Source organism: Burkholderia sp. M6-3, assembly GCF_050858985.1.
Classification (GTDB): domain Bacteria; phylum Pseudomonadota; class Gammaproteobacteria; order Burkholderiales; family Burkholderiaceae; genus Paraburkholderia; species Paraburkholderia caledonica.
Genome location: NZ_CP110090.1, coordinates 3,564,884 through 3,620,517, shown reverse-complemented (window position 1 = coordinate 3,620,517; position 55,634 = coordinate 3,564,884). Strand labels below are relative to the sequence as shown.

The 55,634-nt window shown below is 61.0% G+C and carries 61 protein-coding genes (2 of these 61 running past the window's edge); 50 read left to right on the top strand and 11 right to left on the bottom strand.

From position 1 onward, the window contains the following. The 33 genes from fusA to dsbD form a co-directional block, all read left to right on the top strand. Positions 1-1,527: the 3' portion of an elongation factor G gene (fusA, locus tag OH764_RS15910; RefSeq protein ID WP_498847404.1), read on the top strand. The gene continues 576 nt to the left of window position 1, outside the view; 1,527 of the gene's 2,103 nt are visible here — the last part of the coding sequence; its start codon lies off the left edge, out of view; its stop codon occupies positions 1,525-1,527. A gap of 47 nt (positions 1,528-1,574) precedes the next feature. After that, positions 1,575-2,765, top strand: a complete 1,191-nt coding sequence (gene tuf, locus OH764_RS15905) for an elongation factor Tu (protein ID WP_012434572.1) — start codon at positions 1,575-1,577, stop codon at positions 2,763-2,765. 127 nt (positions 2,766-2,892) lie between these two features. Further along, entirely contained in the window at positions 2,893-3,204 is a 312-nt protein-coding gene (gene rpsJ / locus OH764_RS15900; RefSeq protein WP_006998489.1) for a 30S ribosomal protein S10, read from the top strand. A gap of 201 nt (positions 3,205-3,405) precedes the next feature. Then, positions 3,406-4,065, top strand: coding sequence for a 50S ribosomal protein L3 (gene rplC, locus OH764_RS15895; protein WP_073431863.1), 660 nt, complete (start codon positions 3,406-3,408; stop codon positions 4,063-4,065). Then, positions 4,065-4,685 carry a 50S ribosomal protein L4 gene (gene rplD, locus OH764_RS15890; protein ID WP_007180136.1) on the top strand — a complete coding sequence of 207 codons (621 nt, stop codon included), beginning with the start codon at positions 4,065-4,067 and terminating at the stop codon, positions 4,683-4,685. The genes rplC and rplD overlap by 1 nt, the downstream gene beginning before the upstream one ends. Beyond that, positions 4,682-4,996 carry a 50S ribosomal protein L23 gene (gene rplW / locus OH764_RS15885; RefSeq protein WP_007180135.1) on the top strand — a complete coding sequence of 105 codons (315 nt, stop codon included), beginning with the start codon at positions 4,682-4,684 and terminating at the stop codon, positions 4,994-4,996. The genes rplD and rplW overlap by 4 nt, the downstream gene beginning before the upstream one ends. A 2-nt stretch (positions 4,997-4,998) precedes the next feature. Further along, complete coding sequence (rplB, locus tag OH764_RS15880; protein ID WP_020070581.1) at positions 4,999-5,826, top strand: 50S ribosomal protein L2; 828 nt, start codon at positions 4,999-5,001, stop codon at positions 5,824-5,826. A gap of 10 nt (positions 5,827-5,836) precedes the next feature. After that, the gene (gene rpsS, locus OH764_RS15875) at positions 5,837-6,112 is read left to right on the top strand and encodes a 30S ribosomal protein S19 (RefSeq protein WP_004199273.1); all 276 of its coding nucleotides are present in this window, start codon (positions 5,837-5,839) and stop codon (positions 6,110-6,112) included. A 10-nt stretch (positions 6,113-6,122) separates the two neighbouring features. Continuing rightward, positions 6,123-6,452: a 50S ribosomal protein L22 gene (gene rplV, locus OH764_RS15870; protein WP_011490054.1), complete on the top strand. Its 330-nt coding sequence runs from the start codon at positions 6,123-6,125 to the stop codon at positions 6,450-6,452. An 11-nt stretch (positions 6,453-6,463) separates the two neighbouring features. Beyond that, positions 6,464-7,270 (top strand): 30S ribosomal protein S3, encoded by an 807-nt coding sequence (gene rpsC / locus OH764_RS15865; RefSeq protein ID WP_020070582.1) that lies wholly within the window; start codon positions 6,464-6,466, stop codon positions 7,268-7,270. A gap of 2 nt (positions 7,271-7,272) precedes the next feature. Further along, positions 7,273-7,689, top strand: a complete 417-nt coding sequence (gene rplP / locus OH764_RS15860) for a 50S ribosomal protein L16 (protein WP_013340739.1) — start codon at positions 7,273-7,275, stop codon at positions 7,687-7,689. Positions 7,690-7,699: 10 nt separating this feature from the next. Further along, positions 7,700-7,894 carry a 50S ribosomal protein L29 gene (gene rpmC / locus OH764_RS15855; protein WP_007180130.1) on the top strand — a complete coding sequence of 65 codons (195 nt, stop codon included), beginning with the start codon at positions 7,700-7,702 and terminating at the stop codon, positions 7,892-7,894. Continuing rightward, positions 7,891-8,163, top strand: a complete 273-nt coding sequence (gene rpsQ / locus OH764_RS15850; protein ID WP_007180129.1) for a 30S ribosomal protein S17 — start codon at positions 7,891-7,893, stop codon at positions 8,161-8,163. Before rpmC ends, rpsQ begins: the two co-directional genes overlap by 4 nt. Before the next feature lie 289 nt (positions 8,164-8,452). Continuing rightward, positions 8,453-8,821 (top strand): 50S ribosomal protein L14, encoded by a 369-nt coding sequence (rplN, locus tag OH764_RS15845; RefSeq protein WP_006052212.1) that lies wholly within the window; start codon positions 8,453-8,455, stop codon positions 8,819-8,821. A gap of 9 nt (positions 8,822-8,830) precedes the next feature. Continuing rightward, positions 8,831-9,139, top strand: a complete 309-nt coding sequence (rplX, locus tag OH764_RS15840; protein ID WP_006052213.1) for a 50S ribosomal protein L24 — start codon at positions 8,831-8,833, stop codon at positions 9,137-9,139. 17 nt (positions 9,140-9,156) lie between these two features. After that, positions 9,157-9,696: a 50S ribosomal protein L5 gene (gene rplE, locus OH764_RS15835; RefSeq protein ID WP_006052214.1), complete on the top strand. Its 540-nt coding sequence runs from the start codon at positions 9,157-9,159 to the stop codon at positions 9,694-9,696. A gap of 7 nt (positions 9,697-9,703) precedes the next feature. Beyond that, positions 9,704-10,009, top strand: coding sequence for a 30S ribosomal protein S14 (rpsN, locus tag OH764_RS15830; protein WP_006052215.1), 306 nt, complete (start codon positions 9,704-9,706; stop codon positions 10,007-10,009). 14 nt (positions 10,010-10,023) lie between these two features. Further along, on the top strand, positions 10,024-10,419 hold the full coding sequence (gene rpsH, locus OH764_RS15825) for a 30S ribosomal protein S8 (RefSeq protein ID WP_006052216.1): 396 nt from the start codon (positions 10,024-10,026) through the stop codon (positions 10,417-10,419). A gap of 18 nt (positions 10,420-10,437) precedes the next feature. Then, positions 10,438-10,968: a 50S ribosomal protein L6 gene (gene rplF, locus OH764_RS15820; RefSeq protein ID WP_006052217.1), complete on the top strand. Its 531-nt coding sequence runs from the start codon at positions 10,438-10,440 to the stop codon at positions 10,966-10,968. Between the two features lie 12 nt (positions 10,969-10,980). Further along, positions 10,981-11,346, top strand: a complete 366-nt coding sequence (gene rplR / locus OH764_RS15815; protein ID WP_006052218.1) for a 50S ribosomal protein L18 — start codon at positions 10,981-10,983, stop codon at positions 11,344-11,346. 14 nt (positions 11,347-11,360) lie between these two features. Beyond that, positions 11,361-11,879, top strand: a complete 519-nt coding sequence (gene rpsE / locus OH764_RS15810; protein ID WP_006052219.1) for a 30S ribosomal protein S5 — start codon at positions 11,361-11,363, stop codon at positions 11,877-11,879. 10 nt (positions 11,880-11,889) lie between these two features. Continuing rightward, complete coding sequence (gene rpmD / locus OH764_RS15805) at positions 11,890-12,072, top strand: 50S ribosomal protein L30 (protein WP_007180126.1); 183 nt, start codon at positions 11,890-11,892, stop codon at positions 12,070-12,072. A gap of 29 nt (positions 12,073-12,101) precedes the next feature. After that, positions 12,102-12,536, top strand: coding sequence for a 50S ribosomal protein L15 (gene rplO, locus OH764_RS15800; RefSeq protein ID WP_020070585.1), 435 nt, complete (start codon positions 12,102-12,104; stop codon positions 12,534-12,536). A 46-nt stretch (positions 12,537-12,582) separates the two neighbouring features. Continuing rightward, positions 12,583-13,929 carry a preprotein translocase subunit SecY gene (gene secY, locus OH764_RS15795; RefSeq protein ID WP_498847403.1) on the top strand — a complete coding sequence of 449 codons (1,347 nt, stop codon included), beginning with the start codon at positions 12,583-12,585 and terminating at the stop codon, positions 13,927-13,929. An 8-nt stretch (positions 13,930-13,937) separates the two neighbouring features. Next, positions 13,938-14,156 carry a translation initiation factor IF-1 gene (gene infA, locus OH764_RS15790; protein ID WP_004521905.1) on the top strand — a complete coding sequence of 73 codons (219 nt, stop codon included), beginning with the start codon at positions 13,938-13,940 and terminating at the stop codon, positions 14,154-14,156. 20 nt (positions 14,157-14,176) lie between these two features. After that, complete coding sequence (gene rpmJ / locus OH764_RS15785) at positions 14,177-14,293, top strand: 50S ribosomal protein L36 (protein ID WP_004199844.1); 117 nt, start codon at positions 14,177-14,179, stop codon at positions 14,291-14,293. 41 nt (positions 14,294-14,334) lie between these two features. Further along, a complete protein-coding gene (gene rpsM, locus OH764_RS15780; protein ID WP_006052223.1) occupies positions 14,335-14,700 on the top strand; it encodes a 30S ribosomal protein S13 in 366 nt (121 codons plus the stop codon). Between the two features lie 28 nt (positions 14,701-14,728). After that, the gene (gene rpsK / locus OH764_RS15775) at positions 14,729-15,133 is read left to right on the top strand and encodes a 30S ribosomal protein S11 (protein WP_006052224.1); all 405 of its coding nucleotides are present in this window, start codon (positions 14,729-14,731) and stop codon (positions 15,131-15,133) included. Between the two features lie 156 nt (positions 15,134-15,289). Then, positions 15,290-15,913 (top strand): 30S ribosomal protein S4, encoded by a 624-nt coding sequence (gene rpsD, locus OH764_RS15770; RefSeq protein WP_020070587.1) that lies wholly within the window; start codon positions 15,290-15,292, stop codon positions 15,911-15,913. 124 nt (positions 15,914-16,037) lie between these two features. After that, positions 16,038-17,015, top strand: a complete 978-nt coding sequence (locus OH764_RS15765) for a DNA-directed RNA polymerase subunit alpha (protein ID WP_006052226.1) — start codon at positions 16,038-16,040, stop codon at positions 17,013-17,015. Positions 17,016-17,184: 169 nt separating this feature from the next. Next, the gene (gene rplQ, locus OH764_RS15760) at positions 17,185-17,577 is read left to right on the top strand and encodes a 50S ribosomal protein L17 (RefSeq protein ID WP_006052227.1); all 393 of its coding nucleotides are present in this window, start codon (positions 17,185-17,187) and stop codon (positions 17,575-17,577) included. Positions 17,578-17,948: 371 nt separating this feature from the next. Further along, positions 17,949-18,281, top strand: coding sequence for a divalent-cation tolerance protein CutA (gene cutA / locus OH764_RS15755; RefSeq protein WP_408424145.1), 333 nt, complete (start codon positions 17,949-17,951; stop codon positions 18,279-18,281). Then, complete coding sequence (gene dsbD, locus OH764_RS15750) at positions 18,274-20,133, top strand: protein-disulfide reductase DsbD (RefSeq protein WP_498847402.1); 1,860 nt, start codon at positions 18,274-18,276, stop codon at positions 20,131-20,133. Before cutA ends, dsbD begins: the two co-directional genes overlap by 8 nt. 170 nt (positions 20,134-20,303) lie before the next feature. Here dsbD and hemB read toward each other — a convergent pair whose 3' ends face one another. Next, positions 20,304-21,302: a porphobilinogen synthase gene (gene hemB, locus OH764_RS15745; RefSeq protein ID WP_498847401.1), complete on the bottom strand. Its 999-nt coding sequence runs from the start codon at positions 21,300-21,302 to the stop codon at positions 20,304-20,306. Positions 21,303-21,566: 264 nt separating this feature from the next. After that, a complete protein-coding gene (gene yihA, locus OH764_RS15740) occupies positions 21,567-22,220 on the bottom strand; it encodes a GTP-binding protein (RefSeq protein WP_498847400.1) in 654 nt (217 codons plus the stop codon). A gap of 216 nt (positions 22,221-22,436) precedes the next feature. Here yihA and OH764_RS15735 point away from each other — a divergent pair, with 216 nt between their 5' ends. The 5 genes from OH764_RS15735 to msrQ all read left to right on the top strand — a co-directional run bounded on the left by OH764_RS15735 (position 22,437) and on the right by msrQ (position 28,513). After that, complete coding sequence (locus OH764_RS15735) at positions 22,437-23,090, top strand: c-type cytochrome (protein WP_088176469.1); 654 nt, start codon at positions 22,437-22,439, stop codon at positions 23,088-23,090. Between the two features lie 116 nt (positions 23,091-23,206). Then, the gene (locus tag OH764_RS15730) at positions 23,207-25,405 is read left to right on the top strand and encodes a cytochrome c biogenesis protein ResB (RefSeq protein ID WP_498847399.1); all 2,199 of its coding nucleotides are present in this window, start codon (positions 23,207-23,209) and stop codon (positions 25,403-25,405) included. 4 nt (positions 25,406-25,409) lie between these two features. After that, positions 25,410-26,621 carry a cytochrome c biogenesis protein gene (gene ccsB, locus OH764_RS15725; RefSeq protein ID WP_498847398.1) on the top strand — a complete coding sequence of 404 codons (1,212 nt, stop codon included), beginning with the start codon at positions 25,410-25,412 and terminating at the stop codon, positions 26,619-26,621. A 183-nt stretch (positions 26,622-26,804) separates the two neighbouring features. After that, on the top strand, positions 26,805-27,800 hold the full coding sequence (msrP, locus tag OH764_RS15720) for a protein-methionine-sulfoxide reductase catalytic subunit MsrP (RefSeq protein ID WP_498848840.1): 996 nt from the start codon (positions 26,805-26,807) through the stop codon (positions 27,798-27,800). A gap of 11 nt (positions 27,801-27,811) precedes the next feature. Next, positions 27,812-28,513: a protein-methionine-sulfoxide reductase heme-binding subunit MsrQ gene (msrQ, locus tag OH764_RS15715; protein ID WP_498847397.1), complete on the top strand. Its 702-nt coding sequence runs from the start codon at positions 27,812-27,814 to the stop codon at positions 28,511-28,513. An 85-nt stretch (positions 28,514-28,598) separates the two neighbouring features. Here msrQ and lysA read toward each other — a convergent pair whose 3' ends face one another. Both lysA and OH764_RS15705 read right to left on the bottom strand, forming a co-directional pair. Next, complete coding sequence (gene lysA / locus OH764_RS15710; protein WP_498847396.1) at positions 28,599-29,861, bottom strand: diaminopimelate decarboxylase family protein; 1,263 nt, start codon at positions 29,859-29,861, stop codon at positions 28,599-28,601. A gap of 9 nt (positions 29,862-29,870) precedes the next feature. Then, positions 29,871-30,227, bottom strand: a complete 357-nt coding sequence (locus OH764_RS15705; protein WP_110405661.1) for a lipoprotein — start codon at positions 30,225-30,227, stop codon at positions 29,871-29,873. 35 nt (positions 30,228-30,262) lie between these two features. On the opposite strand from OH764_RS15705, the gene cyaY reads away from it, so the two are divergent. Continuing rightward, complete coding sequence (gene cyaY, locus OH764_RS15700; RefSeq protein ID WP_020070599.1) at positions 30,263-30,580, top strand: iron donor protein CyaY; 318 nt, start codon at positions 30,263-30,265, stop codon at positions 30,578-30,580. Between the two features lie 95 nt (positions 30,581-30,675). Here cyaY and OH764_RS15695 read toward each other — a convergent pair whose 3' ends face one another. Then, on the bottom strand, positions 30,676-33,060 hold the full coding sequence (locus OH764_RS15695) for a penicillin-binding protein 1A (RefSeq protein ID WP_498847395.1): 2,385 nt from the start codon (positions 33,058-33,060) through the stop codon (positions 30,676-30,678). A gap of 254 nt (positions 33,061-33,314) precedes the next feature. Here OH764_RS15695 and pilM point away from each other — a divergent pair, with 254 nt between their 5' ends. From pilM to OH764_RS15660, 7 genes are all read left to right on the top strand, one after another. After that, positions 33,315-34,307, top strand: a complete 993-nt coding sequence (gene pilM, locus OH764_RS15690) for a type IV pilus biogenesis protein PilM (protein WP_498847394.1) — start codon at positions 33,315-33,317, stop codon at positions 34,305-34,307. Then, positions 34,304-35,056 carry a PilN family protein gene (locus OH764_RS15685; protein WP_498847393.1) on the top strand — a complete coding sequence of 251 codons (753 nt, stop codon included), beginning with the start codon at positions 34,304-34,306 and terminating at the stop codon, positions 35,054-35,056. The genes pilM and OH764_RS15685 overlap by 4 nt, the downstream gene beginning before the upstream one ends. Next, a complete protein-coding gene (locus OH764_RS15680; protein WP_498847392.1) occupies positions 35,053-36,000 on the top strand; it encodes a hypothetical protein in 948 nt (315 codons plus the stop codon). Before OH764_RS15685 ends, OH764_RS15680 begins: the two co-directional genes overlap by 4 nt. Further along, positions 35,997-37,712 carry a type IV pilus secretin PilQ gene (locus tag OH764_RS15675; protein WP_498847391.1) on the top strand — a complete coding sequence of 572 codons (1,716 nt, stop codon included), beginning with the start codon at positions 35,997-35,999 and terminating at the stop codon, positions 37,710-37,712. The genes OH764_RS15680 and OH764_RS15675 overlap by 4 nt, the downstream gene beginning before the upstream one ends. 106 nt (positions 37,713-37,818) lie before the next feature. Further along, complete coding sequence (locus tag OH764_RS15670; protein WP_498847390.1) at positions 37,819-38,370, top strand: shikimate kinase; 552 nt, start codon at positions 37,819-37,821, stop codon at positions 38,368-38,370. Further along, positions 38,370-39,455: a 3-dehydroquinate synthase family protein gene (gene aroB, locus OH764_RS15665; RefSeq protein WP_498847389.1), complete on the top strand. Its 1,086-nt coding sequence runs from the start codon at positions 38,370-38,372 to the stop codon at positions 39,453-39,455. Before OH764_RS15670 ends, aroB begins: the two co-directional genes overlap by 1 nt. 68 nt (positions 39,456-39,523) lie before the next feature. Then, positions 39,524-40,729, top strand: coding sequence for a deoxyguanosinetriphosphate triphosphohydrolase family protein (locus OH764_RS15660; RefSeq protein WP_498847388.1), 1,206 nt, complete (start codon positions 39,524-39,526; stop codon positions 40,727-40,729). A 245-nt stretch (positions 40,730-40,974) separates the two neighbouring features. Here OH764_RS15660 and OH764_RS15655 read toward each other — a convergent pair whose 3' ends face one another. Then, positions 40,975-41,355 (bottom strand): ElaB/YgaM/YqjD family protein, encoded by a 381-nt coding sequence (locus tag OH764_RS15655; protein WP_020070608.1) that lies wholly within the window; start codon positions 41,353-41,355, stop codon positions 40,975-40,977. Between the two features lie 359 nt (positions 41,356-41,714). Next, positions 41,715-42,440, bottom strand: coding sequence for an OmpW/AlkL family protein (locus OH764_RS15650; RefSeq protein ID WP_498847387.1), 726 nt, complete (start codon positions 42,438-42,440; stop codon positions 41,715-41,717). A gap of 187 nt (positions 42,441-42,627) precedes the next feature. Between OH764_RS15650 and OH764_RS15645 the strand changes: the two genes are divergently transcribed. The 3 genes from OH764_RS15645 (at position 42,628) to OH764_RS15635 (ending at position 49,931) form a co-directional block, all read left to right on the top strand. Beyond that, positions 42,628-43,335, top strand: a complete 708-nt coding sequence (locus OH764_RS15645) for a transposase (protein WP_020070611.1) — start codon at positions 42,628-42,630, stop codon at positions 43,333-43,335. A gap of 294 nt (positions 43,336-43,629) precedes the next feature. Beyond that, positions 43,630-48,333, top strand: coding sequence for a glutamate synthase family protein (locus OH764_RS15640; RefSeq protein ID WP_498847386.1), 4,704 nt, complete (start codon positions 43,630-43,632; stop codon positions 48,331-48,333). A 128-nt stretch (positions 48,334-48,461) separates the two neighbouring features. Continuing rightward, positions 48,462-49,931, top strand: coding sequence for a glutamate synthase subunit beta (locus OH764_RS15635; RefSeq protein ID WP_498847385.1), 1,470 nt, complete (start codon positions 48,462-48,464; stop codon positions 49,929-49,931). Between the two features lie 153 nt (positions 49,932-50,084). On the opposite strand, the gene OH764_RS15630 is transcribed toward OH764_RS15635, so the two are convergent. Next, the gene (locus OH764_RS15630; RefSeq protein ID WP_498847384.1) at positions 50,085-51,395 is read right to left on the bottom strand and encodes a D-amino acid dehydrogenase; all 1,311 of its coding nucleotides are present in this window, start codon (positions 51,393-51,395) and stop codon (positions 50,085-50,087) included. A 57-nt stretch (positions 51,396-51,452) separates the two neighbouring features. Continuing rightward, positions 51,453-52,712 carry an MFS transporter gene (locus OH764_RS15625; protein WP_498847383.1) on the bottom strand — a complete coding sequence of 420 codons (1,260 nt, stop codon included), beginning with the start codon at positions 52,710-52,712 and terminating at the stop codon, positions 51,453-51,455. Between the two features lie 360 nt (positions 52,713-53,072). Between OH764_RS15625 and OH764_RS15620 the strand changes: the two genes are divergently transcribed. After that, positions 53,073-54,017 carry a tyrosine-protein phosphatase gene (locus OH764_RS15620; protein ID WP_498847382.1) on the top strand — a complete coding sequence of 315 codons (945 nt, stop codon included), beginning with the start codon at positions 53,073-53,075 and terminating at the stop codon, positions 54,015-54,017. 224 nt (positions 54,018-54,241) lie between these two features. Here OH764_RS15620 and OH764_RS15615 read toward each other — a convergent pair whose 3' ends face one another. Then, the gene (locus OH764_RS15615) at positions 54,242-55,567 is read right to left on the bottom strand and encodes a two-component system sensor histidine kinase family protein (protein ID WP_498847381.1); all 1,326 of its coding nucleotides are present in this window, start codon (positions 55,565-55,567) and stop codon (positions 54,242-54,244) included. Next, positions 55,564-55,634, bottom strand: partial view of a response regulator gene (locus tag OH764_RS15610; RefSeq protein WP_020070618.1) — the 3' end only. The gene runs 670 nt beyond the window's last position; the window shows 71 of its 741 coding nt (coding positions 671-741); its start codon lies off the right edge, out of view; the stop codon is at positions 55,564-55,566. The genes OH764_RS15615 and OH764_RS15610 overlap by 4 nt, the downstream gene beginning before the upstream one ends.

Below are 55,634 nucleotides of genomic sequence, written 5' to 3'. Positions count from 1 at the left end.
TGGGACGACGCGTCCCAGGGCACCAAGTTCTCGTACGAAGAAATTCCGGCCGACCTCGCCGACACGTGCAATGAATGGCGTGAAAAGATGGTCGAAGCGGCGGCTGAGTCGAGCGAAGATCTGATGAACAAGTACCTCGAGTCGGGCGAACTGACGGAAGAGGAAATCATCAAGGGTCTGCGCGACCGTACGATTGCTTGCGAAATCCAGCCGATGCTGTGCGGCACCGCGTTCAAGAACAAGGGCGTGCAACGCATGCTGGACGCCGTGCTCGATTTCCTGCCGTCGCCGATCGACATCCCGCCGGTTACCGGCGAGCTGGAAAACGGTGAGCAAGGCGAGCGCCGCGCTGCTGACGACGAGAAGTTCTCGGCTCTGGCATTCAAGATCATGACCGACCCGTTCGTCGGCCAGCTGATCTTCTTCCGCGTGTACTCGGGCGTCGTCAATTCGGGCGACACCGTGCTGAACGCGACGAAAGACAAGAAGGAACGTCTGGGTCGTATTCTGCAGATGCACGCGAACCAGCGCGAGGAAATCAAGGAAGTTCGCGCGGGCGACATCGCTGCAGCAGTCGGCCTGAAAGACGCGACGACCGGCGACACGCTGTGCGATCCGCAAAGCCCGATCGTGCTCGAGCGCATGATTTTCCCGGAGCCGGTGATTTCGCAGGCTGTTGAGCCGAAGACGAAGCCCGACCAGGAAAAAATGGGTCTGGCGCTGAACCGTCTGGCACAGGAAGATCCGTCGTTCCGCGTTCAAACGGACGAAGAATCGGGCCAAACGATTATTTCGGGCATGGGCGAGCTCCACCTGGAAATTCTCGTCGATCGTATGAAGCGCGAATTCGGCGTGGAAGCGACCGTCGGCAAGCCGCAGGTTGCTTACCGTGAAACGATTCGTGGCAAGGCAGAAGACGTTGACGGCAAGTTCGTCAAGCAGTCGGGTGGTCGCGGCCAGTACGGTCACGCGGTCATCACGCTCGAGCCGAACGAGCAAGGCAAGGGTTACGAGTTCCTCGACGAGATCAAGGGCGGTGTGATTCCGCGCGAATACATCCCCGCGGTGGACAAGGGTATCCAGGAAACGCTGAAGGCAGGCGTGCTGGCGGGCTTCCCGGTTGTCGACGTCAAGGTTCACCTGACGTTCGGTTCGTACCACGACGTTGACTCGAACGAAAATGCGTTCCGCATGGCCGGCTCGATGGCGTTCAAGGAAGCAATGCGCAAGGCTCAACCGGTCATCCTCGAACCGATGATGGCTGTGGAAGTCGAAACGCCGGAAGACTACATGGGCAACGTGATGGGCGACCTGTCGGGCCGTCGCGGTATCGTTCAGGGTATGGACGATATGGTTGGCGGTGGCAAGATTGTTCGCGCCGAAGTGCCGCTGTCCGAGATGTTCGGCTACTCGACGTCGCTGCGTTCGCTGACCCAAGGTCGCGCAACGTATACGATGGAGTTCAAGCACTACTCCGAAGCACCGCGTAACGTGTCAGAAGCGATCATCAACGCGAAGTCGAAGTAATTGCGCGGCAAGTCATTCAACGATTAACTTTTTGAAAGAAGAGAAACATGGCTAAAGGTAAATTCGAACGGACCAAGCCGCACGTGAACGTCGGCACGATCGGTCACGTTGACCACGGCAAGACCACGCTGACGGCAGCGATCACGACGGTTCTGACGCAGAAGTTCGGCGGCGAAGCGAAGGCATACGACCAGATCGACGCGGCACCGGAAGAAAAGGCGCGTGGTATCACGATCAACACGGCGCACGTCGAGTACGAAACGGCTAACCGCCACTACGCACACGTTGACTGCCCGGGCCACGCTGACTATGTGAAGAACATGATCACGGGCGCCGCGCAGATGGACGGCGCGATCCTGGTGTGCTCGGCCGCTGACGGCCCGATGCCGCAAACGCGTGAGCACATCCTGCTGGCGCGTCAGGTCGGTGTGCCGTACATCATCGTGTTCCTGAACAAGTGCGACATGGTGGACGACGCTGAGCTGCTGGAGCTGGTCGAGATGGAAGTGCGCGAGCTTCTGTCGAAGTACGACTTCCCGGGCGACGACACGCCGATCATCAAGGGTTCGGCCAAGCTGGCGCTGGAAGGCGACAAGGGCGAGCTGGGCGAAGTGGCGATCATGAATCTGGCCGACGCGCTGGACACGTACATCCCGACGCCGGAGCGCGCAGTGGACGGCGCATTCCTGATGCCGGTGGAAGACGTGTTCTCGATCTCGGGTCGCGGCACGGTGGTGACGGGTCGCGTTGAGCGCGGCGTGGTGAAGGTCGGCGAGGAAATCGAAATTGTCGGTATCAAGCCGACGGTGAAGACGACCTGCACGGGCGTGGAAATGTTCCGCAAGCTGCTCGACCAGGGTCAGGCGGGCGACAACGTTGGTATCCTGCTGCGCGGCACGAAGCGCGAAGATGTGGAGCGTGGCCAGGTGCTGGCCAAGCCGGGTTCGATCAACCCGCACACGCACTTCACGGCTGAGGTGTACGTGCTGAGCAAGGACGAAGGCGGCCGTCACACGCCGTTCTTCAACAACTATCGTCCGCAGTTCTACTTCCGTACGACGGACGTGACGGGCTCGATCGAGTTGCCGAAGGACAAGGAAATGGTCATGCCGGGCGACAACGTGTCGATCACGGTGAAGCTGATCAACCCGATCGCGATGGAAGAAGGTCTGCGCTTCGCTATCCGCGAAGGCGGCCGTACGGTTGGCGCTGGTGTCGTTGCCAAGATTCTCGAGTAAAATCGCGGATTGACTTTGTAGTATGTGGTGCCCGGAGCCGGGCACCGGCTCCTGGCGGGCGCCCGGCTCTACGTTCTTTTACTATCTGGCGGCGCAATACCGCCTCGCTCTTTTCCAAGGAATTGTCATGCAGAACCAGAAAATCCGCATTCGCCTGAAGGCTTTCGACTATCGCCTGATCGACCAGTCGGCTGCTGAAATCGTCGACACGGCAAAGCGGACTGGCGCAATCGTTCGTGGTCCGGTTCCCCTGCCGACCCGCATTCAACGCTTCGACATCCTGCGTTCGCCGCACGTCAACAAGACGTCGCGCGATCAGCTCGAAATCCGCACGCACCAGCGCCTGATGGACATCGTCGATCCGACGGACAAGACCGTCGACGCACTGATGAAGCTGGACTTGCCGGCTGGCGTGGACGTCGAAATCAAGCTGCAATAAAGGCTTCGAGCGTTGCTCAGCGCTGCTGGCAACGCTAAGTCTTTGATTGCTTGCGGAAAACGAAAAGCCTCGCTATAATGCAAGGCTTTTCGCGCATTTGCGCAAAAAAGTCGGTGTGCTGCAGCATGAATTCATGCCCGAAACGGCACCGGCATTTTGTAAATTAGCCCCGACCAATCGCAGTCGGGAATGGAGAAAACGATGAGCCTTGGACTCGTAGGTCGCAAGGTTGGCATGACCCGTATCTTCACGGCAGAAGGGGATTCGATTCCCGTTACCGTGCTGGACGTGTCCGACAACCGCGTGACGCAGATCAAGACTGTTGAAACCGACGGCTACACGGCCGTGCAGGTTGCATTCGGTACGCGCCGTGCATCGCGTGTGACGAAGCCGTTGGCCGGTCATCTCGCCAAAGCCGGTGTTCAAGCCGGTGAAATCCTCAAAGAATTCCAGATCGACGCCGCTAAGGCTGCCGAGTTGTCGAACGGCGCCGTAGTTGGTCCTGACCTGTTCGAAGTAGGCCAGAAGGTCGACGTGCAAGGCGTGTCGATTGGTAAGGGCTACGCCGGTACCATCAAGCGTTACAACTTCGCATCCGGCCGTGCATCGCACGGTAACTCGCGCTCGCACAACGTGCCGGGTTCGATCGGTATGGCGCAGGATCCGGGTCGTGTTTTCCCGGGTAAGCGCATGACTGGTCACATGGGTGACGACACGGTAACGGTGCAAAACCTCGAAATCGCTCGTATCGACGCTGACCGCAAGCTGTTGCTGGTTAAGGGCGCCGTTCCGGGTGCGAAAGGTGGCAAGGTATTCGTTACGCCGGCCGTGAAGACGCGTGCCGTGAAAGGAGCGAAATAATGGAACTTAAGCTCCTGAATGCCAATGGTCAGGAAGGTGCAGGCGTTAGCGCGTCGGACGTCGTGTTCGGCCGCGATTACAACGAAGCCCTGATTCACCAGGTGGTGGTTGCGTATCAAGCGAATGCCCGCAGCGGCAACCGCGCGCAGAAGGATCGTGAGCAAGTCAAGCACACGACCAAGAAGCCGTGGCGTCAGAAGGGTACGGGTCGCGCCCGTGCCGGTATGTCGTCGAGCCCGTTGTGGCGCGGCGGTGGCCGGATCTTCCCGAATTCGCCGGAAGAAAACTTTTCGCACAAGGTTAACAAGAAGATGCATCGCGCAGGTCTCTGCTCGATCTTCTCGCAGCTGGCCCGCGAAGGCCGTATCTCGGTGGTCGACGAGCTCACGCTCGAAGCGCCGAAGACCAAGCTGCTGGCCGAAAAATTCAAGGCGATGGGTCTCGACTCCGTGCTGGTGATTACCGACACGGTTGACGAAAACCTGTACCTCGCGTCGCGCAACCTCGCCCATGTGGCGGTTGTCGAGCCGCGTTACGCCGACCCGCTGTCGCTGATCTACTTCAAGAAGATCCTGATCACGAAGGCTGCGGTCGCCCAGATCGAGGAGTTGCTGTCATGAGCGAGATTCGCAAAAACGATCATCGTTTGATGCAGGTCCTGCTCGCGCCGGTGATCTCCGAAAAGGCGACGCTGGTGGCCGACAAGAACGAGCAAGTCGTGTTCGAAGTCGCGCCCGATGCCACGAAGCAGGAAGTGAAAGCTGCAGTCGAGCTGCTGTTCAAGGTGGAAGTCAATTCCGTCAACGTGCTGGTCTCGAAGGGCAAAGCCAAGCGCTTTGGCCGCTTCATGGGCAAGCGCAAAGACGTGAAGAAGGCATACGTCTGCCTGAAGCCCGGCCAGGAAATCAACTTTGAAGCGGAGGCCAAGTAATCATGGCAATCGTTAAAGTTAAGCCGACTTCGCCGGGTCGCCGCGCGATGGTCAAGGTGGTCAACAAGGATCTGTACAAGGGCAAGCCGTTCGCACCGCTGCTCGACTCGCAATCCTCGACCGCCGGCCGTAACAACAATGGCCACATCACTACGCGTCACAAGGGTGGTGGTCACAAGCATCATTACCGTGTCGTCGATTTCCGTCGCAACAAGGACGGTATCGCAGCGAAGGTCGAACGTCTCGAATACGATCCGAACCGTAGCGCGAACATCGCGCTGGTTCTGTATGCAGACGGCGAGCGCCGTTACATCATCGCTCCGAAGGGTATCACCGTCGGTCAGCAGCTGATGTCCGGTTCGGAAGCGCCGATTCGCGCAGGCAACACGCTGCCGATCCGCAATATTCCGGTCGGTACGACGATCCACTGCATCGAAATGCTGCCGGGCAAGGGTGCGCAAATGGCGCGTTCGGCTGGTACGTCGGCGATGTTGCTGGCTCGTGAAGGCATCTACGCACAGGTCCGCCTGCGCTCGGGTGAAATCCGCCGCGTCCACGTTGAGTGCCGCGCGACGATTGGTGAAGTTGGCAACGAAGAGCATAGCCTCCGTCAAATCGGTAAGGCTGGCGCAAACCGCTGGCGCGGTATCCGCCCGACGGTGCGCGGCGTTGCAATGAACCCGGTCGATCACCCGCACGGTGGTGGTGAAGGCAAGACGGCTGCAGGTCGCGATCCGGTGAGCCCGTGGGGCACGCCTGCTAAGGGTTATCGCACCCGCAGCAACAAGCGCACGACGAGCATGATCGTCCAGCGCCGTCACAAGCGTTAAGGAGTAGGCAATGGCACGTTCTGTAAAAAAAGGTCCGTTCTGCGACGCCCATTTGCTGAAGAAAGTTGAGGCGGCAGCAGCTTCGCGGGATAAGAAGCCGATCAAAACCTGGTCGCGTCGCTCGACGATCCTCCCGGATTTCATCGGTCTGACGATCGCCGTTCATAACGGCCGTCAACACGTTCCGGTGTACATCTCGGAAAACATGGTCGGCCACAAGCTTGGCGAGTTCGCACTGACCCGTACGTTCAAGGGTCACGCAGCCGACAAGAAGGCTAAGAAATAAGGGGCTCAAGATGGAAGTGAAAGCAATTCATCGCGGTGCCCGCATCTCGGCGCAGAAAACGCGCCTTGTGGCTGACCAGATCCGCGGTTTGCCGGTCGACAAGGCGCTGAACGTTCTGACGTTCTCGCCGAAGAAGGCTGCGGGAATCGTGAAAAAGGTCGTGCTGTCGGCGATCGCGAATGCGGAGCATAACGAAGGCGCCGATATCGATGAGCTCAAGATCACGAGCATTTACATCGACAAGGCTGCGTCGCTCAAGCGTTTTACCGCGCGCGCTAAAGGCCGCGGTAACCGCATCGAGAAGCAATCCTGTCACATCACTGTGACGGTCGGGAATTAAGGGGTCATACGATGGGACAGAAAATTCATCCGACTGGCTTCCGTTTGGCCGTCAGCCGCAATTGGGCGTCGCGTTGGTACGCGAACAACAACAATTTCGCGGCGATGTTGCAGGAAGACATCGGTGTTCGTGAATACCTGAAGAAGAAGCTGAAGAACGCTTCGGTTGGTCGCGTCGTTATCGAGCGTCCGGCGAAAAACGCGCGCATCACGATTTATAGCTCGCGTCCGGGTGTGGTCATCGGTAAGAAGGGCGAGGATATCGAGCTGCTGAAGTCGGAACTGCAACGCCGCATGGGCGTTCCGGTCCACGTCAACATCGAAGAAATCCGCAAGCCGGAAACCGATGCGCAACTCATCGCCGACTCGATCACGCAACAGCTCGAGCGCCGGATCATGTTCCGCCGCGCGATGAAGCGTGCGATGCAGAACGCGATGCGTCTGGGTGCTCAAGGCATCAAGATCATGAGCGCTGGTCGTCTGAACGGTATCGAAATCGCTCGTACGGAATGGTATCGCGAAGGCCGCGTTCCGCTTCATACGCTGCGCGCAGATATCGACTACGCGACTTCGGAAGCCAAAACGACGTACGGCATCATCGGCGTGAAGGTGTGGGTCTACAAGGGCGATACGCTCGGCCGCAACGACGCACCGGTGGTTGAAGAAGTCGCCGAAGAAAAGCGTCCGCGTCGCAACGCACGTCCGGGTGGCGATCGCCGTCCGCGTCGCGATGGTGAAGGTGGTGGCCCGGCAGGTGCACGCCGTGGCGCTCCTCGTCGTGCTGGCGGTGCTGGTGGCGACGGGAAGACTGGAGAATAACGATGCTGCAACCGAAACGCAGAAAGTATCGCAAAGAGCAGAAAGGTCGTAACACCGGTGTCGCTACCCGCGGTAACGCGGTGTCGTTCGGTGAGTTCGGCCTGAAGGCTATCGGTCGTGGTCGTCTGACCGCGCGCCAGATTGAAGCGGCACGTCGTGCAATGACGCGTCACATCAAGCGTGGTGGCCGCATCTGGATCCGCATCTTCCCGGACAAGCCGATCTCGCACAAGCCGGCTGAAGTACGTATGGGTAACGGTAAAGGTAACCCTGAGTACTACGTCGCAGAGATTCAACCGGGCAAGATGCTGTACGAAATGGACGGCGTAACCGAAGAGCTGGCACGCGAAGCGTTCCGTCTGGCTGCAGCTAAGCTGCCGCTGAAGACGACCTTCATCGTGCGTCAGCTCGGCGCCTAAGGAGCAAATGATGAAGGCTTCCGAACTTCACCAGAAAGATCAGGCCGCGCTCAACAAGGAGCTGTCGGACCTGCTGAAGGCGCAATTCGGCCTGCGCATGCAACTCGCGACCCAGCAGCTCACGAACACGAGCCAGCTGAAGAAGGTTCGTCGCGACATCGCACGTGTGCGGACCGTCCTGACTGAGAAGGCGAACCAGAAATGAACGATAGCGTAAAAACCTCGCTCAAGCGGACGCTGGTCGGCAAGGTCGTCAGCAACAAGATGGACAAGACGGTCACCGTGCTGGTTGAGCACCGCGTGAAGCACCCGATCTACGGCAAGTATGTTGTGCGCTCGAAGAAGTACCACGCGCACGACGATGCGAACACGTACAACGAGGGTGACCTCGTTGAGATCCAGGAAACTCGTCCGATTTCAAAGACGAAGGCTTGGGTTGTGGCTCGCCTGGTCGAGGCTGCTCGCGTCATCTGACGCCGCTGAGCAGTAGAAGTTGTTGAAATCGCAGTAGATTTCGCTTGCAAGACCGAGATTATTTGTTATAATCTCGGTCTTCCCTCTTTATGGGAGCCCCGTCGCGGGCGAAGTTGGTGGGGGAAGCGGTTCAGGCGCCAGTCTGTCCCGAAGGATTCACCGGATTGCGATGGCGGGTTTCGTTTGCCGTCGCTGCTGTTCTAACCCAAGCAGCCGATTGGCTGACGGGACCAAGACTGACCGGGTACGCCATGGTGGTGTGACCGGATTAAGTTGGGAAAGATAAACCATGATCCAGACCGAAACTCGGCTTGAAGTGGCCGACAACACGGGTGCGCGTGAAGTCATGTGCATCAAGGTGCTCGGCGGCTCGAAGCGTCGTTATGCCAGCATTGGCGACATCATCAAGGTGACCGTCAAAGAAGCAACGCCGCGCGGGCGCGTGAAGAAAGGCGAAATTTATAACGCCGTGGTGGTTCGCACCGCCAAGGGCGTGCGCCGTCAGGACGGCTCGCTGATCAAGTTCGATGGCAACGCCGCAGTGTTGTTGAATGCCAAGCTCGAACCTATTGGCACCCGTATTTTCGGGCCTGTCACGCGCGAGTTGCGCAGCGAACGATTCATGAAGATCGTTTCGTTGGCACCTGAAGTGCTGTAAGGAGTCGCGATGAACAAGATTCGCAAAGGTGACGAAGTTATCGTCATCACCGGCAAAGATAAAGGCAAGCGCGGCGTCGTGCTGTCCGTTGGCGAAGGCAAGGTCATTGTCGAGGGTATCAACCTCGTCAAGAAACACGTCAAGCCGAACCCGATGAAGGGTACGACGGGTGGTGTGGAAGCCAAGACGATGCCGCTGCAAATTTCGAACGTCGCATTGGTCGACGCGAATGGCAAGGCGTCGCGTGTAGGCATCAAGGTCGAAGGAGACAAGAAGGTCCGTTTCCTTAAGACGACTGGTGCCGAGCTGAGCGCCTGACGCTGCGGAGTAAAAAAATGGCTCGTTTGCAAGAGTTTTACAAAGAAAAGGTTGTACCCGGCCTCATCGAGAAGTTCGGTTACAAGTCCGTGATGGAAGTGCCGCGCATCACCAAGATCACCCTGAACATGGGCCTTGGCGAAGCGGTTGCTGACAAGAAGATCATCGAAAACGCCGTTGGCGACCTGACGAAGATCGCAGGCCAGAAGCCGGTGATCACGAAGGCACGCAAGGCAATCGCTGGCTTCAAGATCCGTCAGGGATACCCGATCGGTGCAATGGTCACGTTGCGTGGTCAGGCAATGTACGAATTTCTGGACCGTTTCGTGACGGTTGCGCTCCCCCGTGTGCGCGACTTCCGTGGCGTGTCGGGTCGTGCGTTCGACGGTCGCGGCAACTACAACATCGGTGTGAAAGAGCAGATCATTTTCCCCGAAATCGACTACGACAAGATCGACGCACTGCGTGGGCTGAACATCAGCATCACGACGACTGCGAAGACCGACGACGAAGCAAAGGCTCTGCTCGCCAGCTTCAAGTTCCCGTTCAGAAACTGAGGTTACCGTGGCTAAACTGGCACTGATCGAACGTGAAAAGAAGCGTGCTCGCCTCGCCGCTAAGTACGCGCCCAAGCGCGCAGAGTTGAAGGCGATCATTGGCGATATGAGCAAGTCGGACGAAGAGCATTACGCAGCACGTCTGGAACTGCAACAACTGCCGCGCAACTCTAACCCGACCCGTAAGCGCAACCGTTGCGCGATTACTGGTCGTCCGCGCGGTACGTTCCGTAAATTCGGGCTGGCGCGTAACAAGATTCGCGAAATCGCGTTCCGCGGCGAGATCCCTGGCCTGACCAAGGCGAGCTGGTAATAGGAGAAACGTAAATGAGCATGAGTGATCCTATCGCCGATATGCTGACTCGCATCCGCAACGCGCAGATGGTTGAGAAAGTCTCGGTGACTATGCCCTCGTCGAAAGTCAAGGTTGCGATTGCGCAGGTCCTGAAGGACGAAGGCTATATCGATGATTTCGCAGTGAAGTCCGAAGGTGCGAAGTCTGAATTGAACATCGTGTTGAAGTACTACGCTGGCCGTCCGGTGATCGAGCGCATTGAGCGCGTCTCGAAGCCTGGTCTGCGTGTGTACCGCGGCCGTAACGACATCCCCGTGGTCATGAATGGCCTGGGCGTGGCAATCGTGTCGACGCCGAAGGGCGTGATGACGGACCGCAAGGCGCGCGCAACGGGCGTTGGCGGCGAAGTCATCTGCTACGTCGCTTAAGGCCGAAAGGAGAGAAACATGTCTCGAGTAGGTAAAAGCCCGATCGCGCTGCAAGGCGCAGAAGTGGCCCTGAGCGACGATCGCATTACCGTCAAGGGCCCGCTGGGTACGATTACGCAGGCGGCTAACCGCCTCGTGAAAGTGGTGAACGACAACGGCATTCTGAAGATCGAGCCGGTTGACGAAAGCCGCGAAGCGAATGCGATGTCGGGCACGATGCGCGCACTGGTGGCGAACATGGTGAACGGCGTGACGAAGGGTTTCGAGCGCAAGCTGACGCTGGTTGGCGTCGGTTACCGCGCACAGGCGCAAGGCGACAAGCTGAACCTGTCGCTGGGTTTCTCGCACCCCGTGGTGCACCAGATGCCGGAAGGCGTCAAGGCTGAGACCCCGTCGCAAACCGAAATCGTGATCAAGGGGATCGACAAGCAGAAAGTTGGCCAGGTCGCTGCAGAAGTGCGCGGCTATCGTCCGCCGGAGCCCTATAAGGGCAAGGGTGTGCGCTACGCCAACGAGGTCGTGATCCTCAAAGAAACGAAGAAGAAGTAAGGGTGCGCAATCATGGATAAGACTCAATCTCGCCTGCGCCGCGCTCGTCAGACGCGTATCAAGATCGCTGAGCTGCAGGTCGCGCGTCTCGCCGTGCATCGCACGAATACGCACATCTATGCGCAAGTGTTCTCGCCGTGCGGCACCAAGGTGCTCGCCAGCGCGTCGACGCTCGAGGCCGAAGTGCGTGCGCAACTGGCTGATCAAACGGGCAAGGGCGGCAATGTCGCTGCTGCCACGCTGATCGGCAAGCGCATCGCAGAAAAGGCTAAGGCTGCCGGCATCGAATCCGTCGCCTTCGACCGTTCGGGTTTCCGTTACCACGGCCGCGTGAAAGCGCTGGCTGATGCGGCGCGCGAAGCCGGACTCAAGTTCTAAGGGAAGAATTCGTCATGGCAAAGATGCAAGCGAAAGTTCAGGCTGACGAACGCGACGACGGCCTGCGTGAAAAGATGATTTCGGTCAACCGCGTGACCAAGGTCGTGAAGGGTGGCCGTATTCTCGGTTTCGCCGCACTGACCGTGGTCGGCGACGGTGATGGCCGCGTCGGTATGGGCAAGGGCAAGGCGAAGGAAGTGCCTGTCGCTGTCCAGAAGGCGATGGAACAAGCCCGCCGCAACATGTTCAAGGTGCCGCTGAAGAACGGTACCCTGCAACACGAAGTGCACGGCAAGCACGGCGCATCGATGGTCCTCCTCGCTCCGGCGAAGGATGGTACCGGTGTGATCGCTGGCGGTCCGATGCGCGCAGTGTTCGACGTGATGGGCGTGCAGAACGTTGTGGCCAAGAGCCACGGTTCGACGAACCCGTATAACCTCGTTCGTGCAACGCTCGACGGTCTGCGCAAGCAGTCCACGCCGGGCGACATCGCGGCGAAGCGCGGCAAGTCCGTCGAAGATATTCTGGGCTAAGGTGGACACCATGTCTGATAAAACTGTCAAGGTCCAGCTCGTCAAGAGCCTGATCGGCACCCGCGAAACGCACCGTGCAACGGTGCGTGGCCTCGGTCTGCGCCGACTCAACTCGGTTAGCGAATTGCAGGACACGCCGGCCGTGCGCGGCATGATCAACAAGGTTTCGTACCTCGTTAAGGTCATCAGCTAAGCGGCTGACCGGGACTCAAGGAGTTGATAATGGAATTGAATAACCTGAAGCCGGCTGAAGGCGCGAAGCACGCAAAGCGTCGCGTTGGTCGCGGCATCGGCTCTGGCCTGGGCAAGACCGCCGGCCGTGGTCACAAAGGTCAGAAGTCGCGTTCGGGCGGCTTTCACAAGGTTGGCTTCGAAGGCGGTCAAATGCCGCTGCAACGTCGCCTGCCGAAGCGTGGCTTCACCTCGCTGACGAAGGAATTCGTCGGTGAAGTGCGTCTCTCTGATCTGGAAAAGCTGCCGGTTGATGAAATCGACCTGTTGGCTTTGAAGCAAGCCGGTCTGGTTGGTGAGCTGATCAAGAGCGCCAAGATCATCGCGACGGGCGAGCTCAAGCGCAAGATCGTTGTGAAGGGTCTGGGTGCGACGAAGGGTGCGCGCGCTGCTATTGAAGCAGCCGGCGGCTCTTTTGCCGAGTAACGCGCAAGCTATTTGCCGTCACTAGCATTTGCATCGGAGAAGGTACTTGGCTAACAGCCCGAGTCTCGCAAAACCCGGTCGCAGCGCGGCGAAGTTTGGCGATCTGCGTCGGCGGGCAGTATTTCTGCTCCTGGCGCTGGTCGTCTACCGCATCGGCGCGCACATTCCGGTGCCGGGTATCGACCCGGACCAACTGGCAAAGTTGTTCCAGAGCCAGTCGGGCGGCATCCTTGGCATGTTCAACATGTTCTCGGGTGGCGCACTTTCGCGGTTCACGATTTTCGCGCTTGGGATCATGCCGTATATCTCGGCGTCGATCATCATGCAGTTGCTGGCGATTGTCTCGCCGCAGCTGGAAGCGCTGAAGAAAGAAGGGCAGGCGGGGCAGCGGAAGATCACGCAGTACACGCGGATCTTCACGGTCTTGCTGGCGACGTTCCAGGCATTCGGCATCGCCGTGGCATTGGAAAATCAGCCGGCTCTCGTGATCGATCCGGGAATGGTGTTTCGGCTGACGACGGTCGTGACGCTGGTGACGGGCACGATGTTCCTGATGTGGCTCGGTGAGCAGATTACGGAGCGCGGACTCGGCAACGGTATCTCGATCATCATTTTCGGCGGTATTGCAGCGGGTTTCCCCAATGCAATCGGTGGTCTCTTTGAATTGGTGCGAACCGGCTCGATGAGTATCATCTCGGCGATTATTGTCGTTGCACTGATTGCTGCTGTGACGTATCTGGTGGTGTTCATCGAACGCGGCCAGCGCAAGATCCTTGTGAACTACGCAAAGCGGCAAGTCGGTAACAAGATTTACGGCGGTCAATCCTCGCATTTGCCGCTGAAGTTGAACATGTCGGGCGTGATTCCGCCGATCTTTGCATCGTCGATCATTCTCTTCCCGGCAACCATCCTGAACTGGTTTAGTTCGGGGTCGCGTACCGGTTGGTTCGCAGACACGCTGCATAATGTGGCCGAAGCCCTCAAGCCCGGCCAACCCGTGTACGTGTTGCTGTACGCGTTGGCGATCGTATTCTTCTGCTTTTTCTACACTGCACTAGTGTTCAACAGCAGGGAGACGGCCGACAACCTGAAGAAGAGTGGCGCATTCGTTCCTGGCATCCGCCCGGGCGATCAAACGGCGCGATATATCGACCGCATCCTGACGCGTCTGACGCTGGCCGGTGCGATCTACATCGTGTTTGTTTGCCTGCTGCCCGAGTTCTTGGTGCTGCGCTGGAACGTGCCGTTTTATTTTGGTGGAACGTCGCTGCTGATCATTGTCGTCGTCACAATGGATTTCATGGCGCAGGTGCAGTCGTACGTTATGTCGCAACAGTATGAATCGCTGCTGAAGAAAGCTAATTTCAAAGGCGGCGGCGTCCCGATGCGTTGAAAGGACTTATGGCCAAAGACGATGTTATCCAGATGCAGGGTGAAGTCATCGAAAACCTGCCTAACGCTACCTTCAGGGTGAAGCTGGAAAACGGCCATGTCGTATTGGGACACATATCCGGGAAGATGCGGATGCACTACATCCGAATCTTGCCGGGCGACAAGGTGACGGTTGAATTGACGCCTTACGATCTGTCGCGTGCGCGGATCGTGTTCCGGGCGAAGTGATTTGAAAAAAGGGTAATATCATGAAAGTGATGGCATCGGTTAAGCGCATTTGCCGCAATTGCAAGATCATCAAGCGCAAAGGCGTTGTGCGCGTGATTTGCAGCTCTGATCCGCGCCACAAACAGCGTCAAGGCTGAACGCCGCGCTTTTGCTTGCGCTTTTTGTTTGAGGAAAAACAATGGCTCGTATCGCAGGGGTTAACATCCCGAATCACCAGCATACTGAAATCGGCCTGACGGCTATTTACGGTATCGGCCGCACGCGCTCGCGCGACATTTGCGTCGCTGCTGGTGTGGCATTTTCGAAGAAGGTCAAAGACCTGAACGACGCAGACCTCGAAAAGCTGCGTGAAGAAGTCGGCAAGTTCATCGTTGAAGGCGATCTGCGCCGTGAAACGACGATGAACATTAAGCGCCTGATGGATCTCGGCTGCTACCGTGGCGTTCGGCATCGTAAGGGCTTGCCCCTGCGCGGCCAGCGTACGCGTACGAATGCCCGTACGCGCAAGGGTCCGCGTCGTGCAGCGCAATCGCTGAAGAAGTAAGCGGAACTGACAGTTACAGGAAAACGTAATGGCTAAGGCTTCGAACAACTCCGCGGCGCAACGCGTTCGCAAGAAGGTCAAGAAGAACGTCGCCGAGGGCGTGGTTCACGTTCACGCGTCGTTCAACAACACCATCATCACGATTACCGATCGTCAAGGCAATGCACTTGCTTGGGCAACGTCGGGTGGTCAGGGCTTCAAGGGTTCGCGTAAATCGACCCCGTTTGCAGCCCAGGTGGCAGCCGAATCGGCTGGCCGTGTGGCGATGGAATACGGCGTGAAGAACCTCGAAGTGCGGATCAAAGGCCCCGGTCCTGGCCGTGAGTCGGCGGTGCGCGCGTTGCATGGTCTTGGCATCAAGATCACCGCGATCTCCGACGTAACTCCGGTCCCGCACAACGGCTGCCGTCCGCCGAAGCGTCGTCGTATCTAAGACGCTGTTTTCGCTAGCGCCTGTTGCCGCCGGATCTAGTAACCGGCGAAACAGGCTGCTTGCGCTATTGAATTGACTAAGCCCACTGTTCGACCCAAAGGGTTCGGACTAGCGCGAGTGCCTGCATTCGCGTGATCAATCAACGAAGGAATCAACGTGGCACGTTATATCGGCCCTAAGGCCAAGCTGTCCCGCCGTGAAGGCACTGACCTGTTCCTGAAGAGCGCCCGTCGTTCGCTCGCTGACAAGTGCAAGCTTGACAGCAAGCCTGGCCAGCATGGCCGCACGTCGGGTGCACGTACGTCCGACTACGGCACGCAGTTGCGCGAAAAGCAAAAAGTGAAGCGCATCTACGGTGTCCTCGAGCGCCAATTCCGCCGTTACTTCGCTGAAGCCGACCGTCTGAAGGGCAACACGGGTGAGAACCTGCTGCAATTGCTCGAGTCGCGTCTGGATAACGTCGTGTATCGCATGGGCTTCGGCTCGACGCGTGCTGAAGCGCGTCAGCTCGTGAGCCACAAGGCGATCACGGTGAACGGCGTTGTGTCGAACATCCCGTCGATGCAAGTGAAGGCAGGCGACGTCGTCGCAGTGCGCGAACAATCGAAGAAGCAAGCGCGTATCCTCGAAGCGCTGTCGCTGGCTGAACAAGGCGGCATGCCCAGCTGGGTCGCTGTCGATTCGAAGAAGTTCGAAGGGACGTTCAAGTCCAAGCCGGAACGCAGCGACATCGCTGGCGATATCAACGAAAGCCTGATCGTCGAATTGTATTCGCGGTAATCGGATTAATGGCCGGGGCACCCCGATTGCGTTGCGCAAGGGGGAGTCTCGGCTGTTTATTTTCAGGTTGTTACCGGTCAGCCTTATCGGTGTAACGAGCCGAGGGTATTGAAAAGGAAAACCTATGCAAACCAGTTTGTTGAAGCCCAAGATCATCGCAGTTGAATCGCTGGGCGAAAGCCACGCGAAAGTGGTCATGGAACCGTTTGAACGCGGTTACGGCCACACCTTGGGTAACGCGCTCCGGCGCGTGCTGTTGTCGTCGATGATCGGCTACGCGCCGACCGAAGTGACGATCGCAGGCGTCGTACATGAGTATTCGACGCTCGACGGTGTGCAAGAGGACGTGGTCAACCTGTTGTTGAACCTGAAGGGCGTAGTGTTCAAGCTTCATAACCGTGACGAAGTGACGGTTACGCTGCGCAAGGAGGGCGAAGGCGTTGTTACCGCTGGCGACATCGAACTCGCGCATGATTGCGAAGTTATCAACCCTGATCACGTGATTGCGCATCTGTCGAAGGGCGGCAAGCTCGATGTCCAGATCAAGGTCGAGAAGGGCCGCGGTTACGTGCCGGGCAATGTGCGTCGTTACGGCGAAGAGTCGGCCAAGATCATCGGCCGTATCGTGCTGGACGCGTCGTTCTCGCCGGTTCGCCGCGTGAGCTATGCCGTTGAAAGCGCGCGCGTCGAACAGCGTACCGACCTCGACAAGCTCGTGATGAACATCGAAACCAACGGTGTGATCTCGCCGGAAGAAGCGATCCGTCAATCGGCTCGCATTCTGGTTGATCAACTGTCTGTGTTCGCTGCACTGGAAGGCACCGAAGCAACGGCTGAAGCGCCGTCGCGCGCGCCGCAGATCGATCCGATCCTGCTGCGTCCGGTCGATGATCTCGAATTGACGGTTCGGTCCGCGAACTGTCTGAAGGCCGAGAACATCTACTACATCGGCGATCTGATCCAGCGCACGGAAAACGAGTTGCTCAAAACGCCGAATCTGGGCCGCAAGTCGTTGAACGAAATCAAGGAAGTACTGGCGTCGCGTGGTTTGACGCTCGGCATGAAGCTCGAAAATTGGCCGCCCGCTGGGCTGGACAAATAAATCGGCGCTCCGTCCCGGGACAGAACCCGTCGCTGCACTGGCAAAGACGCGGATTTTCCTTTAAAATCCGCGTCTTGCCTTTTTCAACTACCGGCCCGTGCACTCGAATTTGCAGTAGAGCGAGCGCGATAGAAGAGCTGGACCAAAACTCTGAATCGAAGGAATCAACATGCGTCACCGTCATGGTCTGCGGAAACTGAACCGCACGAGCAGCCACCGTCTGGCAATGCTCCGTAATATGTCCAACTCGCTGATCGAGCACGAAGTCATCAAGACCACGCTGCCGAAGGCGAAAGAACTCCGTAAAGTTGTCGAGCCGCTGATCACGCTGGGCAAGAAGCCGTCGCTGGCAAATCGCCGTCTGGCATTCAACCGCCTGCGCGACCGTGACTCGGTCACGAAGCTGTTTGAAGTCCTCGGCCCGCGCTACGCTACCCGTCCGGGCGGCTACCTGCGCGTGCTGAAGTTCGGCTTCCGCGTCGGCGACAATGCACCGATGGCTCTGGTCGAATTGCTCGATCGTCCGGAAGTTGAAGAAGTTGAAGTGCAAGAAGCCGAATAAGCTTCAGCGCACTAAAAAGCCAAGCGTCACGCTTGGCTAAAGAATGCAGACGAACCCCACGTTTCTAGAAGCGTGGGGTTTTGTTTTTTGGCTAGGCAAATGTCCCCGTGAATCGCAGGGTTTCGTCGGAAAAGCCGTTCGAAAAGCGCAATGGCAGGTCAAAGCGCGTATGACCAACGGGCCGCATCGCTACAACATGCAGCCCTCAAGCGACCAAAGCGGCTGCAGCGCTTTCGGAATCCATGTTCAAGCGCGGAGCCAGTCAATCCGCAGTGACCAAATGCCGCACGCGCGGGGCCGCGCTGCCTGCGGCACTTCATTGCCAGGTGATACGATATTGGCACCCGAATCGTGCTTTGCCGGAGCTTTCAGTGAGCGTGAGTGTTACCTTGATCCTGACGACGGTGCCCGACGCGACCGTTGCTGACAAGCTCGCCGCAGACGCGCTGGCCGCCCGGCTGTGCGCCTGCGTAACGCAACTCGGAGCCGTGCAATCGCGCTACCACTGGCAAGGGCGAGTCGAAACGGCGCAAGAAATACAGTTGTTGTTCAAGACCAGCGCTGCCCGCGCTCTTGAGCTTGAGCAGTACATACAGACGCACCATCCGTACGACACGCCGGAAATTCTGTCGTGGCAAGCCATGGCCTCGGCCACTTATGGTCAGTGGATCCTTGCAGAAACCCAACGCCCCCTACATGTTTAATTGTCTCGACGGGCGCGCGCGCCATGCGCTTCGTGCCGCGTTCCTCCTCTTTGCCGGCCTGATCCTGGCGCAGTTCTGCAACCTCGCGGGTGCGGCAGACGACTTCCTCGATCCGGCTGTAGCGTTCAAGTTCAGTGCGGCAGAAAAGCCGGGCGAAGTCGACATTACGTACAAAATTGCCGACGGCTATTACATGTACCGGGAGCGTTTCACGTTCGCGACTCGCAGTGGAAACGCGACAATTGGTGAGCCGCAGTTGCCGGCGGGCCATATCAAGTTCGATCAGACATTTAACAAGAACGTCGAGACGTATCGCAACGAACTGACGATCCGCATCCCGGTTAAGCAGGCCGCCGGAGGGTTCGATCTGGCCGTGACATCCCAAGGGTGTGCGGACGCCGGTATCTGCTATCCGCCGATGGAGCGCGTCTACCATGTAAGCGGTGCTGCTCTGCAACCGGCGGGCAGCGCGGCCGCGCTGCAATCGAAGGCGAGTGATACGCCGTGGTACGAGCGCGCGACCAACGCCGATTACGCGCAATCGCTTCTGCAGGGCGGCGGTTTCCTCACGATCATCGGGCTTTACTTCGTCGCGGGCATGGTACTGAGCCTGCTGCCCTGCTCATACCCGATGATTCCCATTCTGTCGGCAATCATCATCGGCGAGGGCGCACGGGTCACGCGCGCTCGGGGCTTGGCGCTATCGCTCGCCTATGTAGTCGGAATGGCGCTCGTCTACACCGCCCTCGGAATTGCCGCCGCGCTCGTTGGGCAAAGTCTGGGCGCGTGGCTGCAAAATCCCTGGGTGTTGGGCGCGTTCGGCGTGCTACTGACCGTTTTTGCGCTCACGCTGATTGCGGGTTTCGATATCGCATTGCCGCAGCGTTGGCAGGAGGGCGTTTCGCACGTGTCGGCGCGGCGCTCCGGTGGCAAGTTTGCAGCCGTTGCCGGAATGGGCGCGCTGTCCGCGTTGGTCGTGGGTGCCTGCATGACTGCGCCGCTTTTCGCGGTGCTCGCCTTCATTGCGCACACGGGGAATGCGGTGCTCGGTGGCGCCGCGCTGTTCTCCATGGGACTTGGGCTTGGCGTGCCGCTGCTTATCATCGGATTTGGCGCCGGAACCTTGCTGCCGCGCGCCGGCGCGTGGATGGACGGCGTCAAAGTGCTGTTCGGTGTCGTGCTGCTCGCCGCGGCGCTCTGGATCGTCTGGCCGGTGCTCGGAGCAACGGCTGCCATGCTCCTGAGTGCACTCTGGCTCTTGATCGCCGCGGCATCGCTGGGCCTCTTTTCGGCACCTTTGGCGCAAGCGTCGATATGGCGCCGGCTTGGCCGCGGTATCGGCGCCGCCTTGGCTGTTTGGGCCGCTGTCCTGCTCGTTGGCCTGGCGGCTGGCTCGTCAGATCCGTTGCGTCCGTTGGCTGTGCTGGCGACGCGCGGGGGCGCGCCGGTACCGGATCGTGCGGCTGGCTCGCCCCAGAGTGCGTCGCAGGGCGATCTGGCGTTTCAACCGGTGCGATCATCCGTCGGACTGGATGAAGCCGTCAAAGCCGCCGCGCAGCCGGCGATGCTCGATTTCTACGCCGACTGGTGCGTCAGTTGCAAAGAGATGGAGAAATTCACCTTTAGCGACCCGCGCGTCCAGGCGAAATTGAAGGAGATGAATCTGCTGCGCGCCGACGTCACTGCCAACAACACCGACGACCAGGCACTGCTCAAGCGCTTTGGCCTTTTCGGCCCGCCGGGAATTATCTTCTTCGACCGCGGCGGCAAGGAGGTACTGCGCGTCGTCGGTTACGAGTCGGCCGACAAATTCCTGCGCACGCTCGAACGGGCGAGCCGACCTCAGGCGTGATTGCATTGACCGCATGAACGAGCGGCAAGCGCGAGTGTATAAAAAACGGAGGCGTGACCAAAAAGTCCGCCTCCGTTTTACGTTCTTGCCCTTGCTGAACCCGCACATGAATTGACTCAGGCCGTTACGAGCGAGCCAGACGAGCTAGCTGCCGCCAAGCGCGGCGCAACCTACTTCTGCGAGCGAAGAATCCGCGCTGCATCCAGCGCGAAATACGTCAGAATGCCGTCCGCGCCCGCGCGCTTGAAGGCGAGCAGCGATTCCATCATCGCCTTGTCGTGGTCCAGCCAGCCGTTCTGAGCTGCTGCCTTCAGCATCGCGTATTCGCCGCTGACCTGATAGACGTAAGTCGGGAACTGGAACTCGTCCTTCACCCGGCGCACGATATCCAGGTACGGCATGCCCGGCTTGACCATGACCATGTCCGCGCCTTCGTTGATGTCCGCTTGCACCTCGCGCAACGCCTCGTTGGAGTTGGCGGGGTCCATCTGGTACGTCATCTTGTTGCTTTTGCCGAGGTTTGTCGCGGAGCCCACGGCGTCGCGGAATGGGCCGTAGAACGCGGACGCGAACTTGGCTGCATAAGCCATGATCCGCGTGTGGACATAGTCCTCGCTTTCGAGCATTTCGCGGATGGCGCCAATGCGGCCATCCATCATGTCCGAGGGCGCAACGATATCGACGCCGGCTTCAGCCTGCGCCCGTGCCTGTTCGATCAGGATGTCGACGGTCTCATCGTTGATCACGTAGCCGTTTTCGTCGAGTACGCCGTCCTGGCCGTGGCTTGTGTACGGATCCAGCGCGACGTCGGTGAGAACGCCCAGATCCGGGAAGTGCTTCTTCAGCTCGCGAACCGCGCGCGGGATCAGACCCGCGGCGTTGGTGGCTTCGCGGCCATCGGGCGTCTTAAGCGACGGTTCGATCGCCGGAAACAGCGACAGCACCGGCACGCCGAGCTCGACGCATTGCTCAGCGACTTTCATCAGCAAGTCGACCGAAACCCGCTCGACGCCAGGCATCGACGGCACGGCTTGCCGCACGTTGGTGCCTTCGACTACAAAGACGGGGTAAATCAGATCGTTGGTGGTGAGGATGTTCTCGCGCATCAGGCGGCGCGAGAAGTCGTCGCGGCGCATGCGGCGAGGACGATAGTGCGGGTAGAAGCTCATGGAATTGAAGATCGTGGATGTCTTGACGTAGGACAGTACCCGGAGAGGTGCTCGGGAGCCGACGCCCGCTCACGGAAACTTTTCAAGACAATGGTATATCATACCGATCGAGCAAGGCGCTTGGCGCTGACCTCCCCGCTTCTCCTCCCTGAGCGGGTGCCTGTCGTTTTTCGATTAGGCTGTTTGACCCGCCGTTAAAGCGGCGGGTTTTTTTATGGGCGGCGAAAAGGGCGCGTTCAGGCTTTCAGCAAACACACCGCGAGGTTACTGTGCGGCGTCGGTCGTGCCCTTCGTTTCGGGGATCAGCCAGCTTTCAATCAGTTCGTGAGCTTCGTCGATACCTACCCGCTTGAGCGCCGAGAAGAGTTGCGCCGTCAGCTCGCCCTGGTAGCCCGCGGCACGATATTCGTCAAAACCCTTCTGTGTCGCGCGCAACGCATTCACGCTTTCCTGACGCGTCAATTTGTCGCATTTTGTGAGCAGCGCGTGGATCGGCTTTCCGGTCGGAGCAAACCACTCGATCATTCGCCGATCCAGATCGGTCAGCGGCCGGCGCGAGTCCATCATGAGGATCATGCCGCGCAATTGCGAACGCGATTGCAGGTACGTGGAAAGCAACGCCTCCCAATGAGCCTTGGCTGCGCCAGGCACCTCCGCATAGCCGTATCCGGGCAGATCCACAAGATGGGCCGTGGGTTCGTCCGCCTTGCCGACGGAAAAGTAATTGATGTGCTGCGTGCGTCCCGGTGTCTTACTCGCGAACGCGAGCCGCTTCTGATTGCACAGGATATTGATGGCCGTCGACTTGCCTGCATTCGAGCGCCCGGCAAAAGCAATCTCGGGCTGAGCGGTGGCCGGCAGATCACGAAGGTGATTGACGGTCGTGAAAAAGCGGGATTGGTGGAGCAGGAAGGACATGATCAGGCCAGATTTCGAGACGCCGGGGAACCCGGAGTGGGGACGGGTCAAGCCCGACTGGCGTCTTAGCGATTAGCGAGTTATTGTACAATACGATGGTTTACTGAAAACCTGAGGGGGCCAGCCCGCGTGCCTCGGCGGCTCCTGGCGGTCACTCGGGTCGCCGTCGTATTGTGCAAAACCTCTAAAATCCACAAGACGAGACAGGGTGTGCGAATGAATCGACTGTGCAAGGCTCTGATGGTTTTTCATGTAGCAGCAGGTCTTTCAAGTTTGGCAATTCAGGCACGAGCAGCAGATCCGGCAAAGCCGGACGTCAATCGGGGGCAGGCAATCGCAGTGCAAGTTTGCGCGTCATGTCACGGCGCAGACGGCAACAGTGCCGGCGGCGCATACCCAAAACTGGCGGGCCAGCATCCCGACTATCTCGTCAAGCAACTCAAGGATTTCAAGCCGCAGCCCGGCGCCAAGCAGCCCGCGCGTAACAATGCGATCATGACGGCTATGGCGGCCGCGCTCTCCGACCAGGATATGGTCAACGTCGCGGCCTACTTCGCGGCGCAGGCTCCAAAGCCCGGTTACGCGCACAACAAGGACACGGTGCCGCTCGGGCAGAAGATTTATCGAGGCGGCATCGCGGACAAGGGCGTGCCGGCCTGTGCGAGTTGTCACGGGCCTACGGGTCAGGGTATTCCGTCGCAATATCCGCGCTTGTCCGGCCAATGGGCTGAATACACGGTGGCGCAGCTGAACGCGTTCACGCAGGGCCCCGGAGCGCGCAACAACAACGAGGCGATGCATGCTGTCGCATCGCGTCTGTCGGACAGCGAGATCAAAGCTGTGGCCGATTACATCGCGGGCCTGCACTAAGAGGTTCGCGCGCAATTGCAACCGGCCCGCCGAGGCCGGTAAAAAACAAGAAAAGGGTGGGGGCGTCGTGTCAACGGTCGCCCTTCACCCTTTTTTGCTGTTCAGTCGGAGTATGAATGAGCGTCACCACGTCGGGTTTGCAGTCGAAGTCGAGCAATCGCATTGTGCGCAGCGTTGTCGAAGTATTGAGTTCGATGCGTTTCGCCATTGCGCTGCTCGTGATCCTGTCGATCGCCAGCATTATCGGCACCGTCCTTACGCAGGACGATCCCTATCCCAATTACGTCAACCAGTTCGGGCCGTTCTGGGCCGATATCTTCCGCGCGCTAAGCCTTTACACGGTTTACAGCTCGTGGTGGTTCATGCTGATTCTCGGCTTTCTGATGGTGTCGGTGTCGCTGTGCGTGATCCGCAACGCGCCGAAAATGATCGCCGACACAAAGAGCTGGAAAGACAAGGTCCGCGAAGCCAGCCTCCGCGCGTTCCATCACAAGGGCGAGTTCGCGGTGCACGGCACGCGTGCCCAGACGTCGGCAGTGCTCGCCAGACTGTCCGCCAAGCTCGGCTACAAGTTCGTCACGCGCGAGTCGGACGGCGCCACGCTGATCGCGGCCAAGCGCGGCGCGTTGACCAAACTCGGCTACATCTCCGCGCACATTGCGATCGTGGTGATTTGCCTTGGCGGCCTGCTCGACAGCAATCTGCCGATCAAACTGCAAATGTGGCTGTTCGACAAATCGCCGATCCGCGCGAACACCGTAATCAATGACATCCCGCCGGAGCATCGCCTGTCGCAATCAAATCCGACGTTCCGCGGATACGCATGGGTGCCGGAAGGGCAGCACGTGTCCACCGCGATCCTCAACCAGCCGGACGGCTCGCTGATCCAGGACCTGCCGTTTTCGATCGAGTTGCAAAAATTCATCGTCGATTATTATTCGACGGGCATGCCGAAGCTGTTCGCTAGCGACATCGTCGTGGTAGATCACAAGACCGGCGCGCGCGTGCCGGCTCGTATCGAGGTGAATAAGCCGTTCGAATACGACGGCGTGTCGATCTATCAATCGAGCTTCCAGGACGGCGGCTCGCAAATGCAGATGACGGCCTATCCGATGACAGGCCCAAGCGCGAAAACCGCGCCTTTCGGCGGCACGATCGGAGGCAATGCGCCGTTGAGTTCGGCCACGTCGCTTGCCGACGGGCAGACCGTCGAGTTCACCGACTTCCGCGCGATCAACGTAGAGAACATTTCCAATGGCAGCGGCCAGACAGACGCCCGTGGCGTCGCCGCCCATCGCTCGTTGAAAGAAGCATTCGACGAGCGGCTCGGCTCGGGCGCGAAGACGTCCAAGCCGCTCGACCTGCATAACGTCGGCCCGTCGGTGCAGTACAAGGTACGCGATAAGGACGGCCAGGCGCGCGAATACAACAACTACATGCTGCCGGTGGCGGTTGCCGGGGAACGATTCTTCCTTGCCGGCATGCGCCTCAATCCCGACGATCCGTTCCGCTATCTGCGCATTCCCGCCGACAGCGGCGGAACCGTCAAGGATTGGATGAACCTGCGCGCAACGCTCGAGAACCCCGGAATGCGCGCGCAAGCCGCTCACCGCTTCGCCCAGCGCTCGGTGCCCGAAGCGAACACGGAATTGCAGCAGCACCTGGAAGAGAGCGCACTGCGCGTGCTGACCCTTTTTGCTGGCGCTGACAACTCCGTCAAAATGCCGAACGGCCAGCCAGTCGGCGGCTTCCAGGCCATCGCCGGATTTATCGACCATTCGGTGCCGAAAGGCGAGCAGGAAAAGGCTGCAGGCCTCTTGCTGCGCATGCTCGAAGGCTCGATGTGGGACCTTTGGCAACTGTCGCGCCAGCAAGTCGGTGAGCCAGAAGCGCAGGCCAACGCGGATTCGAGCCGCTTCGTACAAAGCTCGATCAATGCGATATCCGACAGCTTTCTGTATGGATCGCCGGTCTACTTGCAGCTCGACTCCTTCAAGCAGGTGCAAGCCTCGGTATTTCAGCTGACGCGCGCGCCCGGCAAAAAAGTCGTGTATCTTGGCAGCCTGCTTCTCGTGTTGGGCATCTTTTCGATGTTCTACGTCCGCGAACGGCGCCTGTGGTTCTGGCTCAAAGATACTGAGCAGGGCACCAATGTCGTGATGGCCATGTCGAGCGCGCGCAAAACGCTCGACTTCGAAAAAGAATTTGTTCAGACGCGCGACGCGGTCGGCGCCGCGTTGGGCGCGAAGCTCACCGATGCATCGTCCGGCACCGCCGGCACGCCGTCCGCAAGCTCACAAGATTCGACCCGGTAATACCATGGACTTGACTCAGGTTTCCTCATCTTCCCCGTCATCCGCCCGACCCGCCAAGGCGTCTGCGGACGAAGCGTTCAACGCTGCCCAATATGACGAGCGGCCGTTCCTGAAACGGCTTGGCATCGTCGACTGGCTATTCGCCCTCGCCATGGTCGCGGGCGCCGGGTTCGCGCTGTCGCGCTATTACCCGTACATGAATTACTACGACAAACTGGTGCTGGTGTGCGCGGTGCCGGTCTTCGTCGTGCTCGGCTGGCGCTGGAAGCCCGTGCGTCCGCTGATGGTGGGCATTGCGGCACTGTCGCTGCTGGCCATCCAGATCTATCACGGCGATCTGAGCCGGGCCGACAATGCCTTCTTCCTGAAGTATTTCCTGTCGAGCCAGTCCGCGATTCTGTGGATGAGCGCGCTTTTCGTGTTCGCCACCGTTTTCTACTGGATCGGCTTGCTCTCGCGCTCGCCCACCGGCGCCGCGATCGGCTCGAAAATGACCTGGGCCGCCGTGCTGATGGGCTTCGTCGGTCTGATGGTGCGCTGGTACGAGTCGTATCTGATCGGCGCGGACGTCGGCCATATTCCCATTTCGAACCTGTACGAAGTCTTCGTGCTGTTCAGCCTGATCACCGCGCTGTTCTATCTCTACTATGAACAGCACTACAACACGCGCGCGCTCGGTGCGTTCGTGCTGCTCGTGATCAGCGCCGCTGTCGGTTTCCTGATGTGGTATTCGGTCGCGCGCGACGCGCAGCAGATCCAGCCGCTCGTTCCGGCGCTGCAAAGCTGGTGGATGAAGATCCACGTGCCCGCGAACTTCATCGGGTACGGTAGCTTTGCGTTGTCGGCAATGGTCGCAGTCGCTTATCTGGCAAAGGAGCGCGGCATGTTGGCCGACCGCCTGCCGGCGCTCGAAGTGCTCGACGACGTCATGTACAAGTCGATTGCCGTCGGCTTCGCGTTCTTCACGATTGCGACGATTCTCGGCGCGCTGTGGGCGGCGGAAGCGTGGGGCGGCTACTGGAGCTGGGACCCCAAGGAAACGTGGGCGCTGATCGTCTGGCTGAACTACGCAGCCTGGCTGCATATGCGCTTGATGAAAGGCTTGCGCGGCGCGGTCGCCGCGTGGTGGGCGCTGACCGGCCTGCTCGTCACGACCTTTGCGTTCCTTGGCGTGAACATGTTCCTGTCGGGCTTGCATAGTTACGGCAAACTGTAATTTCCGCTGTTCCCAACCGACAAAGAACCGCCGCGTGTTTCGCACCGGCGGTTTTTTTATGGCCGGCGGAATATTTGCACGCCAAATGTGTTCGTCATGTGAGTACGCATGGATGGCCCGACGAGCGATCATCACCCTGGCCCCGTTAGATGTCTAAAGCGGCGGCCGGCAAGGAGCAGCATGATGTGGATCAAGCGAAGCGACAGAATTCAACTTACCGGCGACGATATCGCTCGCAGCGAAATCACGCCGCAGCACATTTTCGAGAACCGGCGGCGCGTGCTGCAGGCCGCAGGCGCGTTGGCGCTCGGCGGTCTGATCGCCGTGAACGGCGAAGCGCTGGCGGCCTACACCTCGACCGACCCGAAAGCGCAGAAACTGGCGGCCAAAACGAACGCGACGTTCGTCGCGCTGGACAAGATCACGCCGTTCAAGGACATCACCACGTACAACAACTACTACGAGTTCGGTACCGACAAGTCCGATCCGGCACATAACGCTGGAACATTGCGGCCTCGGCCGTGGAAGGTCAGTGTCGAAGGCGAGATCAAAAACCCGAAGGTCTACGACATCGACGAACTGCTCAAGCTCGCGCCGCTCGAGGAGCGCGTGTATCGGCTGCGTTGCGTCGAAGGCTGGTCGATGGTGATCCCGTGGATCGGCGTGCCGCTCGCCGAGCTGATCAAGCGCGTGCAGCCGACCGGCAACGCGAAATATGTTCAGTTCATTACGTTGGCCGACCCGTCGCAGATGCCGGGACTCTCCACGCCGATACTCGACTGGCCATACTCCGAAGGCTTGCGTATGGACGAGGCGATGAATCCGCTCACGCTGCTCACCATGGGTGTGTACGGTCAGGTGCTGCCGAACCAGAACGGCGCGCCGGTTCGCGTGGTGGTGCCGTGGAAATACGGCTTCAAGAGCGCGAAGTCGCTGGTGAAAATCCGCTTTGTCGAGAAACAGCCTGCGACGAGCTGGAACACCTATGCGTCGAGCGAGTACGGTTTTTATTCGAACGTGAACCCGAATGTCGACCATCCGCGCTGGAGTCAGGCGACTGAGCGGCGCATCGGCGAAGACGGCTTTTTCACGCCCAAGCGCAAGACGCTGCTGTTCAACGGCTACGGGGATCAGGTGGCGTCTCTTTATCAGGGCATGGACCTGAAGAAGAACTTTTGAGCGACATGACGATGGCTTCTGATACCCAATCTGTCACTCATACCGGGCGCAGCGCGCCGCGAGCCAATGCACCTGCCACGGCATCGGCAAAGCGTCCCGCCGCTGGCTCGCGCTGGGTCGTGCCCGCGAAAATCGCGGTGTTCATCGCGGCGTGGTATCCGCTGGCGCGGATCGTGTTGTTCGGCGTGACCGACCGGCTCGGCGCGAACCCGATCGAGTTCATCACGCGCTCAACGGGCCTGTGGACGCTCGTGTTCCTCTGCATCACGCTGGCTGTGACGCCACTGCGCCGGCTCACAGGCATCGCGGCGTTCGTGCGGTTTCGCCGCATGCTCGGGCTATACGCATTTTTCTACGCAACACTGCATTTCACGACGTATCTCTGGTTTGACAAATGGTTCGACGTGGCGGAGATCGTCAAGGACATCGGCAAGCGGCCGTTCATTACTGTGGGCTTTGCAGCGTTCGTGTTGCTGATCGCATTGGCCGCGACGTCGCCGCGCGCGATGGTGCGCAAGCTCGGCCGCCGCTGGCAGACGTTGCACCGCGCGATCTACGCGATCGGCGCGCTGGCGATCTTGCACTTCTGGTCGATGAAAGCGGGCAAGCACGACCTGATCCTGCCGAAAATCTACGGCGCGATCATGTTGGCGCTGCTGGGTTGGCGCCTGATTGTGTGGCTTCGCGAGCGGCGCAAGTTGAAGCCGCGCTGACTGCGCGCGAGCGTGAGCGCTAATAAAAAAAGGCGATGCCGCAATGGCATCGCCTTTTTCATTTGAAGCGGACTTGCGGCGCTGGTTACGCCGGCAAAACCGTCTCGCCCGCGAAGAGCTGCTGGACTTCTTCTCTCGCCCTAACTACATGCGCTTGTGTACCATCAACCATCACCTCCGCTGCGCGCGGGCGGGTGTTGTAGTTGGAACTCATCACGAAGCCGTAGGCGCCTGCCGAGCGAATCACGAGCAGATCGCCGGGCTCGACGGAGAGCAGCCGTTCGCGCCCCAGCCAGTCGCCGCTTTCGCACACCGGTCCCACGATGTCGTACACATGAGCGGGGACGTCGCGCTCAACAACGGCGTCGATAGCGTGGTACGCCTCGTACATTGCCGGGCGGGCGAGTTCGGTCATAGCCGCGTCCACAATGGCGAAATTCTTCTCAGCGCCCGGCTTCAGAAATTCGACGCGCGTGAGCAGCACGCCCGCATTGCCAACTAGCGAGCGGCCCGGCTCGAAATACACCTCGCGGTGGCCGTGACCCCGCGCCTCGATGCGATCGAGCACCGTGCGTACGAACTCGCCGATGTCCGGCGGTGTTTCGTCGTCGTAGGTGATGCCGAGGCCGCCGCCCACGTCGATATGACGAATCGCAATGCCGTCTTTCTCGATCAGTTCGACCAGGTCCAGAAGCTTGTCGACCGCGTCCAGATAAGGCGCGATCTCGGTTATCTGCGAGCCGATATGGCAGTCGATGCCGACAACCTCAAGGTTCGCCATGGCTGCGGCCGCCTGATACGTGGCGCGCGCATCTTCAAACGCGACGCCGAACTTGTTCGACTTCAGCCCAGTGGAGATGTAGGGATGCGTCTTCGCATCGACGTCGGGATTCACGCGCAGCGAGACGGGCGCCTTTTTGCCCATTTCCCCGGCCACCGTGTTCAGGCGATCGAGTTCCGGAATGGATTCGACATTGAAGCACTTCACACCCGCCGCGAGCGCCTCGCGCATTTCACTCGTGTGTTTGCCGACGCCGGAAAACACCGTGTTTTCCGCTTTGCCGCCGGCCGCCAGCACGCGGGCCAGTTCGCCGCCCGACACGATGTCGAAGCCCGCGCCGAGACGCGCGAACACGTTCAGCACCGCGAGATTGCTATTGGCCTTTACAGCCACGTGCACGCTCGCGCGACGGCCGGCGCACGCGCCTGCGTACGCGTTCCACGCGTCGGTGAGCGCGGCCCGGGAGTACACATAAAGCGGCGTGCCGAACTGTTCGGCGAGCGAAACGGCGGACACGCCTTCGACGTGAAGCACGCCGTTGACGTAGTCAAATGCAGGTCGAGTCATGCGGAGGTCTTATTGAACGGGAGTAGCGGCGGAAGCGGGCTGCGAAGCCGAAGCAGCGGAACCAGCGGATGAAGGAGACGCCGACAGTTCGTTCGCGGGCGCGAGCGAGAGCGGCGTGCCGGAAGTGTCAGGAATGGAGTCTGCGTCGGACGCGGTTTCGGCGCCGGGTTGTACTTCGTCAGGAGACGGCGGCTGTGTGCGGTCGATGGGCTTGGCCGGCAAAGGTGGCACGGTAGGCAAATAGAGCGAACCGCGTTGTCCGCAGCCGGCGAGCGAGCCACCGAGTGCGCAACCTGCGAGAATGGCTAAACCCGCTACAATCGCGCGGCCGGGCGCCGCCGCGCGCATCCGAGATACGACTCGCATGACTGTCCCTGAATAAATAATCGATGGAGTTTAGCATGTCCGATAGTGATTACCTGACCCGTGCAGAGGCCGCGCTAGCCGCCATCGAGCGCGCGCTGGACGACACCGAGGCCGACATCGAACTCGAGCGCAGCGGCAATGTGCTGACCCTCGAATTCGCGAATCGCTCGAAGATCATCGTGAATCTGCAACCGCCGATGAGCGAGATCTGGATAGCCGCGAAAGCGGGCGGTTTCCACTATCGTTTTGTCGATGGCGAGTGGCGCGACACGCGCAGCGGCAACGAGTTTTTCGCGGCGCTGTCCGAGTACGCGACGGAGCAGGCCGGCGAGCCGGTGCATTTCGAGGCGTGAACCCAGCATCGAGTGGTTAGACGCTTAACAAAACAAAAAGCCGACGCGCGGGAACTGCGCGGCGGCTTTTTTTTTGCGGCGTTCAGGGCGCTGGGTTAGTGCGCGCGGAACAGATTCATGATGTCCTGCTTCTCCTGCTCGCCGACTTGTCCCGGTGCGGCGGACGCGGCGCTTGCTTCGTCGAGTGCCGCCTGACTGATGCCGACCGTCCCAACGAAACCGTGGCCTGGCGTGAACTCGTCGAAATACAGTTCCGAGCCGACCTCGGTCACTCCGTCGGGCATCGGCATCTTGTACTCCGGCACGCCTTTGAGCGCGCGTCCCATGTACTCAATCCAGACCGGCAACGCGAGGCCGCCGCCGGTCTCCTTGTCGCCGAGGCTGCGAGGATTGTCGTAGCCGATCCACGCGATGGCGGTGAGCGTGTGCTGATAACCGGCGAACCACGCGTCGCGCGAATCGTTCGTCGTACCCGTCTTGCCGCCGAGGTCCGTGCGCTTGAGCGCGTTCGACTTGGCGCCGGTGCCTCGCTGCGCGACGCTCTGCAACAGGCTGTTCATCACATAGGCGTTGCGCGGTTCAATGGCGTGCGGCGCGCTTTGCTCGGCGACGAGCGGTTGCGCATGCGCGACTACGACGCCGCGCGGATCGGTAACTTCAGCAATCAGATACGGGTTGATCCGGTAGCCGCCGTTTGCGAATACCGAGAATGCACCCGCCATTTGCAGCGGCGTGACGAGACCCGCGCCCAGCGCCATGGGCAAGTAAGCCGGGTGACGGTCCGCATCGAACCCGAAGCGCGTGATGTACTGCTGCGCATACTTCGTACCAATGTGGTTGAGGATGCGAATCGACACCAGATTCTTGGACTTCTGCAACGCGGTCCGCATGGTCATCGGGCCGTCGAAGCCGCCGCCGTAATTCTTCGGTTCCCACGCCTGGCCGCCCGTCTCCGCTGCGCTGAAAAATAGCGGCGCGTCGTTGATCACGGTTGCCGGTCCAAGCCCTTTTTCAAGCGAAGCCGAATAAATGAACGGCTTGAAACTCGAGCCCGGCTGACGCCATGCCTGCGTGACATGGTTGAACTTGTTCTTGTTGAAGTCGAAGCCACCGACGAGCGCGCGAATCGCACCGTCTTGCGGCACCACGGAAACAAACGCACCTTCTACTTGCGGCAGTTGCGTGATTGCCCACTGACCGTCGTCGTTCTTGACGAGGCGAACGATCGCGCCCGGCCGCACGCGCTGGTTCGGCTGAGCGCGCGCGCTCAATGCAAACTGTGCAAAGCGCAGGCCGTCGCCCTGAACGGTCGCCACATTGCCGTCGATGAACGTCGCCTGCACCTGCTTCGGGCTCGCCTCCGTCACGACGGCCGCAATGATTTCGCCGTTGTCCGGATGTTCGAGCAATGCGTCGTCGATGGCCTGCTCGCGGTCGTCCGCGTCGGACGGCAGATTGATGAACGCTTCCGGTCCTCGATAGCCGTGGCGCCGCTCATAGTCCATCAAGCCTTTGCGCAATGCGCGGTAGGCGACGTCCTGATCCGCGGAGTCGATCGTCGTGACTACGTTCAGACCGCGCGTGTACGCTTCCTCTCGGTATTGCGCGTACATCATCTGCCGCACCATTTCCGCAACGTACTCGGCGTGCACGCTGAATTCCTTGCCAGCGCCCTTTACGACAAGAGCCTGACGGCTCGCTTCGTCGTACTGCTGCTGGTTGATGTAATGCAACTCGTACATGCGCTGAAGAATGTACTCCTGACGTACCTTCGCGCGCTTCGGATTCACCACCGGGTTATACGCGGACGGCGCTTTCGGCAAGCCCGCCAGCATGGCGGACTCCGCCAGCGTCAGATCTTTCATGTCCTTGCCGAAGTACACGCGCGCCGCGCTCGCGAAACCGTACGCGCGCTGACCGAGATAGATCTGATTCATGTAGACCTCGAGAATCTGATCTTTCGAAAGCTTCGACTCGATCTTGTAGGCGAGCAGCATCTCGTAAATCTTGCGTGTATAGGTCTTCTCGCTCGAAAGGAAGAAGTTGCGCGCGACCTGCATCGTGATCGTGCTTGCACCTTGCGTCGCATGGCCATTGGTCAGCGCGACGATGCCGGCGCGAGCGATACCGGTCAGGTCCACACCGCCATGGTCGTAAAAGCGCGCGTCTTCAATTGCAAGCACGGCTTTCTTCAGGCTATCGGGCACCTCCTGAATGCGGACGATGTCGCGCCGTTCTTCGCCGAACTCGCCGATCAGCACGTGGTCGGCGGTGTAGATGCGCAGCGGCACTTTCGGCCGGTAGTCGGTGAGCGCGTCAAGCGAGGGCAGGTTGGGCGTGGCCACGACGAGCGCATAGCCGACCACCAGCAGCACGCACACAATGCCCGCGACGATCAACCCGAAAAAGCCCAGCAGCAGCTTGAGCCACAACGGGCGTTTGCGCTTCTGCGGCGCGGGCGGCGGAGACGTGGATTGCATATAGGCACCAAAAAACAGTCCCGCGATTATAGCCGCCCCGCTTTTCAGCTTTCGGCGTGCTTACCGACAGTTCTTTACAAGTCTCTGCACCGCGTGAAATGAGGCTTTACTGTAGCTGCTTTGACGAACGTCGGGGCGGCCGCTCTTCAACGTTGGCCGTTTGGCTGAGTGTCGCCCAGCGGCGTGCTTACGCACAATTCTCCCTCGCTACTCGCGCTCGAATGGTTCGCCGCGTGAGTCTCAGGGAGGGCGTGATGACGTTAAGAAATTCATGGCTTGAAGCCGTGCAGGCAGGAGTGCAGCGTTTCGCTGCAGGTATCGACGTGGGTTCGCAAAACGTGCGGCTCGTCGTAGTGAGTCAGCGTGCACGCGCATGCGCTTCGATGCAGATCGAGTATGCGTGCACAGTGCCGCTTCCCGCGAATGCGATGGCCGGCAACGAGATCGCTGACCGGCAGTCGGTCGCTCGCGCGTTGCGCGACGCGTTCGCCGATATGCCTCACTCGTGCGCGACACAGGCGTTGCGATGCGCGATGGCCGTGCCCGCATCAGCAACGTTGACCGCCACTGTGCCGCTCGCGCGGCTCGCGATGCAAAGCGGTTGCGCGGAAGACGGCGGGCACGAACTCGGCGAAGTCGAACCTGCGGTCATGAACGAAGTGGAGCGCATCGCAGGACTCGAGCGTCACGCGCTGGCCGTCGACTGGTTCGTCGACGAGAGGTCCTCGCTCGCTCGTTCCGTGACGATTGCCGCGACCGGGCGCCAACATCTCGAAGCGCGGATCGAATGCGCAGCTGCCGCGGGCATTTCACTCACAGCGATCGACGGCGAACCGCATGCTGCGCTGAGGGCCATGCGCTATGCGGCGAGTCACGAACTCGATCCGCACGAACCGTATGTCGCGTTATGGATCGGCAACGACGGCGTGCATGGCTGGCGTCTCGTCGACGACACTATCGCAGCCGAGATGCACTACCCCGCGCCGGAACATTCGGATCTCGCAGACGCGTTGCGCGACCTCGCGCATGGTCCGATGCTCGACTGCGCGCTCGTGAGCGGTGAGGTGGAACTGCTGGAGGGCGTTGGCTTCTCGATCGCGGATATCGCAGACATCCTGGGCTGCACGGTCCTGCCGTTCGAGTGCGCGGCGCTGGGCTCGGTAGCACGTCAATTGAACGATCCGCTTCTGCATGAAGCGGCAGGCGCCGTCGCGTTCGGACTCGCGTTGCGCGGGGTGTTCGAATGAGCGCCTCAGTTTTCGATGCAGGCCGCTTTAACGCAGCGGCGCAACTTCATGTCGGGCGCGACATGCGCGGGCGGCGCGCCGTTCGTCCTGTCAAGCCATGGCTCGGCGGTTTCAATCTGCTGCCTCATCGACAACGCAAGGCCCGGCTCGCGCGTCGGCGATGTCTGCTGACATTGGCGATTGCAGCGTTGGCCGGTTGTGCAGCGGTCTTCGCGCTAGCCGGATATCAGGCGATAGAAAAGGCGCGGCTCGAGTCACAGCGTGCTTCTATCGAGCAATCGCTTGCGCAACTCGCCGCGCCGCTCGCCGAGCATGGGCGCCTGCTACAGGCGCGCGACGAGCAGCGCGACAAGGCCGCTCGCGCGAAGCGTTTGTCCGAGCCGCTCACGTATCTGCGCGACCTGCTGGACGCGCTGAGTTTCGAACCCGGCGACGGCGTTTTATTGCAGCAACTTCGCCAGCGCGAGCACGAGACGGAACTGGTGGCGACCTCTCGAGCGCATATCGATTCTGCGCAGTGGCTTAAGCGTCTCGGTGGAATTCCCGGTGTTACGGGTGCGGAAATGCGCGAGTCGCATCGCTCGTCGCCGCATGTGAGTCCAGGAGCGAATGCAAGCGCAGGAGCAGCCGCTGCGTTTGAGTTTGGCGCTCGCCTGCATTGGGAGGGCGCTGCGAATGTGGCGGACAAACGTGTTGGCGTCGCGGCATCGCAAAAAGCAAAAGCCGAGCACATTGGAGGTTCGAAATGAGTACGACATTTGCCGGATTCAGCGGCGTGCCGCGGCCACGAGTGTCGCTGTCGTATGCGCTCAGGCGTCTGCGCGCGCCGCTACATACGTGGAGCCCGCGTCGTCGCTGGGCAATTGCGTTGTTGATTGCGCTCGTCGTGTTCAGCCTTGGGGCGCACGGCTGGATTGTGGCCGATCTGGGGCGTCTGGCAGCGAGCCGCGCGGCGCTACTTGCAAGCGCGGAGCATCTGGCCGACGCAAGGCGAGCGCTTGCGCAATTGCCGTCGCTGCGTCGCGAAGCCGCCGCGGCAGAGTTCGCCCCCGCTGCCATAGTCGCTGCTTCGCGTGCGTCGAAGCAATGGACTTCGGCCGATGACGTGCGCGTCGTCTCAGAACTCGCCGCGCAGAACGGCGTGGCGTTATTGGCGGTCGAGCCCGGCGCCGCGAGCGGTACGGGCGCTCAGAGCGAGCGTCCCCTTCAGCTTGCCGCGCGCACCGACTTCATTCACCTGATGTCGTTCATGCGCGGACTGATCGAACTGCCGGTACTGATGGTTCCCGTCGATGTCGTCATCAAGCGCGACGGGTCTGCGCTTTCGGTGAGTGCGGCACTGCGCGTGTACAGCGGTTTACGCCCGGCGTCTGCCAGCCTCACGACGCAGGAGCTTGCCGACGCGAGCCTTGATTCGGATGACGAAGAAGATGTGGTGTTCTTCGATCCCTTCTCGCCCGCGCAAATGCAGGCGACTATCGATTTGCCCGGACAGCCGCAACTACGTCTTGTCGGATTGCTGCACGATCGCGCCCACGGTCTCGCATTGTTCGATACGCCCGAGGGCGCGACCACTGTCGCGTCCGGCCAGCAGATCGGCGACGAGCGCGTCACGCGCTTCGACACGTTCGGCATCACGCTCGCCAAAGGCGCTGCAACGCGGACGCTCGAGCTCGCGGAGGCCTCGTCATGAGCACAACGGAGCTATTTCGCGGCGACCGGCATGCATCTATCGGTGTTGCTGGAGTCTTAAGTGTTCGTGCCTGCGTCCGTGTGGGTCTTTGGGTGACCTTGTCTCTCGGCGCGGCGCTAACCACCGGCGCGGCAGGTGCCGCGATTCCATCGCTGCCTCCGTTGCCTGCCTACATGCCGCTCGACGATGCGGTGGCATCGTCCGACTCGCCATACAATGCGCCGCCGCTGCCTAGCGGTTCAGCCTCCGAAACACCGAACCCGTTCCGCGAGGATTCCGCGGATGCCACCGCCGTCTCACGCACGCCGACGGAGGCCGGGCAAAGCCACACAGACGATGCAATGGACGACGCCGATGGCTCAGTGCCTCTCGGCCGGCAACCTGCCGCCGCCAGCCATGCCGGCGCGAGCGCGTCGGCGCTCGAAGGCCCGCCGGTGCCATTGCCTCCGCTCGCGCGTCTGAGCGGCGCTCCGAAAACCGCTGCCGACGCGTCGCTTGCCGCCGACGACAAGCCGATCTCGCTCAACTTTCAGCGCGCCGAACTCGGCGCCGTGCTGAACGCGTTCGCACAGTTCACCGGCTTGAACATCGTCGCGAGCGAGAGAGTGCGCGGGGCCGTTTCGCTGCGACTGGACAAGGTTCCGTGGCGGGTCGCGTTCGACACGCTGCTCGACGTCAACGGTCTCGCCATGGAGCGCCGCGGCAACGTGGTCTGGGTTGCGCCGATCGCAGATCTGGCCGCGCGCGAACGGCAGCGCTTCGAGGCGCATGCGAGGACTGCGGATCTCGAGCCGCTCGCAAGCCGCACGTTCGAGCTGCACTACGCGCGCGCCGAGGACGTGCGACGCCTGCTGACCGGCTCGGGCAACCAGCGGGTGTTATCCAAACGCGGCGCGGTGACCGCCGATCCGCGCACCAATCTACTGTTCGTCACGGATCTGGAGGGGCGCCTCGCGCAGATCGCCGCACTGCTTGCTTCCGTCGACCGACCGACGCGCCAGGTGCTGATCGAGGCGCGCATCGTCGAAGGTGAGTATGGTTTTTCTCGCAATCTCGGCGTGCGGCTATCTATGGCCGGTACGAACGCCGACGGCACCACGCGTGGTTTGAGCGGCGGCAAGGACGGTCTCGTCTACGATCTGTCTGCCCGCCCGATTGCGGGTTTCGACGCGGCGACGGCCGGCTTGACGCTGTTCGCGGCGGGCGCGACGCGGCTTCTGAACGTCGAGCTGAGCGCGTTGGAGGCCGAGGGGCGCGGGGAAATCGTCTCCAGTCCGCGCGTCGTTACCGCCGACAGGATGAAGGCCGTGGTCGAACAAGGCACCGAGTTGCCTTATCAGGCCAAAGTCGGGCAGGGCGTGTCGGGTGTGCAATTTCGCCGCGCCACGCTGAAGCTCGAAGTCGAGCCGCAGATTATGCCGGACGGCCGCGTCGTGCTGGACCTGGATGTTGCCAAGGACAGCGTCGGCGAACAGACCGACGCCGGGCCTGCAATCAACACGAAGCACGTGCAGACTCGGGTCGAAGTGGAAGACGGTGGTACGGTGTCGATTGGAGGAATTTACGCGACCGACGGCCGGGACGATGTGACTCGGGTGCCGCTCCTGGGCAAAATACCGATTCTAGGTGCGCTTTTCCGCCATCGGGCTCATCGCGACCAGCGCAGCGAACTGGCAGTTTTCATCACGCCGCGCGTCGTTCAGACGAATTAGGGGCACGCTGCCGCCGTTCCAACGCGGCGCCGCGCAGGCTCGACAAGGCAGCCGCTTTGCCAGTAAGCTGCGGCACGAACCATACCGGATTAGCCAGAGGACACCGTTGCAAGCGCGGGACGCACACGCCAATGTATTTTTTGTAGGGCTCATGGGGGCAGGAAAAACCACCGTGGGCCGGGCCATTGCGCGCCGTCTCGATCGCCCGTTTTTCGATTCAGACCATGAAATCGAAGCGCGCACGGGCGCGCGCATTCCTGTGATCTTCGAGCTGGAGGGCGAAGCCGGCTTTCGCGAGCGTGAGGCGAGCGTGATTTCCGAGCTCACCGGGCGCGACAGAATCGTACTCGCGACCGGCGGCGGCGCGGTGCTGCGGCCGGAAAACCGGCAGGCGCTGCAAAGCCGGGGCGTGGTGATCTACTTGCGCGCCAATCCGCACGATCTGTGGCTGCGGACCCGGCGCGACAAAAATCGCCCGCTTCTGCAGACGGAAGACCCCAAAGCGCGCCTCGAAGCGCTCTACGAAGTACGCGATCCGCTCTACCGCGAGTGCGCGCATTTCGTGATTGAAACCGGCCGGCCTTCCGTCAACGGACTCGTCAATATGGTTCTGATGCAGCTCGAGATGGCCGGCGTCGCCAAACATCCTGCGTCATAATGGGCCGTATGATTACCGTCAATGTCGAACTGGGCGAACGCGCCTACCCCATTCATATCGGTGCCGACCTGATCGGCCAGACCGCGCTGTTCGCGCCGCACATCGCTGGCAACTCGGTCACGATCGTCACCAATACCACCGTCGATCCGCTTTATGGCGACAGGTTGCGCGCCTCGCTCGCGCCGCTCGGCAAGCAGGTGTCCACTGTCGTGTTGCCGGATGGCGAGGCCCACAAGAACCTCGAAACGCTGAACCTGATCTTCGACGCGCTGCTCGGCTCGCGCGCCGACCGCAAGACCACGCTGATCGCGTTAGGCGGCGGCGTGATCGGCGACATGACGGGCTTCGCGGCTGCCTGCTACATGCGCGGCGTGCCGTTCATTCAGGTGCCGACCACGTTGCTTTCGCAGGTGGATTCGTCGGTGGGCGGCAAGACCGGTATCAATCATCCGCTCGGCAAGAACATGATCGGCGCGTTCTATCAGCCGCAGGCCGTGATCGCCGACATCGGCGCGCTGCGCACGCTGCCCGCGCGCGAACTGGCGGCGGGCGTGGCCGAGGTCATCAAGACCGGCGCTATTGCAGACGCCGGTTTTTTCCGCTGGATCGAAGCCAATGTCGAGGCTTTGAATCGCTGCGAGCCGGATGCGCTCGCCGAAGCGGTCAAGCGCTCGTGCGAGATCAAGGCGTCCGTGGTCGCGCAGGACGAGCGCGAAGGCGGACTGCGCGCCATTCTCAATTTCGGCCATACCTTTGGCCACGCGATCGAAGCCGGACTCGGCTACGGCGAGTGGCTGCATGGCGAGGCGGTCGGCTGCGGAATGGTGATGGCTGCGGACCTGTCGGTGCGCCTCGGCTATCTGGACGAAGCGTCGCGCAAGCGACTCGTCGACGTCATCGTCGCCGCACATTTGCCCACCCGCGCGCCGGCGCTCGGCGAGTCGCGCTATGTCGAACTGATGCGAGTCGATAAGAAAGCGGAAGCCGGCGCAATCAAATTCATTCTGCTGAAGCGTTTCGGTGAGACGCTCATCACCCAGGCGCCCGACGCCGAGGTGCACGCCACGCTGGCCGCCGCCGTCTGACGGCCGGCTTTGGCAGCGAGGCGCCGCGCACGGCGTCGACCGGCGCCGCCCATGTTTCGGAGAACCCGGTGACAGACAGGCGCAGCGACGATGTAAAGCAGGAACCCGCGGCGAACGCCGCAGCGCTCGGCGTCCCGACGCAGGAAGCGCTCGAAGCGCACCTCGCGCCATATGCCGCGCATTCGGCGCTCTCGCGCGGGCGCCGCTATCCGGAAGCACCACCGAGCGCGCGCACCGAATTCCAGCGCGACCGCGACCGGATCGTTCATTCAACGGCGTTCCGCCGGCTCGAATACAAGACGCAGGTTTTCGTGAATCACGAGGGCGACCTGTTTCGTACGCGTCTCACGCACAGCCTCGAAGTCGCGCAGATTGCACGTTCGGTGGCGCGCAACCTGCGTGTCAACGAAGACCTCGTCGAAGCGATTTCACTTGCGCACGATCTCGGCCACACGCCCTTCGGACATGCCGGCCAGGATGCGCTGAACGAATGCATGCGCGAGCACGGCGGCTTCGAGCACAATCTGCAAAGCCTCGCGGTGGTTGACGATCTCGAGGAGCACTACGGCGCGTACAACGGCCTGAATCTGTGTTTCGAAACGCGCGAGGGCATTCTCAAGCACTGCTCGCGCGAAAACGCGCGTCGGCTGGGTGCTTTGGGCGAGCGTTTTCTCGAAGGACGCCAGCCGTCCATCGAGGCGCAGATCGCGAACGTGGCCGACGAGATCGCGTATAACAATCACGACGTGGACGACGGCTTGCGCTCCGGTTTGCTGACCGTCGAGCAACTCGCCGAAGTTGAGTTGTGGCAAACACACTATGAAGCCGCGCGGCGCGATTTTCCGCAGATCGAAGGCCGCCGGCTGATCCATGAGACGGTGCGGCGCATCATCAACACGCTGATTGTCGATCTAATCGACACCACGAAGCTCAACCTGACCCGTCATGCGCCGGATTCGCTCGACGCCGTGCGCGCCGCGCCGGCGATCGTCGCGCATAGCGAAGCGGTGGCAGCGCAGGCTGCAGCGCTCAAGCGTTTTCTATTCAAGAACCTGTACCGCCATTACCGCGTGATGCGGATGGCGAACAAGGCGCGCCGCGTGGTCGTCGGTCTGTTCGACGCGTTCACCGAAGATCCTCGGCTGCTGCCTCCGGGCTACCAGTCCACCGACACCACGCAGCAACCTCGGCTTATCGCGCATTACATCGCAGGCATGACGGACCGGTACGCGCTGAAGGAGTACCAGCGTCTCTTTGTGATCGACGATAACTGAGCGAGCACGAGCCGTGGCAAGCGAGAGCCACGGCAGGGCGCAACTCGGGTGAACCGGGCAGATGAGGCACGGCAGAGACCGCCTGGGTTGGCGATCTCCCACATCGGGCTGCACAGCGTCGATGCAACGGGACACTAACGCCATGCAGCCCGGCCGCGCGCTTGAGCCACACTGCTCAGCGCTCTTCTCCGCGCAAGCTCAAGCGCGCTTTAGCGCAACATTCAGCGCACGGTTCAGCGCAACATTCAGCGCATGCGCGAGGCGAACAACGCGCCTGCGATCAGCGCGACGCCGCCAACAATCGCGAGCGTCTGCCACGGATTTTCATGCACATAGTCGTCCGCGTCCGAGAGCGCTACATTCGCGCGTTCGCGTACGGCCTCGCGCGTGTCGTTCATGCGGGCGCGGGCGTTGTCGAGCTGCTTGCGCAGTTTGCCGCGCAGCGCTACTGCATCGGCCTGGGTTCCTTCGGCCAGCGTGGATTCGAGCTCCGACATTAGCGTGCGAAGTTCGCCAGCAATGTCTTCAGCCGCGTCGCGGCTGTGGCGCGCAATACGCCGCGCGCGGCGGCTCGTGCTGGTCCAGGATTCGCCGAGGGCATCTCGCGTATTCGGAAGTGCTGTCATAGTCGCTCCGTCGATGAGGGTAAAAAAGGCCCACGTTCACGGTTACGCTTAAACCACATCGCAACGCAGGAAACACCAGCAGGACGCAACTTCGGTGCCAAACCCAAATGCCCGGCGCACGGTGCCGCCGGGCGAAAATCGTCAGCAGATATTGCACGAAGCACAACGCTTGCGGGTCAGTTTTACAAACACACCCGGGCTGCGACGCGCTGCATCGGTAAAGGCGGCGCGCGGCTGTCCTGGCGGCACAAAATAAAAAACGCCGCCATTGGATAAATGACGGCGTTGTTCAAGCCCCGCGAATTCGACTACCCTAAACCACAGCGTTCCACGCGTGAGGAACGGTGTTACAAGCCGTGTTAGAAGCGGTAACCGATGTTGACGTAGGTAACGATCGGGTTCAGCTTGATCTTGGTCTGCGACTGCACATTGAGCGTGCCGACCGGCGTCTGCGCCTGCGTGTTCAGTTTTGCCGTGGTGCTGAGCGGCAGGTACGACACCGACACGCCCGCGAACCAGTGCTGATTGAACGCGTAAGTGAAACCCGCATTAAACACCGGCTCCCACGAACTATCCGTAGTGACGCTGGTCGGACCATGCAGGACGTTCGCCTGGAATGCTCCGTTGGTGATCTTCTCGTCGGTGAACCAGATACGGCTCACGCCGATACCGAGATACGGACGGAATGTGGCAGTGGGAGCGTTGAAGTAGTACTTGAACAGCAGCGTTGGGCTCCACTGCTTTGCCTGACCCAGCTTACCGAATTGTTCGAGGCTACCGGTGCCGTTCAGGTCGAACGAAGGCGGGTAGCCAATCACGAATTCGGTGGCGATGTGATCGGTAATGAAGTAACCGGCGGTCACGCCAATGGTGTCGGCCGAACTCAGTGAGGCTCCGGTATTGGCTTCTGTGATGTTGGTCGGGCTGCCGCCAATGCTCGTTACTTGCAGGGGCTGGCTACTCGATTGAGGCGCAAGATGGAACCACCCTGTTGAGACGAAAAAACTACCGGCCGATTGCGCGTGTGCTGCTGTTGTCATGCTGGCTAGCACCGCGATCCCCGTTACGGCCTGTTTTAATTTCATATGTGCTCCTCCAAAAAAGGCCCGCTCATTATGACCACAACGTTTGAAACTAACCATACGCGCCGGTTAGAGTTTTCTCCCTAAGCCGGGCGCGCTTCCTGGCCTGGCCGCGCCGCGTCGAACCTCCGGCGCATGCGGCTCCTCGGACCTTCGGGTATGTACCAACGCGACTATCGGATACTTCAGCATGGCACGGCTTGCACGTCTTTATGTTCCTGACCAGCCGCAGCACGTCATCCTCCGCGGACTCGATCAGCAGCCTGCGTTCGTCGACGACCAGGACTACGAACTCTTCATCGACTGTATGAAAGCGGCTTCGCGCGATCATCACTTATCGATCCACGCTTATGCGTTGATGCCGGGCGCGGTCCAACTGCTCGTGACTCCAACGGAGGAGTCGAGCCTGCCGAAAGCGATGCAGGCGGTCGGGCGCCGCTATGTGGCGCACTTTAACCGCCGTTACGCGCGACGCGGCACGTTATGGGAAGGTCGTTATCGCGCGACGGTGATCGAGGGCGAGCGGTATTTTCTGCTTGCGAGCCGCGTCGTCGAAATGTGCCCGGTGCGCATGCAGCTCGCGAGCGCGCCAGAAGACTACCGCTGGTCGAGCTACCGTCATCACATCGGTCTCACGCTCGACAGCCTGATCACCGACCATCCGCTCTACTGGTCACTCGGCAACACGCCGTTCGAAAGGCAGCGCGCGTACCGCGAGTTGTGCGAGCAGCCGCTCGACGAACGAGAGGCAAGCCAGCTTCAGCAGGCCACGCTAAAAGGCTGGGTGCTCGGCAGCGACACGTACCGTGAATGGGCGGCCCGGGCGGCGAACCGGCGCGTATCGCCGCTGCCCCGTGGGCGGCCTCGCAAGGTCCGGGAGACCCCGCAGGCGCAATAAGCGAATCGAATCAATTGTTTGTCTTTCAAACGGCATCACGACATGCCGTTTTATTTTCCCCATATTTGATATGGAACCAATAAAAAATACCCGCAATGCACCAAACTGATAATTAGGGATCGACCATAACGTTTTATTTGCTATTCCGTTGATTCGTCGCGTATATTCCGAATTCCGGCGTTTTTGAACTGCGTACGTTGCAGCGTCGAAGGCGTCTCAGCCGTTGCGGGTGTGCACGTGCGGCAATAGAAAAACGGTTTAACGGCCTGTCGGCCCCTCACAGACGGTGTCCCCATGAACGATCGCCAGCAACCGGTTCACCCGGTTCCCGCCGCCCAAGGGTTGTACGACCCGCAAAACGAACACGACGCCTGCGGCGTCGGCTTCGTCGCTCACATCAAGGGCAAGAAGAGCCACGAGATCATCGAGCAAGGCCTGAAGATTCTCGAGAACCTCGATCACCGGGGCGCCGTCGGCGCAGATCCGTTGATGGGCGACGGTGCCGGCATCCTGATTCAGATTCCGGACGGTTTCTATCGCGAGGAAATGGCCAAGCAGGGCGTGACGTTGCCGCCGTTCGGCGAATACGGCGTCGGCATGGTGTTTCTGCCGAAGGAACACGCGTCGCGGCTTGCCTGCGAACAGGAGCTGGAGCGCACGGTGAAGGCCGAGGGCCAGGTGGTGCTCGGCTGGCGCGACGTGCCGGTCGACCATACCATGCCGATTTCGCCGACCGTCAAGGCGAGCGAGCCGCTGATCCGCCAGATCTTCATTGGTCGCGGCAAGGACATCATGGTGACCGACGCGCTGGAGCGGAAGCTTTACGTGATCCGCAAGACCGCGAGCCACCGCATTCAGGCGCTCAAGCTCAAGCACGGCAAGGAATATTTCGTGCCGTCCATGTCGGCACGTACCGTCGTCTATAAGGGGCTGCTGCTGGCGGGTCAGGTCGGCGTGTACTACCGCGACCTGCAGGACGAGCGCACCGTTTCGGCGCTCGCGCTCGTGCACCAGCGCTTTTCGACCAACACGTTCCCCGCCTGGGAACTGGCCCACCCGTACCGGATGATCGCCCACAACGGCGAAATCAACACGGTGAAGGGCAACGTCAACTGGCTGAACGCGCGTACCGGCGCAATCGCGTCGCACGTGCTTGGCGACGATTTGCCGAAGCTGTGGCCGCTGATCTATCCGGGCCAATCGGACACCGCCTCGTTCGACAACTGTCTCGAACTGCTGGTGATGGCCGGCTACCCGCTCGTCCACGCAATGATGATGATGATCCCGGAAGCCTGGGAACAGCACACGCTGATGGACGACAACCGCCGCGCGTTCTACGAATACCATGCCGCGATGATGGAGCCGTGGGACGGCCCCGCTGCGATCGCGTTCACCGACGGCCGTCAGATCGGCGCGACGCTCGACCGTAACGGGCTGCGTCCGGCGCGCTACATCGTGACCGACGACGACCTCGTCATCATGGCGTCGGAAGCGGGCACGCTGCCTATCCCTGAGTCGAAGATCGTCAAGAAGTGGCGTCTGCAGCCGGGCAAGATGTTCCTGATCGACATGGAACACGGCCGCATCATCGACGACAAGGAACTGAAGGACAACCTCGCGAACGCCAAGCCGTACAAGAGCTGGATCGACGCTGTGCGCATCAAGCTCGACGAGATCGAGCCGAAGGCCGAAGACGTCGCGACCGAGCGCCGCGAAGCCGCTGCTTTGCTGGATCGCCAGCAGGCGTTCGGCTACACGCAGGAAGACCTCAAGTTCCTGATGGCGCCGATGGCGCAAGCCGGCGAAGAAGCGGTCGGCTCCATGGGCAACGACTCGCCGCTCGCGGTCATGTCCAACAAGAACAAGACGCTCTATCACTACTTCAAGCAACTGTTCGCGCAGGTCACGAACCCGCCGATCGACCCGATCCGTGAAAACATGGTGATGTCGCTCGTGTCGTTCGTCGGACCGAAGCCGAACCTGCTCGACACCAACAACATCAACCCGCCGATGCGTCTCGAAGTGTCGCAGCCTGTGCTCGACTTCAAGGACATCGCGAAAATCCGCGCGATCGATCAGTACACGGGCGGCAAGTTCAGCTCGTACGAACTGAACATCTGCTATCCGGTCGCGTGGGGCAAGGAAGGCATCGAGGCGCGTCTCGCGTCGCTGTGCGCGGAAGCCGTCGACGCCGTCAAGTCCGGCTACAACATGCTGATCGTGTCCGACCGCAAGACCGACCGCGACAACGTCGCGATTCCGGCGCTGCTCGCCACGGCGGCCATTCACACGCACCTCGTGCAGCAAGGCTTGCGTACCAGCACGGGTCTCGTCGTCGAAACCGGCTCCGCGCGCGAAACGCACCACTTCGCGCTGCTGGCCGGCTACGGCGCGGAAGCCGTGCACCCGTACCTGGCGATGGAAACGCTCGGCCAGCTCGCAGCCGGCCTGAAGGGCGACCTGTCGCCGGAAAAGGCGGTCTACAACTTCACGAAGGCAGTCGGCAAGGGCTTGCAGAAAGTCATGTCGAAGATGGGCATTTCGACCTACATGTCATACACCGGCGCGCAGATTTTCGAAGCAGTCGGCCTTGCTGAAGATCTTGTGCAAAAGTACTTCAAGGGCACTTCGTCGAAGGTCGGCGGCATTGGTCTCTTCGACGTTGCGGAAGAAGCGATCCGTCTGCACCGCGACGCGTTCGGCGACAACCCGATCCTCGCGAACATGCTCGACGCAGGCGGCGAATACGCGTACCGCGTGCGCGGCGAAGAACACATGTGGACGCCGGATGCGATCGCCAAGCTGCAACACTCGGCGCGCAGCAATTCGTATCAGACGTACAAGGAATACGCGCATCTGATCAACGACCAGACCAAGCGTCACATGACCTTCCGCGGTCTGTTCGAATTCAAGCTCGACCCGACCAAGGCGATTCCCCTCGACGAGGTGGAACCGGCGAAGGAAATTGTCAAGCGTTTTGCCACCGGTGCAATGTCGCTCGGCTCGATCAGCACGGAAGCGCACGCCACGCTGGCGGTCGCGATGAACCGCATTGGTGGCAAGTCGAACACCGGCGAAGGCGGCGAGGACGAAAACCGCTATCGCAACGAACTGCGCGGCATTCCAATCAAGAACGGCGACACGATGAAGTCCGTGATCGGCGATGAGGTGATTGTCGACATCCCGTTGAAGGAAGGCGATTCGCTGCGCTCGAAGATCAAGCAGGTCGCGTCGGGCCGTTTCGGCGTGACGGCGGAATACCTCGCCTCGGCCGATCAGATCCAGATCAAGATGGCGCAGGGCGCGAAGCCGGGCGAAGGCGGCCAGTTGCCGGGCCACAAAGTGTCCGAGTACATCGGCAAGCTGCGTTACTCGGTGCCGGGTGTCGGTCTCATTTCGCCGCCGCCGCACCACGACATCTACTCGATCGAAGATCTGGCGCAGCTCATTCACGACCTGAAGAACGCGAATCCGGCGGCTAGCGTGTCGGTGAAGCTGGTGTCGGAATCCGGTGTCGGCACGGTCGCAGCGGGCGTCGCCAAGGCGAAGGCCGACCACGTCGTGATCGCAGGCCACGACGGCGGCACCGGCGCGTCGCCGCTGTCGTCGGTCAAGCATGCCGGCACGCCGTGGGAACTCGGCCTCGCCGAAACGCAGCAGACACTGGTTCTCAACCAGTTGCGCGGACGTATCCGCGTGCAGGCCGACGGTCAGATGAAGACCGGCCGCGACGTCGTGATCGGCGCGCTGCTCGGCGCCGACGAGTTCGGCTTTGCGACGGCGCCGCTCGTCGTCGAAGGCTGCATCATGATGCGCAAGTGCCACCTGAACACCTGCCCGGTCGGCGTCGCGACGCAAGACCCGGTGCTGCGGGCCAAGTTCAAGGGCCAGCCGGAACACGTCGTCAACTTCTTCTTCTTTGTTGCGGAAGAAGCGCGCGAAATCATGGCGCAACTGGGTATTCGCAAGTTCGACGACCTGATCGGTCACGCCGAATTGCTCGACACGAAGAAGGGCATCGAGCATTGGAAGGCGAAGGGTCTCGACTTCTCGCGCGTGTTCTATCTGCCGCAAGTGCCGGCTGAAGTCGCGCGCAAGCATGTGGAAGACCAGGACCACGGTCTGGACCGCGCGCTCGACCACACGCTGATCGAAAAAGCGAAGGCGGCCATCGAGAACGGCGAGCACGTCTCGTTCATCCAGCCGGTGCGCAACGTCAATCGTACGGTCGGCGCGATGCTGTCCGGCACGATCGCGAAGAAGTACGGCCACGACGGCTTGCCCGACGACACCATTCACATCCAGTTGAAGGGTACTGCGGGTCAGAGCTTCGGCGCGTTCCTCGCGAAGGGCATCACGCTGGATCTGGTCGGCGACGGCAACGACTACGTCGGCAAAGGCTTGTCGGGCGGGCGCATCATCATCCGTCCCACGAACGATTTCCGCGGCAAGTCGGAAGAGAACATCATCTGCGGCAACACGGTGATGTATGGCGCGATCGAAGGCGAATCGTTCTTCCGCGGCGTGGCTGGCGAGCGATTCTGCGTGCGTAACTCGGGTGCGACGGCGGTTGTCGAAGGCACGGGCGACCACGGCTGCGAATACATGACGGGCGGCACGGTCATCGTGCTCGGCGAAACCGGCCGTAACTTCGCGGCCGGCATGTCGGGCGGCATCGCCTACGTGTACGACCCGGACAACACGTTCGCGGGTAAGTGCAACAAGTCGATGGTTGCGCTCGAGCCGGTTCTGCAGCAGGCCGAACAGGAGCGCACCGTCGACAAAAGCCTGTGGCACGCCGGCGCGACCGACGAAGCGCTGCTCAAGGGTCTCATCGAACGTCACTTCCAGTTCACGGGCTCGCCGCGTGCAAAAGCGCTGCTCGAAAACTGGGACGCGTCGCGCCGTCAATTCGTGAAGGTGTTCCCGACCGAGTACAAGCGCGCGCTGGGCGAAATGGCAGCGAAGAAGGCGAATAAAGAAGTTCTCGCCGCCTGAGCGCAGACCGCTCGACTGCTTTCGCACAGAGACGTCACCTTTAGCCGTACCTGCCGCGCGCGACCCTTCAACGGCGCGCTGCGGCGGGTTCAGATCACCCCCTAGATACAGATAGAGAAGAGAACCACATGGGCAAGGCAACCGGTTTTCTCGAGTTCGAGCGCCGCCACGAGGCGTATGAAGCTCCGCTCACACGCGTGAAGCACTACAAGGAATTCGTCGCGGCACTCACCGACGACGAAGCGAAGGTTCAAGGCGCACGTTGCATGGACTGCGGCATTCCGTTCTGCAACAACGGCTGCCCGGTGAACAACATCATTCCGGACTTCAACGACCTGGTGTTCCAACAGGACTGGAAGACGGCGATCGAGGTGTTGCACTCCACGAACAACTTCCCGGAGTTCACGGGCCGCATCTGCCCGGCGCCGTGCGAAGCGGCATGCACGCTCGGCATCAACGACGACCCTGTCGGCATCAAGTCGATCGAACACGCAATCATCGACAAGGCATGGGCCGAAGGCTGGGTCGCGCCGCAGCCGCCGAAGCACAGGACCGGCAAGAAGGTTGCCGTGGTCGGTTCCGGTCCTGCCGGTCTGGCGGTCGCTCAGCAACTCGCGCGCGCCGGTCACGATGTGACGGTGTTCGAGAAGAACGACCGCATTGGCGGTCTGCTGCGCTATGGCATTCCCGACTTCAAGCTGGAGAAGTGGCTGATCGATCGCCGTATGCGCCAGATGGAAGCCGAAGGCGTGACGTTCCGCGCCAACGTGTTCGTCGGTAAGGCCGATTCGCTGCCGGCCTACATCGGCAATACAGCAAAGGAAACCATCACGCCGGACCAGTTGAAGGAAGACTTCGACGCGGTCGTGGTAGCCGGCGGTTCGGAAACGCCGCGCGATCTGGCGGTGCCGGGCCGCGAACTGGAAGGCATCCATTACGCGATGGAATTCCTGCCGCAGCAGAACAAGGTCAATGCCGGCGACAAAGTCCCGAACCAGTTACTCGCGAAGGGCAAGCACGTCGTCGTGATCGGCGGCGGCGATACCGGTTCGGACTGCGTGGGCACGTCGAACCGTCACGGCGCGAAAAGTGTCACGCAATTCGAACTGCTGCCCCAACCGCCGGAAGAAGAGAACAAGCCGCTCGTGTGGCCGTACTGGCCGATCAAGCTGCGCACGTCGTCGTCGCATGAGGAAGGCTGTTCGCGCGATTGGGCTGTCGCGACCAAGCGCCTCGAAGGCAAGAACGGCAAAGTCGAGAAGTTGATCGCGGCGCGCGTCGAATGGAAGGACGGCAAGATGGTCGAAGTGCCGGGCTCCGAGTTCGAAATGAAGGCCGACCTGGTGCTCCTCGCCATGGGCTTCACGCAGCCGGTATCGCCTGTGCTGGAAGCCTTCGGCGTCGACAAGGACGCGCGCGGTAACGTGCGGGCCACCACCGAAGGTGACAAGGCGTACTACACGTCGGTGGACAAGGTGTTCACTGCCGGCGATATGCGCCGCGGCCAGTCGCTCGTGGTGTGGGCGATTCGCGAAGGCCGTCAGTGCGCACGTTCGGTCGATGCTTTCCTGATGGGGCATTCGGACCTGCCGCGCTAAACGTCGCTGCTGGTTTGCCGCAACGGCGTCGTCCGTTAAGCGGTGCACGAAGCGGCACGTCAGAAGGCACATCAATGCGATAAAACAGAGCCGGGCACCCGACAGGGTGACCCGGTTTTTTCATATGTGCTGCTTGTGATTCAGCCCGCCGCGTCACTTCCCATAACGCGCCAACGTAAGCCCGTCGAGATCGATCTCCGGCTTGCGCCGCGTGATCAGATCGGCGACCACCCGCGCCGAGCCCATCGACATCGCCCAGCCCGTCGAGCCGTGCCCCAGGTTGAGCCACAAATTGTCGATGCCCGAAGGTCCGAGCAGTGGTGCGCCGTCGGGCGTCATCGGGCGGCGACCCACCCAGAAGTGTGCGGACGTCGGCGCGGCGGCATGCGGAAACCAGTCATCCAGCACTTTCATCAGCGTTTGTAGCGCCTGCTCGCGCAGCGTGGTCTGCCGGTTGCCCAACTCGGCCGTGCCCGCCACCCGCAGGTTGTTGCCAAAGCGCGTGATGGCTGTCTTGAGCGACTCGTCCATGAGCGCGGCCCGTGGGGCTTTCTCATCATCGATCACGGGCAGCGTTGCCGAATACCCCTTCACCGGATAGAGCGGCACCTTCACGCCGAGCGGTGCAAGCAGCGCCGCACTGTCGACGCCCAGCGCCACCACGACGCTATCGGCCTGTACGATTTCAGCGGCGCCATTTGCACCGTTTGCACCGTTTGCACCGTCCGGTCGTCCACCGGCTTCACTTTCCACACGCACACCGCGGACCGCACCGCCTTGCACGTCGAGCGATGTCACGCGCGTGTCGAAGCGAAACTGCACGCCGTGGCGCTCGCAGATAGCTCGTAATTCGCGCGTGAAGCGGGCGCAGTCGCCGGCTTCGTCGTCGGGAAGATGAATGCCCGAGACCGGACTCGCGCGCGCCCAGCGCAAACCCGGCTCGATATCGACGCATTGCGCGGGGTTCACTTCCCGATATGCGATGCCCGCGTCGCGCAGCACAGCCAGCGCCGGTTGCGCGAGTTCGACGTCGTACTCGCTGCGAAAGAGTTGCAGATACCCTTGGCTGCGCCCGTAATCAAACGGATGACGGCTGCGGAATTCGTGCAGGCAGTCCCGGCTGTAATAGGCGATGCGCTGCATCCGCTGCTTGTTGACGCGAAAGCGTTCGAGGTCGCATTCGCGCAACCAGCGCGCGATCCAGCGCCATTGAGCCGGGTCGAGGGTAGGACGGAAGATGAGCGGCGACGCTGGCTTGAACAGGTACTTGAGGATCTTGGCCGGCATGCCCGGCGCGGCCCACGGCGTCACGTAGCCGGGCGCGATCACGCCCGCGTTGCCGAAACTCGTGGCGAGCGCGACGTCCGGCTCCCGCTCGATCACCGTGACCTCGCAGCCTTGCTGGCGCAGGTAGAAAGCGGTAGCGACGCCGATCACGCCGCCTCCCAGAACAATCGTTTTCATGTGCTTAGACGGCAGGAATCAGCGGGCAGAAATCAGCGGCAGAAATCAACGACAAAGTCAGGCGGCAGGACTGGCCGTGCCGAGCACCTTGCCCTTGGTTTCTGGCAGACACACCGCGGCGACGATCACGAGCAGATAACCCGCACCGGCGACGATGCCCATTGCCTTCACCAGAGACATGCCCTGCGAAAGTGTGCCGACGAGGATCGGAAAGAACGAGCCGAAGCCGCGCCCAAGGTTGTAGCAGAAGCCTTGCCCGGAGCCGCGAATCGCATTGGGATAAAGCTCCGACAAATAGGCGCCCACACCCGCGAAAATCCCTTGCACGACTATGCCGAGTGGAAATCCGAGCGCAAGCATCATGCCGTCGGTGATCGGCAGCATCGTGTAGACCATGCCGAGCACGAACGAGCCGATCGCGAACAGAATGAAGGACGCGCGGCGTCCGATCTTGTCGCACAAGATCGCGCCCACGATATAACCGGTGAACGAGCCGACGATCAGCACGATCAGATAGCCGCTCGTGTTGAACACGGACAGATGACGCACGGTCTTCAGATAGGTGGGCAGCCACGTGGTGATCGCGTAATAACCGCCGAGCATGCCGGTGCACAACGCGCTGCCAAGTAGTGTGATGCGCAAGTGCGGCCCCGAGAAAATCTGCAGGAAATGCGCAGTTTCGAAGCCGGTCTCACGTGCACGGCGTGTCTGCAGATAGATGTCGGGGTCGCTGACGTTGCGGCGAATGTAGATGATCCAGGCCGCGGGCAGCAGACCGATCCAGAAGCACGCACGCCACGCATACTGTTCAGGCAGCAACGCAAAAAATGCCCAGTAGACGATCGCCGCCGCTGCCCAGCCGAACGACCAGCTGCTTTGCACGGTGCCCACGGCTTTCGCGCGATGCTGCGGCGAGCGGATCGTCTCGGCCATCATGATCGTCACGACCGACCATTCACCGCCGAAGCCGATTCCTTGCAGGGTGCGTGTGGCGAGCAACTGCCAGAATGAATGCGTGAAGCCCGACAGAAACGTGAATAGCGCGAAGGTGGCGATCGTCCATTGAAGCACGCGGATGCGGCCGTACCGATCGGCCAGAATGCCGGCAAGCCAGCCGCCCAACGCCGACGAGATGAGCGAACTCGTGGCGATCATGCCCGCTTCGCTTTTGGTCATGCCCCACGTCGCGATCAGCGTCGGAATGAGGAACGAGTAGATCATGAAATCGAACGCATCGACCGCATAGCCGCCGAAACCGGCGTAAAGGGTGCGGCGTTCCCGCTGCGTCAGTTCGGTGAACCATTGGAGAGAGGGCATGTTTGTTGTGTTCTCCTGGTTTTTTGTGTGCCGGCGGCTCGTGGGAGGTGTTTCTATTCTACGGGGACGAGGCAACATGCGGCCAGTTGTGGTCAAAAATGGCAGCGAACATCGCAGCGATCATGGCAGCAAAGGGTAAGCAGTAGATAACAGACGAGATGCGTGAGAAACGGATCGGGTGAACGCACGCCGGACGGCATACCGGCCGATGCATGCAAGAGGGCGAAAGCTCGCAAAAGCCGTTGCTTACGAACTAATACGCCGTAACCAAAAAGATAATGAACGCCGTTACACTGCGCACGCAGCGCATTGGCTGCACATTATTCGCTCACACTCGCGCCCGCTACATCTCATCGCCTAATGTCCGCCACCGCGAAAATCTGCCCGGAACCTTGCCGCCACTTTGCGCGCGTGGCCGTGCCCGCGCGCCAACTTGCCGCGAGCGGGTCGCGCAGGACGTTCCTGAAGGGTTCCGCAAGCGTGCTGCTGGCGTCCGGTATCGGCGGTTCGCTGCTCTCCGCGTGCGGCGGCGGCAACCTGGAAAGCGAGCAGGGCGAGACGCCGCGACTGGCCTCGGTCGACAATTTCCGCGATGTCGCGGGCGCAGCCGCAGGTTATCCAACTGCCGACGGCAAAACGATGCGTCGAGGCGTGTTCTTCCGCGCGAACGTGCTCGCGCTCAGCGTGGCTGACCGGACCGAAATCGAAAGTCTCGGCATTGCCAGCATCTTCGATTTGCGCACGCCAGGCGAGATCGAGCGGACGGCCGATATCCTGCCGCGTGCCACCGTATCGCAGACGTTGAATGTACTTGGCGCTCGCGACTTCATCACGCCCGCCTTCAATTCTGCGGGCGGCGCGACGGCGTTCATGGAGTCCGAGGCTCGCGCCTATGTAACCGGCGCCGCGCAGCGGGCGAACTACGGGGCGCTGCTCCGTCAGCTGGCCGATGGCGCGGGCGCGCAGCTGTTCCATTCGAACGCCGGTAAGGATCGCGCGGGTTGGGTTGCCGCGTTGTTGCAGAGCATTGCTAACGTGCCGCTCGACGTCATCATGCAGGACTACCTGCTGAGCAACGTCTATCGTGCACAGGCGATCAGGTCGCAGAAGGAAACTTTGCGTGCGCAGGAGGGCGATGCGCTCGCCGCGATCCAGGAGCCCTTGCTCGGCGTTCAGGAAAGCTATCTGCAGGCGGGCTTCGATCAGGTGCAGGCAAGCTACGGCACGATGACGCGCTATCTGACCGAAGGCCTTGGCGTGTCGGAGTCGGCTATCGAGAGTTTGCGCAGCCGGCTTGTCGTTTGAAGAGCGCAGGGAAAGTCATTCGCTGGAGCCGGACGAATCCGCGCATGGAACCCGCGTATAAACCGTGGGAAAAAAAATCCGCCCCGAACAAGCGGGCGGACTGAGAAGGGCGGCATCGAGGTTGCCGGGGCCGACTATACGGCCGCCGGCCACGCGATAAGCGATCCGGTAAGGTGACGTAAGCGGACCGGTCGCGGCGCTCATTCGCGGCAACAGCTAGCGCCTTATGCGGTCGCGGCAGACGCAGCCGGTAATTCGATACACACCTCCAGGCCGCCCTGCGCGTGATTGCGTACATGGCAACGTCCGCCGCGATCGTGCGCAAGCCGCGCGACGATTGCAAGGCCGAGGCCGCAATGGCCTTCGCCGCCCCGCGCGGCGTCGAGCCGCACGAACGGTTTCATCGCCGCGGCAATGCGCTCGTCGGGAATGCCCGCGCCATGGTCGCGCACCTTGATGAGCCAACACCCGTCGCCGCGTTCGGTGGCGATGTCGACCGGCGGCGCGCCATGTTCCAAAGCGTTGTCGACGAGGTTCGTCACGAGCCGGTCAAGCAGCGTGCGCGGCAGCTTGAACGCCGGGCCAGCGCGCAGATGGAGCGCGAAGAGCGGCGTCTCCCCGGCGCTGGAAGTGCTGTCCATGCCGTCGCCGCTGTCCGTTTGTTCGGCGAAGCCGTCGCTCGCGGAAAACTGTTCGCGCAGGAACTCGTCGACCTCTACTGCAGGCCCCGCGTCGGCGGATTGACCGGCAAATTCGAGAAACTGCTGGACGATGTTCGTCAGCGAGTCGACATCGCGTATCAAGCCCGCACGTTCGCTTTCTTCTACCAGAACGCTCGCGCGTAACTTCAGGCGCGTGAGCGGCGCTTTCAGGTCGTGCGCGACACCGGCGAGCATGACGGCCTGATCGTCGCCGGCTTCGTTCAGGCGCCGCATCATGTCGTTGAACGAGCCGATCAGATCGCGCAGTTCGCGCGGACCTTGCACTGTGACGGGTTGTGGCCGGACGCCTGAACCGAACTCACGCGCGGCATCGGCGACGCGCGACAGCGGTCGCTGCATCTGCCAGACCGCGAACAGCGACAGGATGAGCGCGGCGGCCAGCATTGAAACGGATTCGATCAGAAAGCGCGGCGGCGGTGGAAGGTCGACCGGTAGCACTACCCAGTTCGACTTGCCGGGAAACAACACCCAAAGTTGCGGCGGACGCAGGTCGTCGACGGCGATCTTCGTGCCGGGCGGGAGGTCGTCGCGCAGGCGTCGCGCCAGGTCGGCGACGAGACGTTCCGTCGGTTCGTGCAGATGGATGCTCGGCGGCATGTTCCAGGTCGGAACGAGATGCACGCGCATGGCGGGCGCGAGGGCGGCGCCCTTGATCGGCTCACCGTTGATCGCCTGCAGCACCAGCACGAGCCCGCGCGCAAAGCCGTCGACTTCATGACGCGGCGGCTGCATCACCACGAGAACGAACCAGCCGGCCTGAATCGCGAAGAGCACCGCCGTCGAAAGCAACGCCATTCTGCCGAACAGCGTGTTCAGCGGGTTTCTCATGCGTTCGAGGCGGCCTCGTCGGAGAACGGTGTGCCGTCTGCGTCGGGCACGAAGACGTAACCCTTGC

Bases quoted from the DNA above. Each gene is read 5' to 3' on its own strand.
- tuf (WP_012434572.1), top strand. From the start codon at position 1,575: ATGGCTAAAGGTAAATTCGAACGGACCAAGCCGCACGTGAACGTCGGC.
- rpsJ (WP_006998489.1), top strand. From the start codon at position 2,893: ATGCAGAACCAGAAAATCCGCATTCGCCTGAAGGCTTTCGACTATCGC.
- rplC (WP_073431863.1), top strand. From the start codon at position 3,406: ATGAGCCTTGGACTCGTAGGTCGCAAGGTTGGCATGACCCGTATCTTC.
- rplD (WP_007180136.1), top strand. From the start codon at position 4,065: ATGGAACTTAAGCTCCTGAATGCCAATGGTCAGGAAGGTGCAGGCGTT.
- rplW (WP_007180135.1), top strand. From the start codon at position 4,682: ATGAGCGAGATTCGCAAAAACGATCATCGTTTGATGCAGGTCCTGCTC.
- rplB (WP_020070581.1), top strand. From the start codon at position 4,999: ATGGCAATCGTTAAAGTTAAGCCGACTTCGCCGGGTCGCCGCGCGATG.
- rpsS (WP_004199273.1), top strand. From the start codon at position 5,837: ATGGCACGTTCTGTAAAAAAAGGTCCGTTCTGCGACGCCCATTTGCTG.
- rplV (WP_011490054.1), top strand. From the start codon at position 6,123: ATGGAAGTGAAAGCAATTCATCGCGGTGCCCGCATCTCGGCGCAGAAA.
- rpsC (WP_020070582.1), top strand. From the start codon at position 6,464: ATGGGACAGAAAATTCATCCGACTGGCTTCCGTTTGGCCGTCAGCCGC.
- rplP (WP_013340739.1), top strand. From the start codon at position 7,273: ATGCTGCAACCGAAACGCAGAAAGTATCGCAAAGAGCAGAAAGGTCGT.
- rpmC (WP_007180130.1), top strand. From the start codon at position 7,700: ATGAAGGCTTCCGAACTTCACCAGAAAGATCAGGCCGCGCTCAACAAG.
- rpsQ (WP_007180129.1), top strand. From the start codon at position 7,891: ATGAACGATAGCGTAAAAACCTCGCTCAAGCGGACGCTGGTCGGCAAG.
- rplN (WP_006052212.1), top strand. From the start codon at position 8,453: ATGATCCAGACCGAAACTCGGCTTGAAGTGGCCGACAACACGGGTGCG.
- rplX (WP_006052213.1), top strand. From the start codon at position 8,831: ATGAACAAGATTCGCAAAGGTGACGAAGTTATCGTCATCACCGGCAAA.
- rplE (WP_006052214.1), top strand. From the start codon at position 9,157: ATGGCTCGTTTGCAAGAGTTTTACAAAGAAAAGGTTGTACCCGGCCTC.
- rpsH (WP_006052216.1), top strand. From the start codon at position 10,024: ATGAGCATGAGTGATCCTATCGCCGATATGCTGACTCGCATCCGCAAC.
- rplF (WP_006052217.1), top strand. From the start codon at position 10,438: ATGTCTCGAGTAGGTAAAAGCCCGATCGCGCTGCAAGGCGCAGAAGTG.
- rplR (WP_006052218.1), top strand. From the start codon at position 10,981: ATGGATAAGACTCAATCTCGCCTGCGCCGCGCTCGTCAGACGCGTATC.
- rpsE (WP_006052219.1), top strand. From the start codon at position 11,361: ATGGCAAAGATGCAAGCGAAAGTTCAGGCTGACGAACGCGACGACGGC.
- rpmD (WP_007180126.1), top strand. From the start codon at position 11,890: ATGTCTGATAAAACTGTCAAGGTCCAGCTCGTCAAGAGCCTGATCGGC.
- rplO (WP_020070585.1), top strand. From the start codon at position 12,102: ATGGAATTGAATAACCTGAAGCCGGCTGAAGGCGCGAAGCACGCAAAG.
- infA (WP_004521905.1), top strand. From the start codon at position 13,938: ATGGCCAAAGACGATGTTATCCAGATGCAGGGTGAAGTCATCGAAAAC.
- rpmJ (WP_004199844.1), top strand. From the start codon at position 14,177: ATGAAAGTGATGGCATCGGTTAAGCGCATTTGCCGCAATTGCAAGATC.
- rpsM (WP_006052223.1), top strand. From the start codon at position 14,335: ATGGCTCGTATCGCAGGGGTTAACATCCCGAATCACCAGCATACTGAA.
- rpsK (WP_006052224.1), top strand. From the start codon at position 14,729: ATGGCTAAGGCTTCGAACAACTCCGCGGCGCAACGCGTTCGCAAGAAG.
- OH764_RS15765 (WP_006052226.1), top strand. From the start codon at position 16,038: ATGCAAACCAGTTTGTTGAAGCCCAAGATCATCGCAGTTGAATCGCTG.
- rplQ (WP_006052227.1), top strand. From the start codon at position 17,185: ATGCGTCACCGTCATGGTCTGCGGAAACTGAACCGCACGAGCAGCCAC.
- dsbD (WP_498847402.1), top strand. From the start codon at position 18,274: ATGTTTAATTGTCTCGACGGGCGCGCGCGCCATGCGCTTCGTGCCGCG.
- hemB (WP_498847401.1), bottom strand. From the start codon at position 21,302: ATGAGCTTCTACCCGCACTATCGTCCTCGCCGCATGCGCCGCGACGAC.
- yihA (WP_498847400.1), bottom strand. From the start codon at position 22,220: ATGTCCTTCCTGCTCCACCAATCCCGCTTTTTCACGACCGTCAATCAC.
- OH764_RS15735 (WP_088176469.1), top strand. From the start codon at position 22,437: ATGAATCGACTGTGCAAGGCTCTGATGGTTTTTCATGTAGCAGCAGGT.
- OH764_RS15730 (WP_498847399.1), top strand. From the start codon at position 23,207: ATGAGCGTCACCACGTCGGGTTTGCAGTCGAAGTCGAGCAATCGCATT.
- ccsB (WP_498847398.1), top strand. From the start codon at position 25,410: ATGGACTTGACTCAGGTTTCCTCATCTTCCCCGTCATCCGCCCGACCC.
- msrP (WP_498848840.1), top strand. From the start codon at position 26,805: ATGTGGATCAAGCGAAGCGACAGAATTCAACTTACCGGCGACGATATC.
- msrQ (WP_498847397.1), top strand. From the start codon at position 27,812: ATGGCTTCTGATACCCAATCTGTCACTCATACCGGGCGCAGCGCGCCG.
- lysA (WP_498847396.1), bottom strand. From the start codon at position 29,861: ATGACTCGACCTGCATTTGACTACGTCAACGGCGTGCTTCACGTCGAA.
- OH764_RS15705 (WP_110405661.1), bottom strand. From the start codon at position 30,227: ATGCGAGTCGTATCTCGGATGCGCGCGGCGGCGCCCGGCCGCGCGATT.
- cyaY (WP_020070599.1), top strand. From the start codon at position 30,263: ATGTCCGATAGTGATTACCTGACCCGTGCAGAGGCCGCGCTAGCCGCC.
- OH764_RS15695 (WP_498847395.1), bottom strand. From the start codon at position 33,060: ATGCAATCCACGTCTCCGCCGCCCGCGCCGCAGAAGCGCAAACGCCCG.
- pilM (WP_498847394.1), top strand. From the start codon at position 33,315: ATGACGTTAAGAAATTCATGGCTTGAAGCCGTGCAGGCAGGAGTGCAG.
- OH764_RS15685 (WP_498847393.1), top strand. From the start codon at position 34,304: ATGAGCGCCTCAGTTTTCGATGCAGGCCGCTTTAACGCAGCGGCGCAA.
- OH764_RS15680 (WP_498847392.1), top strand. From the start codon at position 35,053: ATGAGTACGACATTTGCCGGATTCAGCGGCGTGCCGCGGCCACGAGTG.
- OH764_RS15675 (WP_498847391.1), top strand. From the start codon at position 35,997: ATGAGCACAACGGAGCTATTTCGCGGCGACCGGCATGCATCTATCGGT.
- aroB (WP_498847389.1), top strand. From the start codon at position 38,370: ATGGGCCGTATGATTACCGTCAATGTCGAACTGGGCGAACGCGCCTAC.
- OH764_RS15655 (WP_020070608.1), bottom strand. From the start codon at position 41,355: ATGACAGCACTTCCGAATACGCGAGATGCCCTCGGCGAATCCTGGACC.
- OH764_RS15650 (WP_498847387.1), bottom strand. From the start codon at position 42,440: ATGAAATTAAAACAGGCCGTAACGGGGATCGCGGTGCTAGCCAGCATG.
- OH764_RS15645 (WP_020070611.1), top strand. From the start codon at position 42,628: ATGGCACGGCTTGCACGTCTTTATGTTCCTGACCAGCCGCAGCACGTC.
- OH764_RS15640 (WP_498847386.1), top strand. From the start codon at position 43,630: ATGAACGATCGCCAGCAACCGGTTCACCCGGTTCCCGCCGCCCAAGGG.
- OH764_RS15635 (WP_498847385.1), top strand. From the start codon at position 48,462: ATGGGCAAGGCAACCGGTTTTCTCGAGTTCGAGCGCCGCCACGAGGCG.
- OH764_RS15630 (WP_498847384.1), bottom strand. From the start codon at position 51,395: ATGAAAACGATTGTTCTGGGAGGCGGCGTGATCGGCGTCGCTACCGCT.
- OH764_RS15625 (WP_498847383.1), bottom strand. From the start codon at position 52,712: ATGCCCTCTCTCCAATGGTTCACCGAACTGACGCAGCGGGAACGCCGC.
- OH764_RS15620 (WP_498847382.1), top strand. From the start codon at position 53,073: ATGTCCGCCACCGCGAAAATCTGCCCGGAACCTTGCCGCCACTTTGCG.
- OH764_RS15615 (WP_498847381.1), bottom strand. From the start codon at position 55,567: ATGAGAAACCCGCTGAACACGCTGTTCGGCAGAATGGCGTTGCTTTCG.